Source organism: Streptomyces sp. Qhu_M48 (assembly GCF_051305195.1).
Lineage (GTDB): Bacteria > Actinomycetota > Actinomycetes > Streptomycetales > Streptomycetaceae > Streptomyces.
The window spans coordinates 3893793-3949585 of sequence record NZ_CP195432.1 but is presented as its reverse complement, the minus strand read 5'-3'; the positions used below and the strand labels follow the sequence as shown (position 1 = coordinate 3949585).

Genomic DNA, 55793 nt, shown 5'->3' with positions numbered 1-55793 from the left:
TGCGCTACGCAGGCGACCCCGATGGGCGGATGCGCCGCCTGGCCTTGGACGATCCGGAGTCCACGCCTGCCGACGTCGCACGTCTCGCCCGCGATCCCGCAGCCGAGGTGCGCCGCCGCGCGGCGGCGGACCCTCGGCTGTCACCGGCCGACGCGGTGTGGCTGCTCAACGACCCAGTGGCCGACGTCCGTGGGGCCGCGATGCGCCATCCGCGGCTGCCTGCCCGCGTCCTCGCCGGGCTGCTGCACTACAGCGACACGGCATGCGCGGCGGTCACGAATCCGGCGATCCCGGTTCCCGTCCTACGCCGCATCCTGACCGCGGCCGCGGCAGCCGTGGCGGTCAGACGCTGACCCCCGCCGCCCGCCGGGGCGTTGCGTTTGCCGGTCTGTCGTGAGGGGGCCGAGGGCCGCCGACCCCGCTGCCGTGGCGCACGAACTCACTTCAGTCACACCGCTGTTGAGGCAGTGCCACCTGCAGGACCTCCACGTCAGGCCGTCGAAGGGCCCGGCACGTCAGTGCTCCGCTGGACCGGCCCTATCCCTCCTCATGGTCAGCGTTGATCAGGGCAGGGCCAGGGTGCCGGGAGCCGCGTACTCGAAGACCTCGACCAGCCAGTCGAAGACAGCCGGGCCATCGCCGGCGTGAGCCGCCGCCAGGCGCTGGCAGCCCGGTTCAGGCTGCCGGTCCGCGCCCACTCGGGTTCAGGCCTTGGCCTGGGTCGGCTACGGCACTCCCTCCGATGTGGCGCAAGCAGGTCCCTCCCCCGGCCGTCGGACGCGCGTTCACGTGACCGGTGCCTTCGCGACCCAGCCTGCAGGCTCCCGCTGCTCCTGGTGCGGCTGCGCCCTCGCGTGAGGTGGCTCCCTCCTCGGCCCGACCCCGACGGCGGCGAGATCCACGAGGTCGCCGGTGTCGTTCCCGGAGACGAAGACCAGCGTTTCCTGGCCTCCGGCTCGCACGGAGTCGGCGAGATGTACACCTTGCGTGAGTCAGTCCACCCGCCGGGCGGGCGGCGCGGCAGCCGTTCAGTCGATGCTGTCGCTCAAACCCAGTAGAAGCAGTCGCCCGCGTTGGACTCCGCCCAGGAAATCAGGCCTCCCGACTCCGGGTAGGGAACGTAGTGCTCAGTGTCGCCCATCTCGTACAGGTCCTGAAGGATCTCGTCCTCCCTGGACTCGGCCGCCCAGGACGCCTCAGTACCGGGCCGGGGCACGGACACCATCAGGAAGTCGTCGATGACCAGGGTCGGATACGCCTCCGCCAGGGAGCGGAAGTCCGAGGGCAACACCGTCCCGAGGGCTTTCTCCAGGACGCACCAATCGATACTGCGTCCCTCCTTCACACGCCACTGCACCATCGACGGAAGCGCCGTCTCCAGTTCTTGAAACCTCACCATGGCGTCCGCCGATCCGTGTTGTGTTGCTGCTGTTCATCGAATTCCTTGCCCACGCCCGGTGAAAACGTCATCGGAGCACGGCGGCTGATCTTGCATGCGAGGTAACCGCCTCGCTGCTGCGCAGCGGTGGACCGTTCGGCATTCCTCGTAAGCGAGAGGGCCAGAAGCAATCGCCTATCCAGCCGCGCTGTTCGATGTCGGCGGACTGCGTGGCCCGCGAACGGTGCCGTGTGTGGTGCGGTACTCGCCCTGTGCGATCAGGTCGTTCCGGCCGCCCCGCCGTCGACCCGCTGGAGCCCGGCCGCGCGCCGTGACTGTCGCCGATCCCTCTCGGTGTTAGGGCGGGGGTGGTTCAGCTGCGCCAGGTTCGGATGCGATCCGCGGCCTGGTAGACGGTGGTCCTGCCGGCCTGGATGTCGCGGACGAGGTCGACCATGGCACCGTGCGGCGGGTCGAGGCCCTCGCCGGAGGCGTGCATGTAGGCCGCGGTGACCTGACAGGCGTACAGGCTGTTGCGGTGCGGCAGGGGTTGCAGGCGGATCAGGGTGTGCAGGAGGGCTGCGGCGCGCCAGGCCGGGTCGGGGTCGGCCGTGGTGGGGCGCGGAATGCGGGTTCTGTGGCGGGCTACAGCGGCGACGAGAGCGGAGTAGTCGGCGATGCTGACGTCTTCGGGGACGGCCTGTTCCTGGACGTCCAGGAGCCAGGGGACGTCGATGTGAAGGATCATCAGGCGGCGTCCGCCCCGCGGTCGCGGGTGGCGGGCGGGGCTTCGTCGGGGAAGGCGTCGTCGGGGAAGGCGTCGTCGAACTCGGCCTGGTGCGCTTCGCCCCAGGAGACGGCGTAGCGGACGAACTGGCGACGCCGGCGTTCGCGCAACGACAGGTCGTGGACGTACTGCTTGAGGGACTTGCCTTCGGCGGCCGCCGCTGCGCGGACCTCCTCCAGCTCCTCGTCGGTGTAGGTGACGTTCAAGGACGGCATATCCCGATGGTACCTACGTGGTACCTCGCCACGCCATGGATGACGTCGCCGATGCTTGCCGACTGGTCCGGACCGGTACTTCGCCCACCGCAGTGGATTCTGCTTCCGCCGTCGCGGCGGACGCCTGGCACCCGCTCGCCCGGACGAGCAGCTTGCGCAACCGCCACGTCGATCTGTTCGCACGTGCCCTCGTGTCTGCCTGACCGGCGCAGCACCCATCGCCACTACCCTCTGGCTGCCTCCGTAGACTCTGCGGTGTCCGTGGATCGGACGGCTACGTCTACCGCGTCGGGCTTGTCGCCGACAACAGCCAGTCCGAACCCGTTGGAGTCTGAGATCATGACCGACCCGACTCAGGACCTCCACTGCCTCCAGGACCCCTCTCAGGCCTATGCGGCCGTGCAGGCCGCAGGGCCGGTGCGGCCCGTGCCCGCCGGTTCCGGTGGGCGTCCCGGCTACCTGGTCACCGGCTACGCGGAAGCCCGCGAGGCCCTCGGCGACGCTCGGCTCTCGAAGGACACGGCGGCGTACTTCTCAGGCAAGGGGTCACGACGCCGCCTGCACCCCGCGGTCGCTCACACCATGCTGGCCAGCGACCCGCCCCAGCACACCCGGCTGCGCAAGCTGGTGACGAAGGCGTTCACCACGGGGGCCGTCGCGGAGCTGCGCCCCTACATCGCCCGGGTCACGAACGAGCTGTTGGACCAGCGGCGCGCCGGCGAACCGTTCGACTTCGTTGCCGGCTTGGCGGTACCACTGCCGGTCATCGTGATCTGTGAGCTGCTCGGAGTCCCGGAGGCCGACCGGTCCGACGTCCAGCGCTGGTCCGCGGAACTGTTCGCGGCAGGAAAGCCCGACGTCATCGATACGGCCTCTCACGCGATGGCGGACTACATGACGGGCCTCATCGCCGCCAAGCGCCGGGACCCGGGCAGCTCCCTTCTCGACCGACTCATCTCGGCGCGCGATGGAGGCGACCGCCTGAGCGAGGAGGAGCTGGTCGCCCTGGCCGTGCTGCTGCTCGTGGCGGGTCACGAGACCACCGCGAGTGCCCTTGGCAACGCTGTCCTGGCGCTGCTCAAGCACCCGGCCGCGTTGAATCGTCTTCGGGCGTATCCGGACGAGATCCCAGCCGCGCTGGACGAACTCCTCCGCTTCGACTCCTCGATGAGTACGGCCACCTTCCGGTTCACCACGGAGGCCATCACGCTCGGCGGTACCGCCATCCCGACCGGCGTCCCGGTCCTGGTCGCCCTCGGGGCGGCCAACCGAGACCCAGCGCGGTTCCCGGCGTCGGACCAGCTCGATCTGGACCGGGACGCGGCTGCTCACCTCGCCTTCGGCCATGGCATCCATCGTTGTGTCGGTGCGCCCCTGGCCAAGGCCGAGATGGAGATCGCCATACGCTCACTGCTCGCCAGATTCCCGGGAATCCGGCTCGCCCAACCTCCTGGCGAGCTGCGTTGGCGACGGACCCGGCTGATCCGGGGCTTGGAATCGTTGCCTGTCCTGACGTGAAGGAGTGCTACCCGCTGCGGACCAGAACTCCTCCGCCCGTGCACGAGCAAGGTGTGGGCGTGGGGGGGAACGGTCGGTGCCACGACCCCCTCAGGGCGGCCGGGAGCACGGTAAGGACCCGTTCGGGTCAGATATGAGCGAGGTGTGCGCCGAGCTGGGACATCAACCTGGAGGTCGAAGCCGTCCTGGGCTTCCTGACCGCGGGGCTCGCCTGTTCCTGCTGTCTCTAATCTTCCCTACGCGCTCTTCTTCGGGGCCGTGCCGGGTGGAGCCGTACGGGCTTCGCAGCCGGCCAGGCGTGCCACCCGTGGGAACGCCCGGCAAGGCCTGCCACCCGACTCCAAGCCCTGCTCAGGACCGGAGCGAGGCCGAGCAGTGTGGTGAAGATCGAGCCGGATGTCCGCCGAGCGGACCTCGTGCAGCGAGGCGTTCCCCGGCCGAGGGCCGCGTGCTCCAGGCCGTGGGACCGGGTGATGGGGATGAGTGTGGTCATCTCCCCCACGCGGTTCTGGCCCCGCAGGCGGCCCCGGAGCCTCATCACCAACAGCGCCGCCGCCGGAACGACGATCGGTCCTTGGAATCAGGCTGGGGGCCGACATCATCACTCCTTGGTACTGTCTGTCGGTTTCGGAGCCCGTACGTGTCGGGCGGTAGGAGTGGCCGGTCGTATGCGATGTCGGCGGGCGGGTGGGGCGGGCACCTGCCCCACCCCCCCGCCTACTGGTTGGCGAGGACCTGGTTGACCTGGGTCTCGGCGGTGGCAAGGAGCTTGTCGATATCGGCGTCCTTGTTTGTGAGGAGGCCGACATGACGTTGTCGAGGCCCCTCGGTCCGCTGGAGTTCCACCTGAGTTCCGGGGTGTGCGGGCGAGGGACATCCGTGCCGCAGACCCCGGGTGGCCTCACGGAGTGGCCGCCGTTCTGGCCAGGGGGTCCGGCCACCGCCGTGGCCGGACCCTGGTTCTCACCGTGCCTCAGGCACCGGCGACGGTGTTACGGGGTGTTGATGACGCACTGTGAGCCGGGCTCGACGAGGACGTTGCCCTCGGCCGAGTTGGTGATGGTCACGCCGGTCAGGGTGGCGCTGCCTCGGGCGCCGCTCATCGCGAGGATGCCGGAGCCGTTGACCGACTTGTCGATGCGGACGTTGGTGATCTTCACGTCGGGCATCTCGCCGCCGCCGGTCCCGGGCTTGCCGTTGAGAACCCGACTGATCGCGGCTTCGCCGACTCCCACCTTTGTCGCTACCTGAGCAAGTCATCGCGCCATGAACGCAAGATTAGCGCAAGCACAGTAAAGAAATTTTACGTTTCTGCTGTCATTCTCGCAGTACATGCGAAGGTGTTTGGAGAGGCCGCACATCTCGGGCACTCACGTGGCCGACGAAGGCCCGGCCGACGCCGGGGCGGCGAGAAGCTTGGTGTGCGGGGTCGACGGAACCAGGTAACGTCTTTGACATGTTCTTCCAGCCGCTGATTTACGAGTGAGAGCGTGATGGGCCCCCGCTGACGTCCCTCGCGTCGCCGCGCCCATCCCCCACCGATGAATCCGTCGATCACTTCACATCATTCCCGGGAGAACCCATGACCGTGAGCAAGAACATCAACAACCCCGTGGGCCAGGGCGGCGGACAGCGCAAGAGGCTGTCCCGCGCCGAACGGCAGAACAACGGTCCCCACCGCAACCTCGACCGCCAGGGCGCCGCCGACCAGAAGGCGGAGCTGGTGCGCAAGATGCGCGAGAAGGCAGGCGCAGCCGAGGCCGCCGGGCAGACGGGCGACGACACCGCACAGAGCTGACGCCGTGCGGCCCCAGGGCCGCACGGTACGGAGCAGGGCTCGGACCGCGACATGCGGTCCGAGCCCTGCTCCGCGTCGCGGCCCTGCTGCCGTGTCGCGCCCCTGCTGCCGCACCGGGCGCCGCTGGTCCCGCTCAGTTCTCGGCCGCTCGCACGCGACAGGACATGCGCCCGGACAGGCGGATGCTACGCCAGCCACATGATCGTCCGGCCCTTCGTGCGCGTGCCGGCCTCCCGGGGGTCGGTGGTCATGTCGATCATGCGAACTACGCGCGTCAACCTGCCCGTTCGCGGTTGACGGCCCCCATCGCCTCGGCGAGACTCCTGGCTCATGCAGCCCTCGCGTGACCCTTCGGTCACCCTCGTTCAGCGGCGACACGTGGACCTTGTCCGTGTCGCGAGCGCTGTCTGTCGCTGCCGCTGACGGCTGTCCGTCCACTCACCTCGTACTTCCATGCTCCTCGGTTCGCCCTGCACAGCAGGGCTCCGGAGGCATGTCCGCACGTCCTGCTGGAGGTCTGTATGTCCACACCCCTGTCCCGCCGCGCCCTGGGCGGGGTCGCCGCCGGCGCCGCTGCCGTGGCTGCCCTCGGCGTCACCGCGCCCGCCGCGCAGGCGAGCCCGACGGCCGACCCGCAGGAGCGTCCCTTCCGTGCCGCGCACCCCCGCCGCCATTCCCGACGGCCCAACATCCTCTTCATCCTGGGCGACGACCTCGGCTGGGCCGACCTCTCCTCCTACGGCTCCCCGCACATACGCACGCCGCACCTGGACCGTCTCGCCCGGGAGGGTGTCAGATTCACCGACGCCTACTCCGGGTCCGCGACCTGTTCCCCCACCCGCTTCAGCCTCTACACGGGCCGGTACCCGGGACGTACGAAGGGAGGGCTGGCCGAGCCGATCGCCGACAAGTCCGTCGGCCTGGAACCCACCCACCCGACGCTCGCCTCGCTCCTGCGGGATTCCGGCTATGCCACGGCCCTGATCGGCAAGTGGCACTGCGGCTACCTGCCCGACTACTCCCCCACCCGATCCGGATGGGACGAGTTCTTCGGCAACTTCGGCGGGGCCCTGGAGTACTACTCCAAGCTCGGTCTCGGCGGCGAGTACGACCTCTACGAGGGTGACGCCGAGTACAAGGATCTGCGCTACTACACGCGGATACTCACCGAGCGGGCGAGCGAGTACGTCAGCCGTGACCACGACAAGCCCTGGCTGCTCAACCTGAACTTCACCACCCCGCACTGGCCCTGGATCGCCGACGGCGACGAGGAGGCCGGCGCGGAGATCGTCCGTCGTATCAAGGCCGGCGACCGGTCCGCGCTCTGGCACCAGGACGGCGGCTCCGTCGAGAAGTACAAGGAGATGGTCGAGGACCTCGACCGCTCGATCGGACAGGTCCTCAAGGCGCTGAAGCGCTCCGGCCAGGACCAGGACACTCTCGTCTTCTTCGCCAGCGACAACGGTGGCGAACGCTTCTCCTACAACTGGCCCCTCGCGGGCAACAAGGGCTCACTCCAGGAGGGCGGCATCCGTGTTCCCTCCATCCTGCGCTGGCCCGCCCGGGTCGACGGAGGCCAGGTCAGCGACCTGCCGGTGTTCACTCCCGACTGGACGGCGACCCTGCTCGACCTGGCGGGTGCCCGCCCCCATCCGGCGTACCCCCTCGACGGCACCAGCCTCGCCGGGCATCTGCTGCGCGGCACCGAGCCGCCGGAGCGCGACCTCTTCTGGCGGGTGCGCGGCGAACGGGCACTGCGCCGTGGCGACTGGAAGTACTACCGCGGCAAGTCCGGTCGCGACCAGCTCTTCCACCTGTCCGAGGACGCCCGCGAGCAAGCCGACCGGGCGCCTTTCGAACCGGTCCGGCTCGCCGAACTGCGTGCCGCGTGGGAGCGGATCGACGCCGGACTGCTCCGCTACTGATCCACGACGACCGCGTCAGGGGATCCGGGGGCAGCGGTGATGCCCCCGGAGGAGGACGCGAGGGCGTGGAGGGGGCGGTGGTTCAGGCGGAGGCTACTCGCATCCCCTGCCCTTCCCGCTCCGGGGGGACGGCAGAAGCACCTCCCCGGCCGCGGTCGTCCCTGGCGCTCCGCCCGGGCCCGAGGCCGTGCTCTCGTCGTCCCTCCACCCCGTCAGGGCGATGTCGGTCCTGGACGAGGCGTTCAGCTTCCGCATGATGCGTGCCACGTGATGTTCCACGGTCCGGGTGGAGAGCACCAGGCTCTCGGCGATGTCCCGGTTGGCTCGGCCCTGGACGACGAGGCGGGCGACCTCCTGTTCGCGCGGGGACAACTGGTCGCCGTAACCGATGCGGCCGCGGCGGTGGGTGGTGACGATGGCGTGGCGCCGAAGGAGTCGTTGACAGCGGGCCACGTCCCAGCGGGCGCCCAGCCGGCGGTACACCTCGACCACGTCCTGGATGCCGCCTGCCGCCGAATCGCCGTGCAGGCCGAGCAGGCAGCGTCCTCGGGCCTCCGCGGCCCGCGCGGCGTCGAGGGGCCGGCCGAGCTGTCGCCATCGCGTCTCGGCGTCCGTCAGCAGTCCGGCCGCCTCGTCCGGCCGGTCTGCGGCCTGGGCGAGCAGTGCCTCGCACATGGTCAGGGCGATGCGTGGAGCGGGTGCGTCGCGGTCCTCGGTCCCGGCCGCGAAGTCGTCGACGAGTCGTCGGGCGCGCGACGTCTGACCGCTCCCGTGGAGGGCTTCGACCGCGACGGGCAGCACCTCGCCGGCCCACACCCAGCCGCCGGTGCGTTCCAGCCGCCGCAGGACCGGCTCGACGGCGTCGCAGGCCTGTCCGGGCCGTCCGGCTTCGAGGTGGACGCGGGCGGTGGCGGCGGCCGAGGCGGTGAGGATGAACCCCGTGTCGTAACGGGTGGTGCGGGCGGCCTCCGCGAGGTCGTGGCGGGCCCGGGGAACGTCGCCGAGCACGTGCAACGCGGTCAGGCCGCGGACCAGCATCGCCTCGGCGGTCAGGTCGGGTATCTCCTGGTAGAGCCGGGTGGTGTGGTCGGCGGCGGCGTGCAGGTCGTGCCAGTGGCCCGCGTGCCAGGCGAGGACGAGCCGTGCGGTCTGGACGAGACCTTCGAGGTACGGGCTGCTGGAGTCGGCGAGCCCGTCGACGGCCCGGTCGAGGAAGTCCCGCGCTCGGGCACCGTAACCGAGGGCGCTGGACGCGTGCGCCAGGTTGGTCCAGCCCCGGGCGTGGTGCGCCGCCTCCATCGCGGATCCGGCCGGACCGCGCAGGGCTTCCGCGGCGAGCCAGGCCCGCGGGTCTCCCAGCAGCATCAACGCGGTGGCCCGGTTGGCGGCGATGGCGGCGCGGGCCACCGGATCGGTGACCCTCTCGACGAGCGTCTCACCACGGTCCAGCCAGTCCTGGTGCCGGCCGACGGGCCAGCCCTGGATGGAGGGGATGGCGGCGACCGCCATGGCGCGCGCCGCGGTCTGCGGGTCGGACGCCTCCAGGTCCGGGATGGCGCGGGCCACCTCGTTGAGGCTGTCCAGCGCCCCTCCGCTCTGGTTGCGCAGGACGACGCTCAGGTGCAGGCGGATCTCACCGCGCAGACGCGGTGGCGGATCGTCCTCGTCCAGGACCGTCCGCACGGCGGCCACCACGTGCTCGCCGGCGCGCGCCAGTTGCGCCGTGCGGGCCAGTTTCGCGGCGGTTCGGATACGTCCTCCGGCACGCGGATCCTCGGCGACGGCACGGGTGTAGAGGCTGGTGGCGGTGGCGTAGTCGCCGGAGGCGGCGGCCCGGTCGGCAGCCGCGACAAGGAAGCGCACGCCGTCGCGGACGCGTCCGGCGGCCGTGTACAGCCGGGCGAGGTCGGTCAGCGGCAGCGGCCCGTCGCCGTTCCGGTGCAGGACGCGGGCGGCACGCAGGCTCAGCCGGGCCAGGTCGGGCCCCGGTACCCGCTCCAGCGCGGCCCGGCGATCCAGCGGATGCCGGAAGGCGGGGCAGGGTCCCTCGGTCCGCAGTACGGACTGTCGTCCGCACGCGTCCACGGCCGCGTCTGCTCGTTCGGGTGCGACGTCCGCCACCTCTGCCAGGAGGTCGACGGGCACGGGACGGCCGAGGACCGCCGCCGCGGCGACCATCCGACGAGCGTCCCCGGTGAGCGGAGCACACCGCCGGGCCAGCTCACGCCGCACGCGAACGGGCACCCCCGTCTCCCGTACGGCTGTGAGCAACGCCCCGGTGGGCGTGCCGTCCGACCCGCCCGCCCTCAGCAGTTCGCCGGCCTCCTCCAGCAGTGCCACGGCGGCCCCGGGCAGTCCGCCCGACAGGTCGTGAACGAGCGCCGCGAGGTCCCGGCGCTCGTCCGTCCGTACCGGCCGGCGGCCGCCGAGCCACCGCCGGACGCACTCGTCCGTCTCCTCCGGCGTCCAGGGCCGCAGGCCGACCTCCTCGAAGCGGGTGCCTCCCGTCCCACGGACACCCAGCACCGGTAGCCCCGGTGCGGCGTCCTCGGTGACGACGAGCCGCAGTCCGGTCGGCATCGCTCCCGCCAGGTGGTGGAGCAGGCGGACGGTTGCCGGGTCCGCGTGATGGATCTCCTCCAGGACCAGCACGGTGTCACCGAGTGATGCCAGGAACGCCCCGATCGCGCGGGGGAGCAGTCCGCGTCGCACCTCCGGGTCGCCCGCCGCCCCGGGTGGTCACGGCAGCCGGTCGGCCAGCTCGGGTACGACGAGTCCCACGACACCGGTCACCGGGGGGAACGGCCGGACGGGGAGACCGGGGCGGTACGGCAGTCCGGCCAGGGCATCGGTCACGGCACTCAGCGGCATCGCATTCACGTCGTCGCCGTTGCCGCCACCGTCGTCGCCGCTGGCGCTGGCGCTGGGGCCGGCGCTGGCGACGGCGACGGCGACGGCGCTGGGGAGCGGATGGCGCTTGTCGGCCGACGGTTCCCCGTTCAGGCCGGGGCTGGGGCACGTCGCACGCAAGGGGGCCGACGGTACGACGGTCACGCTGCCGCCGAAGCACGTCCCGCGCAGGTGGGTCCACTCCGCGAACTCCCTCCCGCCGAGCACCTCGTCCACGAGCCGCGACGTTCCCGTCCCGGCTTCCCCGCGTACGACCGTGAGGCTCTGCCCCCCACGTAGGGCTTCCCGCAGGCGTCGGGCCTCCTCGTGCCGGCCGACGAAACCGCCCGCTACGGCCGCCTCTTCGCTGTGGCCCGTATCGAAAGGGTGTCTCTGCACGGCTCCGCCTTTCACCGCCGCCTCACTCGGAGGGTCCGCCGGACGTCGCGGTGGCCCTTCGGCCGGAACCCCTGTTCGGCGAGCGACGATCTGCCCTGCCCGACCTCTCAGCATCCGTTGAGCAGGTGGTCTACCCGGAGAAGGACCGAAGTCGCAATAGGGGACGGGCACCTAGTGATTGCGCCGGACGCTTGGTGGGTGCCGGATGGGTAGGGCGTGGGCTCCCGGGTTCTCCGGGTTCTCCGGGTTCTCCGGCTTCTTCGGGTCCTTCGGGACCTTCGGGGCCTTCGGGGCCTCCGGGGGCATGGGTGGCTCGGCACCTGGGTGCCTGGATTCCCGGGTGGACCGGGTGGACCGGGTGGCCCGGGCGGCAGTCGTCGGGCGGCATGCTCCCCGTCCCCGCATCCCCTCCCCCACTGCCCCCGCCGTCCCCCGCTCGCTGCTCTTTGGGTAGCGGTACGGATTGCTGCGCTCCTCCCCTGTGGCCGAAGCTCTGGGCGGTCCGGTGACGCCGTCCCCGTACGCCGCGGTTCCCCAGCCGGTGGACGTACGGGGTGGCAGCACCCCACGCGGTCGTTCGGCGTGACCGGACCTCTGTCATTCGGACTCCGGACGACACACGACGCACAACGCACGACCCGTCACATCACGCCCCGTCCCGTCACGTCCCGCCGTGGTGGGCGCCGACACCCGAAGGCGACCACCCGAGCACCCACGGCCGACATTGTCATGATCCCTACAGGTCTGACCTGCCTGGCCGGTCGGCGGCGACCCCCCCGGACACGCGCTGCCCCACCCCGGCGGCGCGTGTCCGGAGTCCCCCGAAGCGACGGATGCCGCCCTCCGGACCCGAGCCGGGTCCGGACACCTCTCAAGGGAGTACACAGACATGGAGTTCGAAGCTCGCGCCGTCCGGCGCCTGCTCGCCGTCAGTACCAGTGCCGCCCTGCTGGCCGTGGCCGCCTCCACCGCGTCGGCCACCGCCGTGCCCACGCCGCCGGGCGGCGAAGGCCGCATCGTCGGCGCCGACCGCCCCGGCGCCGTCGAAGGCTCCTACATCGTCACCTTCAAGGACTCGGTCGCCCGGGCCGACGTGCCCGCCTCCGCGAAGGCGCTGGCCCAGCGGCACGCGGGCAGCCTGCGCTACACGTACACCGCCGCACTGCGCGGCTTCGCGGTGCGGATGAGCGAGGGGGAGGCACGGGAACTGGCCGGCAACCCGTCGGTGGCCCGCGTGGAGGCCGACGCGGCGGCGTACGCGGTCGGCACCCAGCCCAGCCCGCCCTCCTGGGGCCTGGACCGCGTCGACCAGCGCAACCTTCCCGTGGACAAGAGCTACACCTACGGCACCACGGCCTCCAACGTGAACGCGTACATCGTGGACACCGGCATCCGCATGAGCCACGGCGACTTCGGCAGCCGCGCGGTCAGCGGATACGACTTCATCGACAACGACTCCAACGCCTCCGACTGCCAGGGACACGGCACCCACGTCGCAGGCACCGTCGGCGGCAGCTCGTACGGCGTCGCCAAGGGGGTCAAGCTGATCGGCGTTCGCGTACTGAACTGCCAGGGCACCTCCGGTGACACCTGGGCCCCCGTTCTCGCGGGCATCGACTGGGTCACCAAGAACGCGGTCAAGCCGGCCGTGGCCAACATGAGCATCGGCGGAGGCAAGACCCAGTCCGTGAACGACGCGGTCGCCACCTCCATAGCCTCCGGAGTCACGTGGGTCGTCGCGGCCGGCAACAACAACGCCGACTCGTGTTCCTACTCGCCGTCCTCCACCCCGTCCGCCCTCACCGTCGGCGCCACCAACAGCCGGGACGCCCGTGCCACCGGCTGGTCCAACGGCCAGGGCTCCAACTACGGCACCTGCCTGGACATCTTCGCTCCCGGCGACAGCATCGTCTCCACGTCCAACTCCGGTGACTCCGGCTCCCAGTCGATGAGCGGCACCTCCATGGCCGCGCCGCACGTCGCCGGCGCGGCGGCCCTCCTGCTCTCCGCCAACCCGACCTGGACACCTGCCCAGGTCCGCGACAAGCTGGTCGCCGACGCCACCTCCGACAAGGTCACCGACCCCCGCGCCGGCTCCCCGAACAAGCTCTTGTACACGGGTACCGGTGACACCACCCCGCCCACCGGCACGAAGTTCGAGAACACCGACGACTACCAGATCCGTGACAACGCCACCGTGGAGTCACCCGTCACGGTCACCGGAATCACGGGCAACGCCCCCTCGAACCTCGCCGTCAGCGTCGACATCCGCCACACCTTCCGCGGCGACGTCAAGGTGGAACTGGTCGCCCCCGACGGTGGCGTGTTCCTCCTGAAGAACTACAACTCCGCCGACGGCGCCGACCACATCCAGGGCACGTTCACCGTCAACGCCTCCACCAAGGCCGCCAACGGCGCCTGGAAGCTCCGCGCCACCGACAACTGGGTCAACGACACCGGCTACATCAACGCCTGGTCGCTTCAGTTCTGACCCCGCGCCTCCCACCTCGCGCACCCGGCTCCCCATCCCGGGGTGCGGCTCCGCCCCCGACGACGTACGCCGGGGGCGGAGCCGGTCTCGTCGTACACGAGCTCTACGGCGTGCTCCACGACGTGGTGACGGCCCGTAGATTGACCTGATGAGCAGGGACATACGCGTTTCCTTCATCGGTGACTCCTTCGTCCAGGGGATCGGCGACCCGGAACACCGTGGCTGGGTCGGCAGAGTTCTGCAGGCAACGGCCAGTGAGGTGACGCCTTTCAATCTCGGCATACGGCGCAACACCTCCGACGACGTCCTGCGTCGCTGTTGGCAGGAGGTGGAGCCCCGGACCCTGCCGGGCGCCGACAACCGCCTGATCGTCTCCTTCGGAAGCAACGACACCGTGGAGGAGGACGGCCGCGTCCGCGTCGACCCGGCCCGTTGCCTGGACAACCTGGCGTCGATCCTCGACGGGAGCCGGCAGCGGGGGGTGACCGCGCTGGTGATCGGCCCTCCGCCCGTCGTCGGGGCGGGTGAGGCCCATCTGCGGCGGGCCCTGGAACTCGCCGAGGAGATGGCCGCGATCTGCGGTCAGCGTCAGGTGCCGTTCATCGCCACGACCCGGGCGCTCGCCGAAGACGCCACCTGGATCAGGGAGGCACTGGCCGGCGACGGCGCCCATCCCGGCAGCGGCGGCTACACGAAACTGGCTGACCTCGTTCTCGCCGACCTGTGGCACGACTGGATCACCGACCCGCACCGCTGACCAGGACGCGGCGCTCCAGGCGTGATCTTCCGGCACAGCCGCGGCCAGGACCTCCCCCACGACGAGCGCGTGATGGTGGCCCTCGACGACGGTCGGCACCGGGCGGCGAGGACCAGGGCGGGAATCGCCCCATGCTGATCACGGAGACCCACGGCTGTAGCGTGCGGGCCATGACGATGGTGACGCGCGCGGTACACGACTCCTGGGCGCGCACGTTGCTCGTGGACGCGGGTGTGGATCCGAGCGATCTGCGACTGGACGTGCCCGAGCACGTGGACCGTGGCATCGCCCTCGCCGTGAGCGGGTTCGACTCGAAACGCTCCGAGCTGGTCGCGGGCGCGGTCTCCATCGCCGGGGGCATTCTGCGGCGGTGGCGTACGCCCCGGCCGGAGTTGGTCGCCGGCCTGGTCCGGGTCCTGGAATCCCGTGAGTTCCATGCCAGGGGCGACGCGGCGATGGTGTTGGCGCGGCTCGTCTCGCCGGACTCCACGCAGGACATCACGTCGGCCGTCCCCGCGCTCATCGCGGCCGCCGACGACTCCTCCGACCGGGTTGCCGGGCCGGCGGCGCTGGCTCTGGCCCGTCTCGACCATCCGGGCGTTCTGGACCCGGTGCACCGTTGGCTGGCCTCAAGCAGCGGGCTCCCGTTCTTCCAGGTGACGTCACTCGGGGAGGTCCTCCACCCGATGGTGGGGCGCGCGGACGCATTGCTCCCGGGAATACGTCGCACCCTCCTCGACTCGACCGACAACGAGGGCCTGCGTCCGGTCCTCACGACACTGGCCGCGTGGGGTCCCGCGGCGAGCAAGGCGGTTCCTGAGCTCGTGTCGACACTCGCCACCCGCAACGTGCGTTGGGCCTGCGACGCGCTCGGCGGTATCGGCCCGTCGGCGGCGCCCGCGGCGAGCAGCCTCGAAAGTCTCCTCCGAGGCGTCACGCAACCACCGCGTCACGACGGCGGCACCCCGTTGCCGCGCGGCATACGAAGATGGCACGGCGCGCAGAACGCGGCGTGGGCTCATTGGCGGCTCACCGGTGAATCAAGGGTCTTCCTGGCGTTCCTGGAGGACGCGGCGTCCCGGGGCTTGGTGCACGCCAGCCTCAGCCGCCTGGCGGAGCTGGGGCCACAGGCGACGCGATACGCGACTGCGGTCCGGCCCTTGCTGGAATCGCCCGGCCCGTGGACCCGCGTCCAGGCCGCCCATGCCTGGTGGCGGATCACCGGCGACACGGGCGCCGCCGTCCCGGTCCTCCTGGCCGCGCTGCAGCCCCTGAGGTCGGGCGAGGCCGACGACCCCTGCCGCGCGGCAGTCCGGTACATCGCCCAGATCGGCGCTCCCGCCCGCGCCGCCGCGCCTCTGCTCGAAGGCACACTGTCGTCCGAACGCCGCCTCCCGGGAGACGTCTACTCCGCGGCGCGTACGGCGCTGGCGGCTTTCGGCGACGGCCTCCGCCTTCGATGAACCACCGGTCCTGCTCTCCGCTCGACGCACGAACCTCCACGGGCACGGCCCCGCAGGGATCGTGACATGGACCGGCAGTCGGCCGGCGGCATCTGCGGGACGCCCACCGGCATGGGAGTCCGGCCAGTCCCGGGCGCCGGGCGCGCTCGGCGTCGCCGGACGCTCTCGGCGTCACCCGGAGCGCTAGGGGGTCGCCGGGCGCCTCGCAGCTGCCTTCTGGGGCGCGGAGAAGAGCGTCCGGCACTCGCAGCCCGCCCCCTGGAATTGATCTGCGTCACTTGGGCAAGATTCTTTGCTCAATCGGGCTTCCGCCGTCCCTGGGGAGTAGGACAACCCCTTTGAGGAGGAGCACATGGAAAGCAGGCCGCTCCAGGAACCGGTAGAGCTTGGGACCCGTCCGGCGGTCCTCTGCTTCGGCGTCTCCCCTGACGGCGAGTCGCACCACGCCGCGGATCTGGGCCGTGAGCTCCTGGCCGCCGGCACATGCCCTGTCGTCGCCATCCCTGACACCTCCGAGTTGAGGCGGCTGCTGCCCGACGACGACGTCGTCGTTCTCTACTACCCGGGCCATGGCGACCCCGCGCCCGGGCACGAGCTGACGATCTTCGGGTCTCGCGGCAGCCTGAAGCGTCAGGACCTGCTGCACGCCTACCCGCGGGCCCGGTCGTGGACCCTTTTCTCCGCCCAGGACCTCTGCCGTCCCCTGGCGGTGGGGGTCGCCGCGGTCGCGACGACCGTGCCGATCCTCGTCAAGACGAGCGTGGAGTACCGGGCGGCGATCACCGCCGCTCGCACGTGGCTGGAGGGGGACACGACGGCGCCGGCGAGGTTCGCCACCGAATGGCTCGGCATGTCCGTCACGAAGGCCAACCACTGCTCCGAGGCGGTTGCCACCGCGTTGATGGACGACTGGTGGTCGGTCGCCGCATCGTGGAGCGGTGAGAAGGTCATCAAAGAGATCAGACGATGGAGGAGCTCGTCGCCGACCCGTCCGGTTCGGCCGAGGACCAGGCGCTTCCCCGCCTGGCCGCTCTCGACGCCCCGTGCGTCTCGGTCGTCCTGACCGGCCTGGACGAGCGGGAGGCCGAGGTCGCCCTGGCGTACGCGATCAACGCGGGGATCGACTGGACGCAGGCAGCCCTGCACACCGGTGTTCCGGTGAGCTATGGCACCAGGGTCGCCAGGAAGCCGGCCAGGCTCGGCAGACGGCACCGGGAACGAGCCCGTGGCATCACCACCCACACCGGATCCGCCCGGTGCCCCCATGGCCTCTTCGCCGACGAGGGAGGGCAGCTCTGATGCAGACGCTGACCGAGGAGCAGATGCGCGGCCTGCACGTCGTGCTGGAGGCCGCGGCGCGCGAACACGCCCGCACCCGGCTGGTCGCCAAGGCCGCCCACAGCAACCTGCGACAGGCGCGCCGACGGCACCGCCGGGCGGTGACCCGCTCCCTGCTGCGCCGTACGACTTCCCGGATCCGTACCGTGGCGACGTACGGCTTCGCCCTCTGCGCCCTGGTCTTCTTCGTCCTGGGCTCTCACCTGTACTGCACCCACCAGCCGGGCAGCGGCGACAGCTTCAAGGGTGCGGGCGCGGCCGCGGCCATCGCCGCCGCACTGCGCCGCCGTCCCGAGGGCCATCCGGCCGACAGCGTCCTGAACAGGCCGCGCAACCGGTAACCGGGGACTGGGGAAACGTCAACCCACGTCCCACGTCCCATTCCGCCGAGGCCGGTCCCGTCCCCAGGAAGGACGGGACCGGCCTTTCTTGTGTCCTGCGCGGGCCGGTACGGCTGCGGACACTGCTACGCGTCCGGTGCCCGCCCGTCGGCCGCGTCCCGTACCGGCCGAAGCAGACCTGGATGGGCAGCCGGGACTGCCCGCCTGTGCGACGTCATGGCGTGCCCGGTCTCCCGGGGATGCGCGGGTCCCCGGGCCCGGCATGCCGCCACGTCAGGCACCGGCGGTGACTCCTGCCTCCGGGAGCAGTTCGGGCATCCCCCCCCCGTCAGCACGACCACGCCGACGACCTCGCCGGCCTCGCAGCGGCCGACCCAGACGGGACAGGTACCGTCCCCCGTCGTCGCGAAGGCCACCAGCTCGCCGCCGGAGACCTGGTCCCGGGCACGCAGCATCAGAGAGCCGCCGCCGACAGCACCGGTCCGACGAAGCGCTGTCACCGCCGTTCGTTGATGGCTGCGACCGGCGCTGTCGCCTCGTAGCGCAAGGAGAGTCCGTCGTATCGGGTGGCGTCGGCGTGGACGCGCTTGCGCTGGCCGACTTCGGGAGCCGTCGGCAAAGGCGTCGCTGTACGTGTCTACCGTCTGCCGCGTCGCAGCGCAGATAGTGCTGCTGTCGGCCCGCGCCACCGACCGCGCGCCGCCCCCGCCGTGCGCCTGCCCCGCCGTACGGCTCGGGGCTGGAGCCGGGAGCCGAGGTGCGGGCGCGACGGGCTGTCTCCTTCGGATCGTCTTCCCTGAGCAGCTTCCTACGGATCACCACACAAGGTTCGGGCTGTCAGTGATGGGATGACTCCATGCGCCCCGAACACTGTGTGACCCGGAACCACATCGACGTGTGGAATGAACGTGTGCTGCCGCCGGGCCCGGAACGAGTCAGGTTCCGGACGGTACTGCGGGGCTCACTCCTGCCGGTCCTCGTCTGGATCGGCGCCGTGTCCTTCGCGTCCTTCCTGTACGCCCCTGTCGTCGCGGTGGTCCTCGTCGGGCTTTTCGCGTTGTCGTTCATCGTGGGGTTCGGGCTCCGCCGCAGGGCGAGGCACTCGGTTCGGTGCAGCGTCTACGGTGCGCTGGGAGGAGTACTCGACAAGTCCCTTGCCGGGTTCTGAGACGTTGCCGCGGCTCAGTCCCGCGCGGGCCCGTTGCAGTGGCCGCATGCGGCGCGGTGCGCTGCGTGGGCGCTCGTGAGGGTGTCGATGTCGGTGGCTGTCGCCGTTGTGGAGGCGGAGGCGAGGGCGTGGAGGGGCACCTGGGCGCCGTCTTCGAGAACGAGGCCGGGAGCGCCTGTTCGGAACGGTCCGATGCCCTGGGTTGTGGTGCTGACCTCGCGGATCTTGCACCAGGGGATGGTCCGGGACCGGCCCAGGCCGCGCTCCGTGATCCCCGTGGCGTCGACCCGCACGCCCATCGATCCGCCGCGGACGGCGATCCACACACCGAGAACCGCACACGACACGTAGATGATGACGCCCGCCAGGTCATGGGCGACCTTGACCGTGCACACCGCGCCAAGCAGCAGGAACAGGCTCCCCACCGCGATCAGCGCGACGTTCTGCCCAGTGCTGCCCAGGCGACGGGCGGGGCTCGGGAGGCTCGATGCAGGTCCCATGAACAGGGACCCTATGCCACCTCCCCGGACGCTCCAGGGCTTCGGCTGCCCAGCCCGGGTCGAGTCGCGCCAGGCCGGCCGGATGTGGATCATCGAGCTTCTTCGAGTCGCCACCGACCGGGTGATCGTGACTGAGCGCTTCGCTTGGCAAGCGGGCGCGTGAGGTGGCGACGGGTGCATCCGGTGCCGGCGGCTTGGTGAGCCGGGACTAGAGTCACCCTCGATTTGGCCCTATTGGACGGAAAATGTGGCGGGCAAGGGCAGGTGAGCGACGATCAAGCTGTCAGTTGCTGACCATAGGGTCAGGCCTATGACAACAGACCTGGTCGAGGACGCGTGGAACCGCGTCGACGCGTGGCTGCGCGAGCACGCGCCTCGTACTTTCGCCACGCTTCAGCCGCCCGCGCACGATGAGGAGATTGTGGCGGCGCAAGAGGAACTGGGTGTCATCTTCCCTCCGGACCTGGTCGCTTCACTGCTCCGGCACAACGGGGCGATGGACGGGACGGATGCTTTCCTGTTCAGCACGGAAGACCGGCTGCTCGGGGTGAGCGGGATCGTCGAGGATACCGGCTTCATGCGCGGCCTCGCCCACGACCTTGCCGAGGAGGAGGCCGAGCACTACTGGCATCACGGCTACGTGAAGTTCGGTTCCTATGGGGTGACATCGGACGGTCTCATGATCGATTGCCGCACTGGGCGGGACTCCTTCGGCGCGATCGGACGGTTCTTCGACGAGACCGGCACCAGCTTCGGTCAGGCCGACTCTCTGGGTGGGTATCTGGCAGAGCTGGCCGGCCGGCTTGAACGCGGGCAGGACGGTGGTGTCGTGACGTTCAACGGCCGGCTGTTCTGGGAGACGGCCATGTCCGCCCGCCCGGAGTGGGGCAGCGCCGACGACCCCCTTCCCGTACCGGATGAGCGCCTACCCGAGCTGGACCTTTCCTGCGGTCCCACCGACCTCCTCCACCCGAGCTACCTGGACGGATTCGAGGAACTCGGTGCGCTGCTCGCGGTCCTGCCACGTGAGCAGGTGGCTGAGGCTGCGAGGAAGCAGCTGCGCAGACTGGCGGTCGAGACGGGCCTGATCAAGTACCCGGAGGTCACGTCGGCCCTGGACGCGTCGGAGCGGGGTGAAGCCCCACCAAGGCCGGACCAGACCGACCCGCTGGCCTTGCGACTGCGCGCGGTGCTTGCGCAGGCGAACACCCACCGAGACGTCACTCGCAGGTGGGCCGCGGAAACGATGGCACACGGCATCTGGGGATCCCCCTACAGGTCCGTGTGCGAGAGCGCGGGGGTCCGGAGTCGCCTCTCTGTCGACTGGCGTGCGGATCTGCATGCGGACCTGGGTACTCCGCCGCTGCCACCGATACCTGACGATCGGTTCTGGGGGACCCTGCGCAACCCCGCCATCGACTCCAGCTGGTACGCCGCTCAGTACACCCAGGATCAGGCCTGACCCGAGGGGCTACGGTTCCGCGTGAGCGCTTCATGTGGCGGACATCGCCAGATGAAGCGCTCGATCACAGTGACGGATCGTGAAGCGCAACGAGCATCTCGACGGGCCCGTCGTTCACCGGCAGCCCGGGCCGGCACAGGCTCGGCTCCGGCCGGCCGATAGGCGAGGGGGAGCCCGGCGGCCCGCCGGTACGGCGTCGCCCATGGACCACGGGTTGAGGCGCTGGCCCCGCAAGGGCCAGCCCCCTCAGCCGTTCCGGGCGGCGCCGCGCGAACTCCAGCGAGGCATATCGCCGAGAGAGTGCCCGGCGACCAGAGCCGGCCCGCGGCCGAGCGAGTGCACCGCGGAAGCGATGATCTCGGTCGCCGCGTTCAGGCTCCAGGGCTGAGCGGAGCGGGCACCGTGGCCTGGGAGGTCAACGGCGGCTGCCTGGAAGTCCTCCTGAAGCGCGACGAGCTGTGGGCTCCACTGTCCCGCGCTGAACCGGGTCCCGTGGACGAGCACGATGGGTGGTGCATCCACTGCCGTCATGAGTTCCCGGATCAGCGCTCTCCGGGCCGAGTCTGCCGACGGGCACTCCGGCGCTGAGACGCGAGGGTGCCGGGCAACTGCTTTGTTGCGTGATGGTGTTGCGGGGTTATGCCGCGCCGTACGGTTGCTGTACCGGTCGGCGCGTCACGGTCACCCTGTCCGGGTCGCGACTGGGCAACCATGCCGACTGATCTGCCGGGACCTCACCAGAGGCCGGGCACTCTGCCCGGCCCCTCTGTCGGTCAGGCGACCGTCCCGCCGGCGTTGCGGATCAGCCGTTGGAGCACCTTCAGCGTGGTGACGTAGTCCGCGTCGGCGATGCCTTGGTGGAGGGTGGCGCGGATCGCGGGGGCATTGCGCGCGAGGTCGACTCGGGCCTGCTCCCCCTCCTTGGTGAGCCACAGCCGGTCCTCGGCGTCCCGGACCAGCCAACCGCGCCCCAGGAGCACCTCGGTCTCTCCCGCCAGATCATCTTCGGGCCGGATGTAGGAGGCCATGGCTGCCTGCAGCTCGGGGAGGGTCATCCCCTCCCCATCGGGCGAGATGTCGTTCTCCGACAGGTTGCGCAGCAGCCAGAACTGGGGCTGGGTGTAGCCCTTTTCGGCCTGCTGGGCCCGGGTGTACGCGATGAGTGCCTCGTAGGCGACGCCGGTCCAGTACGCGGCGGGCTGGCCGGCGAGTTCGGCGTCGGAGAGCTGCTGGGACGTCATGGAATTTCCCCTCCTGGTACTTCGATTGCGGAGCCTGCACACCGTGCAGGTCAAGCACCGAACCGTATGACCTCAAGTTTGGTTGAGGTCAAGCGGGTGATCTTCCGGACGCCGTCGGAGCGGAACGCCAGAAGCCCCTGCCTTGCCCCGAACATGAGACGTTGATCAGGTCCGTGGGACGGTCCCGGGATGGCCGGTAGGGATCTGACGGACCAACAGTGGCTTTGTCCAGTAACGGTGTTGCCGGTGAGGTGGCGTAGGGCCCAGGACCGGCGGATGGCTTCCATGAGGCAGGCGGCGTCCACGCACGGCTACCGGCACCCACGCACGGCCACCGCCGGCACGAGCGGCCGCCGGGGCTGTGCGGCGCCAGCCGTGTCTGCGAGCGCCATTGGCCAACTGCTGCGGTTCCTTTGGCGGGAGGGCGATGAGCGCGCTATCCGCGCCTTGGTCAACCGACGTCCGCGTGGGATCCCTGAATATTCTGGGCCGACGCGCCCGGTTCGGGGCCCGAATGGCCCACAGCGTCGGCTATTTCAGTTCCTGGTCGCGGAACCGGTACCTGCCGAAGCGGCAGAGTCAATCACCGGCCGAGGCCTTCCGCGCTACCCAGACCCTTGAACCGCCTCCCTTTCAGCCGCGAACGATTGCCGGACTCGACTTCCCTTCAGTCTCCTCCCTCGGCGCGGAAACGCGCTGAACTGCGCCTTCGTCGCTCAAGAGAGGTTCCCTTGAGGCGACATGCCCTTGCGGCGCAGCCGCGCGGCAGCGTTCGCGATCGGTCAATGCGGTCTCGCACGCCGAACAAGATCTGCTCATCCAGGGGGATTTAGCAGACACACGGTGGTGGGCGGGATGCTGGTGCGCACGGTCCTCGCGTGGCTCTCTCGCCTGTCGGCATGGACAAGAAAACTCCTCAGAAGGGCTCGTGCGGCAGGCCGACCTCTCACCCGCCGCTCTTGAGGCAAGTAGCATCCGGCAGCAATACCCATCCCCCGATGAGGAGCGTGGACTTTCGTGGTCAACGAGCCGGTCAATCCCCCGATCCAGACCAAGTACGCGGAGCAGCTTGTCGCCGACCTCGCTGCCAACCAGACACAGCAGGCCGAACTCGCTGTTCGTCTGAGCCAGCTCCAGGAGGAGGAGAAGTGGCTCACCGCTACGCTGCAGTCCCTGCCGGCCGCCGGCGGTGGCAAGCCGGTGAACGACAAGGTCCCGGCGGGCGCCGGTGCTCCGGAGACGGCCGTTCCGCAGCCGAGGGCTGCGAAGACCGCGAGTCCCGCGGCCCCGGCGAAGAGGACGCCGGCGAGGAAGGCCACCAAGGCCAAGCCCGCCGCCAAGAAGGCTCCCGTCGTCGAGGCGTCGGCCAAGGAGGTTCCCACCACGGCGGCCCCGGCCGCTGAGACGGCTACGGTCGAGAAGGCTCCGGCTGCGAAGAAGACGACCGTCAGGAAGACCGCGGCGGTGGCGGCCGAGAAGACCGTGAAGTCCACGGGTCCGACGCTCGGGGAGCTCCTCAAGGCCCTCCTCGCGCAGCAGCCCGGTGAGCCGAAGAAGGTCAGTGAGATCAGCACCGAGCTGAAGGCCGCTCACCCCGAGCGCGCGACGTCGGACCAGGTCGTCCGCAACACCCTGGAAAGGCTGGTGGCGAAGGACGGACTGGACAAGGACACCCGACAGGGCATCGCGCTCTACAGCTGGCCCACTCCGCAGACCGCCACCGTCACGGCCCAGGTGAAGAAAGAGCCTGTCGAGGTGTCGGCGGCCGCGGTCTGACGAGGAAGGTGCGGAACGGGGGACAGAGCCCCCGAGCCGTGTGCTTGCGGCCCCGATGCCCAACCGGCGTCGGGGCCGCAGCCACACGAGTCCGGTCGTGGGCGCGGCACGCCACGGGCAGGGGCCCGGGCCCGGGCACAGGCACAGGCACAGGCACAGGCACAGGCACAGGACAGCACCCGATCGGTGGTCCGCAGGCGGTCCAGGTACCCACCCGTGCTCGGTCGTCGTGCGGCCCGATCGTGGCTCGGATCAGTGGGCGCCGCACTCCGCGGTGAGCTCCGCCAGACCCGTCGCCGACGTGGTCGCCCGCGTCGCGAGAGGTCTCGCGCGCCTGCCCCACCGGCCGCTGCCCCCTCGCCCAGGGCGGCGTTCGGGCAGGATGAGCGCCATGCGCACCCATCAGCACCGTGCCACCGCCGCCGTCGGCCTCCTCCTGCTGGCCGCTCTCGCCGCCGGATGCGCCGACGCCGCCGACGATCCGAGAGCCGCCTCGTCACCGTCCGGAATGCCTGTCTGTCCCATGCCGAACGAGCCGCCGCTCGCGACACCGGTACCGTGCATCTCGTACGACCCCGACAAGCGGTACGCCGAGAACCACGGCTACCGGCGTGAGTTCGAGATAAGCGACCAGCAGCGCGCCGAGGCGGCGGGGAAGGCCGAGGCCCTCCGCGCCGCGCTCGCGAAGCTCGCGGGGAAGCCCGTCGACCAGGCGGAGGTGCGGGCAGCCGCCGCCCAGGCCCTTGGCCTTCGGTCGAACGCTGTCGAGGTACGGGACGATGCCTTCGGGGCGCCGGCCAAGAGCATCACCGTCGGCGGCGGGCGCGGAAAGGTCTGTGTGAACGGCCACCTGGAGGAGAACGGCACGGCAACCGCCGAGGTCGTCGGGCGCACCATGGACGGCTCGTGCATCCCCAGCCCCGGCGGCCACTGACCTGGCTCCGACCACGCTGCCGGGAAGAGCGGGAGCGCGTCGTCCACCGCGCACAGCAAAGGTAGTCCGACCTGCGGCGTGGCGCCGGTGCTCGTCGGGAGAGCGGTCACGACGGCGTACGGGGTTGTGGGGCGGGAGGCGGCGGTGACGCTCAGAGGGTGCGCCTCGTCCGGCCTGGCCCGCGTCTTGGCCAGGCCGGGCTTCTCGGCCCGGTGCCGTGGCCGGTCGCCTGCGCACGCTGTCCCGACGAGCCGCTCACCGGGACGGGGCTACCCGGTCGTCACACAGGCGCACCGCGAGGGCGGCGATGTCGTCGTCGAGGCGTCCTCTGGTGTAGCGGAGGAGGTCGTGGTGGAGCGTCGCGAGAAGGTCGCGGGGTGGCGTCAGGGGCTGTCGGCGCATCCAGGCCGCCAGCGGGAAGAACTCGCCGCTACGATCGCGCGCCTCGGCGATCCCGTCGGTGTAGAGGAGCAGGAGGTCACCGGGGGCGTAGTCGCAGGTGTCGACGTTGTAGTGATCACCCAGCAGGTCGGCGAGGCTGAGCAGAGGTGAGGGGGTCTTCGACTCGAGGACACGGAGAGTCCTGTGGTTGAGGAGCAGCGGAGGCGGGTGCCCGCAGTTGAGGACGTCGATCCGCCCGCCGTCGTTCGGGATCTCGACGAGCAGCGCGGTGGCGAAGCGCTCCATCGTGCCTTCGGGGGGATAGGCGCCGTTGTAGCGCGTGCAGCTGGCATCGAGCCTGCGCGCGACGTGGACCATGTCGGCCTCGCTGTAGGCGGCCTCGCGGAAGGCGTTCACGATGGCCGCGGCCGCTCCCACCGCCGGCAGGCCCTTGCCCCTGACGTCACCGATGAGCAGTCTGACGCCGTACGGCGTGTCGATCGCCTCGTAGAAGTCCCCTCCGATGCGGGCCTCCGCCGCGGCCGCGAGGTACAGCGACTCGATCTCGACGTTCCCGAAGCGGCGTGGCATCGGGCTGAGCACCACTTGCTGCGCCGCGTCGGCGACGAGCCGTACCTGGAGGAGGGTGCGCTCCCGCTTCAGCCGTACGTGGCTTCCGTACGCGGCGGCCACGGTGACCGCGATGATCCCCGCGGCCGTCCACCACGTTCCCAGGTCGGGGAAGACGAGGCTGAGGCCGATCATCAGCAGCAGGCAGACCGTGCCGAGCAGGACGGTGGGCAGGACCGGCCACATGGAGGCGGCCAGAGCCGGTGCGGCGGGCAGGAGGCGGCTGAATGCCATTTCCGGCGGTGTGGTGTAGGCCAGACCGGCGATCACGATGGTCAGGATGACCGGCGACAGCCGCACAAGCGCCCCCTGGCCACGGCGTCGGCCAAGCCGTGGCCGCAGCCGGAGCCCTAGCCGTCCAGAGTCGATCACACCGGACAGGATATCCACACAAACGGAACATAGCGCTTCAGGGGATTCTCATCGGCTGCTGAGGGAGGTGAAGGTCCGGGGGCGGCACTGTCGGCATGCGGCCCACGCGGCACGAGCTTCGGGATGCCATTCCTCTACGGACCGCCTTGAACCGCGTTCAGTGCCCCACTGCCACTGACGTGGCGGCCAGGGGCCACGAGGGTCGGACACTGCCCGCACTCGGATGACGGCCTGCGGTGAACCCGACGTACGAGCGGCTCTGGCCCTCGCCACCCGATGCGGGAGCCCTTCGGATCCTCGCCTCCCCCACCACCTCCACGAGACGCGCGGGAATGCTCTGGCCCGGCGAATCGCCCAGGCGTTCTCTTCCTCCGCCCCCTGCGGCCGGCACATCCCGGTCGTTCGCACGAGCATCCCCCGCGCGTGGAGGGCAACCCGACTATAGTCCGTCCGTGAATGACGATCACGGAAAACTCCTCGCGGGCCGCTACCGGTTGACGCACCTTCTCGGCCAGGGCGGTATGGGTGCGGTCTGGCGGGCGCACGATGAGCAGTTGGGGCGCGACATCGCCGTCAAGTAGTTGCGGCTGCCCGAGTATCTGGGGGATGCCGAGCGGAAGAACTGGATAGCCAGGCTCGACCGTGAGGCCAGAGCGGCCGCCCGGCTGAAGCATCCGGGGATCATCACCGTTCACGACCGGATAGCCGGACCTGACGGACGGCCATGGATCGTCATGGAGTTGGTGGACGGCGGTTCCCTGGCCGACCTCATCGCCGCACAGGGCGCGCTTCCGCCGCGGCAGGTGGCCGACATCGGCCTGCAGGTGGTCGCCGCGCTCGGCGCCGCGCATCGGATGGGGATCACGCACCGCGACATCAAGCCCGCCAACATCCTTCTCGAAGAGGGCCGGGTCGTCCTGACGGACTTCGGGATCGCCGCCCTTGAGGGGGATGCCACCCTGACGGCAACCGGCATGATCATGGGGACGCCCGCGTTCATGGCTCCTGAGCAGGTTCGGGGTCTTCCCGCGACGGCCGAGTCGGATCTGTGGTCCCTGGGCGCGACGCTCTACGCCGCGGTGGAGGGGCGTGCTCCGTTCGAGGGGACGGCTCCCAGCGCGGTACTCGTCGCCGTCGCGACAGAGGAACCCGCTCCGGCCACGCGGGCCGGGACCCTCGGCCCCGTGCTGGACGGACTGCTGCACAAGGATCCGGGCGCGCGCCTGCCCGTGGAGGAGCTGCGAGCCCTCCTGACCCAGGCCGCCTCGGCGCCGTCCGCTCCCCCGGTGACCCCGGCCGCTCCCCCGGCGGTGCCCACCGCGCCGTCGTGGAGCCTGACCGCCCAGGACCTCGCCGCTCAGCCGACCGTCGGACCGGGGTCCGCCGCACCACCCGCTGCCGCGTCCAGCCGGAGCAGCCCACGCCGTCGGGCCGTGCTGTCCGGTCTGGCGGTGCTGGTGCTCGCAGCGGCGTCGGTGACCGGCTACGCCGTCTACACCAAGGCCAGCGACGGCCAGGACTACGAGGACAACCGGCGCGCGGCCGAGGCACTCACCGCCCCTTCGGGCTTCACCAGGGCCTCCGCGTCCCGCACCCCGGAGGACCTGGAGCGGGTGACGTACACGAAGGACGACGCGTGCGACGACCTGTGCGCCGACGAGCTCGCCACGGTCGGCCAATGGATGAGGCAGCTGCCGGGTATGGCCGCGGTCGGGGGTGTCGAGACCGCGCTGGACAAGTGCCTCAGGACGGTGGAGGGGTGCGTCATTCCGGTCACGTCGGCGTCCTCGTACAGCGAACCGACCCCGCGGCACGCCGTGTTCCGCGCGGCGAACGGCCGGCTGTCCTTCCTGGTGGACGTGGGCAGATAGGATATCCAGGGGTGTGGTGCCGGAGCGATCGGCCGCACACGACCTAGCCTTGCGTGTCACGGGCCGTGCCCGCCGTCTCGGGTGTGGCCCGTCGGTGACGCGGGAGCAGCGCGGTGTCGCGGAGCACGGCGGCGTCACCGCCGGGGCGGGAGGGCCTGCCCGTGACGCTGCCCAGCCAGCCGAGGGCGAATCCGGCCGGGATGGAGACCGGGGCGACGGACTGGACGGGCAGCCAGGCGAAGTCGTGATGCGGGAGGAGCGACGAGGGGATGCCCGAGACCACGGGGGTGAAGGCCTGGAGGACGAGGACGCAGGCCGCGCCGCCCGCGAGGGTCCACAGCAGGCCCCGCTCGGTGAAGCGGACCCAGAAGAGGGAGTAGACCAGGGCGGGCAGGAGGCTGGAGGCCGCGAGGGCGAGAGCGACCCAGCTGAACATCTGCATGTTCCACGCCAGGGCCGCGTACGTGAGCGTGATGCCCACCGCGCTCACGGCGACCGCGCCCCAGCGGGCGGTGCGGATCTCGACTCCCCTGTCCTGACCGTCCGTACGGCGCAGTGCGTGCCGGTAGAGGTCGTGGCCGATCGCGGCCGAGGCAGTCAGGGTGATGCCCGCGATGACGGCGAGTGAGGTCGCGAAGACGGCGGTGGCGACGAGGACGAAGAGCACCGCTCCCGGCCCGGAGCCGGGGCCCCCGGCGAGGGTGCCGGTGGTGAGCATCAGCGCGCCGGTTCCTCCGGGGCTCACCGCGGCAAGCTTCGCGCCTCCGACGGTCGCCGCGGTACCCAGACCGATCAGCACGGTGAACGCGAGGACGGCCCCGACGACGACCAGCGCCCCGCGAACGGAGCGGCGCGCCGCGACGGGGCCGGGCGTGGCGTGCAGCCGCATCAGGACGTGCGGCATCACGGCCGCTCCGAGCACGATGCTGAGCTGCAGCCCGACGAAGTCGAAGCCCCAGCTGGCGCTCGGGTTGGAACGCTGCAGGAGTCCCGGCCGGAAGTACGCCCGACCGGCACCGTTGGTCGCCCCGGCGGCGTCCAGCAGGGCGGCCGGACTCCAGCCGAAGCGGGCGAGGAGCGCGCCGGCGACCAGGGTCAGCGCCATCAGGACGACGACCGACTTCGCCGTCTGCAGTGCGGTGGCGCCGCGCATCCCGCCGACGGCCGTGGCGCACGTGATGAGCACCCCGGTCATCACGGCGATCGCGCGTTGGGCGCCGACGGTCTCCAGGCCCAGGAGCTGCGCGGTCACCAGTGCCACCGCGGAGAGCTGCACGACGAGGTAGAGCAGACACACGAGCAGGGTGACGACGGCCGCCGTGACCCGGACCGCCGTCCCCGGCGCCCGGTCCGCGAAGACGTCGGCGAGGGTGAACCGTCCACGCGCCCGCAGAGGGCCGGCGAGGAAGAGCAGGACGACGAGGGCGGCCAGCGTGCTGCCCGCGACGAACAGGCCGTCGAACCCCATGAGGGCGACGGTCCCCGCCGTGCCCACCACGGTCGCCGAGGAGACGTAGTCGCCGGCCAGCGCGAGGCTGTTGCGCAGGGGTTTGTCCCTGCGCCGGCCGACGTAGAAGCTCTCCGCCTCCTCGCGCTGCGGCCCCAGGAGCAGGCAGGCGAAGAGTGCGGCGACGACGACGAGAAGGAAGCCGATCAGGACCGCGCTCCGCGTGTCACCGGCGGACACGGACGGCTCGGCGGCGAGGAGGACGTAGGCGGTCATGGCTCTCCGGGGCACGGGTGGGGAGGGAGGAGGGCTCACCAGAACACGGTCCTGGCCGTGGGGGCAGGGGGCGCGTCCGCAGACGGGTCACCGGCACACCGGAACGGCCCGGGGATCTGTGCGCCCGACCAACGCCTGCCTCGCCGAGGGCCGTCCCGTCGAAGTGGCCCCGTGCGAGTGGGTGTTGTGCGCCGGTACAGCCCGCGAGCGGACTCCTGTGCGCGGATCCCGCCTCACCGGGGAAGCCTTGTCCGTCGCCGGGTGATCACGGTGAGGTGAGGCAGTGCGCGTCGTCCCGGGGATCGGGGGCGACGGGCCGACCACAGCCTCGCCGCCCCTCAAGACTTCGATGCCCGGAGCCTTCGATGAACCTGGCGACTTCGATGAGGAGACTTCGATGACCCTGTCGCTCGCCGCCGTCCTGGCCGAGTCCGCCCACCGCCACGCCGACCGCGTCGCCGTCGTGGACGGCGGAGTCCGGATCACCTACGCGCGGCTCTGGGCCGAAGCCCTGGCGCAGGCCGGAGCCCTGCGTGGCCTCGGCATCGGGCAGGGGGACCGCGTGGCGCTCATGATGCCCAACTGCGCGGGATTTCCCAGGAGTTACTACGCCATCCTGGCGACGGGCGCGGTCGTGGTACCTGTCCATCTCCTCCTCACCGCCGACGAGATCGCGTACGTGCTCCGCGACGCCGACGTGCGCCTCCTCGTCTGCGCCGAGGGGCTCATGGAGACCGGCGCCGCCGCCGCTGCCACCGCCGGTGTTCCCGTGATCGGCGCGCGGACGGTCGAGGGGTCCGCGTCGGAAGCCTGGGTGGACACCCTGGAGGCGGTCGCGGGGGCGGTGGGGCCCCTTACCTCGTACGAGAGCACCGATCCCGGCGACCCGGCGGTGATCTTCTACACGAGCGGGACCACGGGACGGCCCAAGGGGGCGATCCTGACGCATCTGAACCTCGTCATGAACGCGACGGTCAACGCCTTCGACGTCATCGACCTGAGCCGCGAGGACGTGGCCCTCGGCTGTCTCCCGCTCTTCCACACCTTCGGCCAGTCCGTGTCGATGAACGCCCTCTTCCGTATCGGCGGCACGCTGGTGATGCAGACCCGCTTCGATCCGCACCGGGCACTCGACCTGATGGTCGAGGAGGGCGTCACGGTGTTCCACGGCGTCCCCACGATGTACGTCGCACTGCTCGCGGCGGCCCGCGCGCGACCCTCCTCGACCCTGCCCAAGCCCCGGTACTGCGTGTCGGGCGGAGCGCCGCTGCCCGTCTCGGTCCACCGGGAGGCCGCCGAGGTGTTCGGCGCGCAGATCCTGGAGGGGTACGGGCTCTCGGAGACCTCGCCCAGCGCCACCGTGCACCACCCCGGGTTCGGGGTGCTGCCCGGCACCGTCGGTCACCCCGTGTGGGGCGTGGACGTCGGCATCGCGCGCGCGGACGTCGAGGACTCGGTCGAGCTGCTGCCCGCCGGCGTGCTCGGGGAGATCGTCGTACGGGGCCACAACGTCTTCGCGGGCTACTTCGGCCGCCCGGAGGAGACGGCGAAAGCCCTGGTGGACGGCTGGTTCAGGACCGGCGACCTGGGCACCAAGGACTCCGACGGCTTCGTCAGCGTCGTCGACCGGAAGAAGGACCTCGTGATCCGGGGCGGCTTCAACATCTACCCGCGGGAGGTGGAGGAGGTCCTCCTCGACCACCCGTCGGTGGCCGAGGTGGCCGTGATCGGGCTCCCGCACCCGGCGCACGGCGAGGAGGTGTGCGCCGTCGTGGTCCCGACGACGGGTGAGGCCGGCCCTCCGGACGGCGCCGTCGCGTTCTCGGAGGACGAGCTCCGGGACTGGTCGCGTACGAGGCTCGGCAGGCACAAGTACCCCCGGATCGTGGTGCGCACGGACTCGATGCCGCTCGGCCCGAGCCACAAGGTCCTGAAGAGGGAACTGAGGCAGCGGTACGCCCACCTCGCGGCCACGGCAGACGCCGAGGCCGTCGACACCGGCGGGGCGGAGGCCGCGCCGTCCGGGGCGAAAGGCATCACCGGGACGGAGGGCACGGCCTGGGCCGAGGGCACCACCGGGGCCGCGGGCGGCCCGGTCACAGGCTGAGCGCGTCCTCGGCGTTGTCCATCCAGGCGGTGACGGAGTTGCCGGTGGAGACGTTGAGGCCGGGTGTCGAGGCCTTGAGCGGCACCTGCTTCAGGTCGGACTCGGTGCTCATGGTCATCGCGATCGAGGAGACCGTCTTGCTCTTGGAGTCCTTCAGGCCGCCCATGAGCCCCGCGTAGGCGGACTGGCCCGGTGCGAGCCGGATGGCCTCCTCGATGCCGGGGGCCGTGCCGCGTTCCGTCGCCCGCCCGTCGAGGTCGCCGAAGGTCACGACGGGGTGGCCGAGCACCCGGCACGGCTTGCCGGTCCTGTTGGTGATCTTCAACAGGTAGCTGCTGGTGGTGGGCTCGGCCAGGCTCGCGGTGAACGTCACGTCGTAGGTGCTGCAAGGGAAGACGTCGTAGTCCGGATCGGTCGACGGCGAGACCGGCTTGGCAGACGTCGGCTTGGCGGGAGCCGTCGGCTTGGCAGGCGTCGGCTTGGCTGTCGTCGTCGGTGTGAGGGGCTTCGGCGGCTTGACGGGCGTGGACGGGGAGAGGGACGCGGAGGGCGTCGCGGTCGGCACCTCGGTCCCACCCGCGGCGCCGTCCTCGGAGGGCCCACAGCCGGTCAGGGTAACTGCGGACACGGCGACGAGGACGACGACGGCTCTGCGAACGGCGCTCATGGTGGTACTCCCCCCGATGACAGCGCACGAACCGCGCTGTGGTGGGACCAGCTTCGCGCGCGTGCTTCACGGTTCGGTGACAACGTCTTGCCGAATCCACCACGGTTCGTCCCAGGGCTCCCGTAGGAGTTCCCGTGTGAGCGCCCCGGTACCCCGGAAGGATTCGGGGCCCTTCCTCAGTCACTGATGAGGGCGTCCACGATCGCTCTGGGCGACGCGCCCGGCCCGCTCGGGTGTCCAGTGGGCCGGCTCCTCGATGGTGGAGACGTAGGAGCCGCGGGTCACCAGGGAGAGCATGCCGGCGGCGAGGGCCGCGTCCGGGACTCCCGCGGCGAGGGCCGCGTCCGGGACTCCCGCGGCGAGGGCCGCGTCCGGGACTCCCGCGGCGAGGGACGCGTCGAAGAACTCGGAGCGCGCCTCGCGCGGCTCGACGCGGTCGACGCCGCCCGGGTCGGCGGACGCCGTCGAGAGCATCTCGATCCAGAGCGTGCGCAGCAGGAGCTCCTCGGGCTTGCATCTGATGAGCCAACGCGTCAAGAGCACGACGTGACCGTCTCACAGAAGCGGAGCACCACCATGTCCTTCACTCCCGCCCTCGACTTCGCGTTCGAGATCAGGGCCGAGGTGTCCGAGACACTGCACATCGGCCACGGTGACGGAGAGGTCACCGAGTTCACCCCCATCACCGGGGGCAGCGTGAGCGGGCCCCGCCTGCGCGGAGAGGTCCTTCCCGGCGGCGGCGACTGGAGCAGCACCCGCGGGGAGGTCTGCGAGCTGGAGGCCCGTCATCTCCTCCGGCCGGAGGACGGCGCCGTGATCGACATCGTCAATCGCGGCTACTACCGCCCCGAGGCCGACACCCCGGACCAGTTCGACGGAGAGGTGCGGGGCTCCGAGGCCGGGCACTACTACCGCACCTCGCCGGTCTTCCGCACGGACGCCCCCGCCCACCGCCGGCTCGCGGAGACCGTCTTCGTCGGGCTCGCCCGCCCGGACGGGGACGATGCCGTCGTCATCCGCGTGTACGCGCTCGCGTCGCGGCGTCGCGGCCCGCGCGGCGACTGCGCGGGCCATCGCGTGACCGTGGCCACGTCTCCGGCTAGGACAGGGACCGCCACGCCACGATCAGCCCCTCCCGGAGCACGCCGACCTGCTCGGCGCTCAGGTCGGCGACCATGCGTTCCTCGAGACGGCGGGCCGGTCCGGCGTACTCGGCGAGCAGTCGCCGCCCCGGGTCGCTCAGCAGGATGAGGCGTTCGCGGCGGTTGGCGGGATTGGGCTCGCGGCGAATCAGGTCGCGACCCTCCAGCGTCCGGACCATGTCGGCCATCGACTGGGCGGTGACGAAGGAGTCACGGGCGAGCTGCGCGGCGGAGACGCCGTCGCGCCGCTCCAACACCGTCAGAGCGGTGTACTGCAGCGCCGTGATCCCGGCGGGCTTGAGCAGTTCGTCGAGGCGGGCGCGCACCGCCAGCTCCGTCCTCTTCAGCAGGTAGAGCAGCGAGGTGCTCACGTCGGTCCTCCCGGGTGGTCGTCCGCTCGGGGGGCCCACGAAGCCCCCGGCAGGTGCCGCCGCCCCGGCGGCACCTCCTCACAGTAGGCCATTGACAGGAATCCTGTTGATTGCACAGACTGATGTTCATCAGGATTCCTGTCGAACGCGGCCAAACCGGCGCCCTCGGCACGCCCCCTTTCACACCTTTCACCCCTTACGAGAGGCACCTCTCATGGATCTTCAGGGCAAGGTCGCCGTCGTCACCGGCAGCGGACGCGGTCTCGGCCTGGCATACGCGCAGGCGCTCGCCGCGGCCGGCGCCGCCGTCGTCGTCAACGACGTCGACCGGGCCGTCGTCGACGCCGCCGTCGCCTCGATCACCTCCGAGGGCGGCACGGCCACCGGCGTCGTCGCGGCGGTGGGCGACAGCGAGACGGCGCGGCAGCTGGTGGACGCCGCGGTGCGGGAGTACGGACACCTGGACGTGCTCGTCACCAACGCCGGCATCCTGCGCGACCGCGTCCTCTGGAAGATGACCGACGACGACTTCGACGACGTCGTCCGCGTCCACCTCCGCGGCACCTTCACCTGCGCCCGCGCGGCGGCCGTCCGCATGCGCGAGCAGGGCACCGGCGGCCGCCTCGTCCTCATCTCCTCCCCCGCCGGGCAGCGCGGCAACTTCGGCCAGACCAACTACGCCGCCGCAAAGGCCGGCATCGTCGCGATGGCACGCACCTGGGCCATGGAGCTGGGCCGCGCGGGCATCACCGTCAACGCCGTCGTCCCCGTCGCCGCCACCGAGATGACCAGGACCGTCCCGGCGTTCGCGCCCGCGATCGAGAAGTCCGAGCAGACCGGCGAGCCGCTGCCGGACCGGCTGCGCAAGGGCGAGGGCCTCGGCACCGTCGAGGACGTCGCCGCCCTGATCACGTTCCTGGCCTCGGACGACTCCGACGGGGTGACCGGGCAGGCGATCGGCATCGGCGGCGACCGGCTGGCCCTGTGGGCGCACCCCAAGGAGAAGGCGGTCGCGTTCGCCGACGGCGGCTGGAGCGCCGGGGCCATCGCCGCCGAGTGGCCGGGTGGCGTCGGAGCCGAGCCCGAGACCTACGGCATCCCCGCGCCGCAGGCCCCGGAGGCGTGACATGGCCGACCTCTCGCTCGACCTCGACCTCGACCGGATCACCGCGATCGACGTCCACACGCACGCGGAGGTGTCCAAGGACGGCCACGGGGCCCTGAGCCCGGAGCTGTTCGGAGCCTCCGAGAAGTACTTCAAGGCCCACGGCCACCGGCAGCCGACCATCGAGGAGATGGCCGAGCACTACCGGGAGCGCCGCATGGCGGCGGTGGTGTTCACCGTCGACGCCGAGCACGCCACCGGCCACGCGCGGATCTCCAACGAGGAGATCGCCGAGAGCTGCGCCGCCCACGCCGACGTGCTGATCCCCTTCGCGAGCGTCGACCCGCACAAGGGCCGCGCGGGCGTGCGCGAAGCCCGGCGGCTGGTCGAGGAGTACGGCGTCCGCGGCTTCAAGTTCCACCCGAGCATCCAGGCGTTCTTCCCGAACGACCCGCTCGCCTTCCCGCTGTACGAGGCCATCGAGGAACTCGGCGTGCCCGCCCTCTTCCACACCGGCCAGACCGGGATCGGCGCCGGTGTCCCGGGCGGCGGGGGCGTCCGGCTGAAGTACTCGGACCCCATGCTGGTCGACGACGTCGCCGTCGACTTCCCCGAGCTGCGGATCATCCTCGCCCACCCCTCCTTCCCCTGGCAGGACGAGGCCCTGGCGGTGGCCACCCACAAGCCGTACGTGTACATCGATCTGTCCGGCTGGTCCCCGAAGTACTTCCCGCCGCAGCTCGTCCGCTACGCCAACACCCTGCTCCAGGACAAGGTCCTCTTCGGCTCCGACTACCCCGTCATCACCCCCGACCGGTGGCTCGCCGACTTCGAGAAGCTCGACATCAGGCCCGAGGTCCGGCCCAAGATCCTGAAGGAGAACGCCGCCCGCCTGCTCGGCCTCCGCACCGACTGAAGGAACCGCTCGTGTTGAACCAAGGCATCGGCTCCTGGCCGGCACGCAGGGCCCGCAAGACCCCCGACCGGATCGCCGTCGTCCACGACGGCCGTGCCCTGACCTACCGCGAGCTGAACGGGCGGGTCCGGCGCCTCGCCCACGCCCTGCGCGCGCTGGGTGTGGCGCGGGGAGACCGGATCGCCTACCTCGGCCCCAACCATCCGGCCTTCCTGGAGGCCCTGTTCGCCGCCGGGACGCTGGGGGCGGTCTTCGTCCCGCTCAACACGCGGCTGGCGGCTCCGGAACTCGCGTACAACCTGACCGACTCGGGCAGCACCGTCCTCCTGTACGCGCCCGAGCAGACCGAGGTCGCCGGAACCGCGGCGGCCGAGGCGGGGGTTCGGCACCGGATCGCGGTCGCCGGCCCCGGCCAGGACGGAGCCCTCGACTACGAGACGCTGCTCGCCGACGCCGGGACCGGTCCGCTGGACGAGGCCGTGGCGCCCGGGGACCCGTGCATGATCATGTACACCTCCGGCACCACCGGCCGTCCCAAGGGCGCCGTCCTCTCCCACGCCAACATCACCTGGAACAGCGTCAACGTCCTCGTCGACACCGATCTGGCCGGCGACGAGGTGACCCTCGTCGTGGCCCCGCTGTTCCACACCGCCGGCCTCAACATGACCTGCCTGCCGACCCTGCTCAAGGGCGGCCGGGTCGTTCTCCTCGGCGCGTTCGACGCCGACCGCGTCCTGGAACTGATCGAGGACCTGCGCGTGACGTACATGTTCGGCGTCCCCACCATGTACGACGCCATGGCCGCCCGCCCCGGCTGGGAGACCGCCGACCTGTCCAGTCTGCGTACCCTCAACTGCGGCGGCGCTCCCGTGCCCGCCCGCACCATCGCCGCGTACCTCGACCGCGGCCTGGCCTTCAGCCAGGGCTACGGCATGACCGAGGCCTCCCCCGGGGTCCTCTTCCTCGACCGGGAGCAGACCTCGGCCAAGGCGGGCTCCGCCGGGGTGCCGCACTTCTTCACCGACACGCGCCTGGTCCTGCCGGACGGCAGCGAGGCCGCACCGGGACAGCGGGGGGAGATCCTGGTCCAGGGCCCCCACGTCATGACCGGCTACTGGGAACGGCCGGAGGACACCGACGCCGCCTTCGCGGACGGTCGCTGGCTGCGCACCGGTGACATCGCCAGGACGGACGGCGACGGGTACGCCTACATCGTCGACCGGGTCAAGGACATGTTCGTCTCGGGCGGGGAGAACGTGTACCCGGCCGAGGTGGAGGACGCGCTCCTCACCCATCCCGCCGTCGCCGAATGCGCGGTCATCGGCCTGCCCGACGCGGTCTGGGGAGAGGTCGGCCGCGCCGTCGTCGTCCTCAAGCCCGACGCTCACGCCGATGAGGACGGCATCCTCGGCCACCTTCGGGGCCTGCTGGCCAAGTACAAGATCCCCACGTCCCTCGTCGTGACCGAAGAGCTTCCCCGTACGGCCTCCGGAAAGATCATCAAACCCCTCGTGCGGGACACCTACGCGGCCGGTGCCTCCGAGCGCCCCCACCCGTGACCGACGTGCCGGCGGCACGCTCCCCGGGCCGCGCTCAGCGGCTCTCCCCACCGAAAGGTCTCTCCATGCCCACTCTCGCCCACGGCCTCGACGGACTCAGGGCCCTCAGCGGAACCGACCTCGGCCGCACCGCGTGGCACGAGATCACCCAGGACCGGGTGAACACCTTCGCCGACGCCACCGACGACCACCAGTGGATCCACACGGACCCCGAGAAGGCCCAGAAGGGGCCCTTCGGCGGCCCGATCGCCCACGGCTACCTCACCCTCTCGCTCATCATCCCGCTCTTCGGCGAGCTGCTGGAGATCAGCGGTACCAGGATGAGCGTCAACTACGGCCTGGAGAAGGTCCGTTTCCCCAGCCCCGTGCCGGTCGGCTCCAGGATCCGCCTGCACGGCGCCGTCGGCACGGTGGACAAGGTCGAGGGCGACGGCGTGCAGATGCCACTGACGTTCACCGTCGAGGTCGACGGCAGCTCGAAGCCGGCCTGCGTCGCCCGGGCCGTCTACCGCCACTACGCCTGACAGGTGCCGCCCACGCCGCCGGCCTCACCGGCCACGGCGTGGGCGGCACCTCTTGCTCCACCGGGGGCGGGTGCGGCCTCCTCACCGGTGAAACAACCGGACCCGGCCGTGGGACACCGACGGTCCGGACCCGTACACATGCCGGGGGCGGTACCGACCACACGGGCGGTACCGCCCCCGGCACTGCTCTGCCTCAACCCGCCCGGCCACAGCGCTCGTCGATCCCGGCGAGCGCGGCCCCGTGGCAACGGCCCCCGTGGACCTCGAAGGGCCCGACCCGGCGCGGGGCGCACGCCCCGCGCCCCGCCCTCCCGCCCCCGTCTCCGTCGGTCACCGTGGTCACGAGCCCGTGACAGCGTTCAGCTGCTCCTCCAGGGCCGCCAGGGTCCGGTAGCAGGCCAGTACCTGGGCGATGGAGGAGTTCGGCTCGCGGCCCTCACGGATCGCGGCGACGAACTCGCGGTCCTGGAGCTCGATGCCGTCCATCGACACGTCCACCCCGCTCACGTCGATCGGCTCGTCCTTGCCGGTGAAGAGGTCGTCGTACCGGGCGAGGTAGGTGCCGGTGTCGCCGATGTAGCGGAAGAACGTGCCCAGCGGCCCGTCGTTGTTGAACGACAGTGACAGGGTGCAGATGGCGCCGTTCCCCGCCCTCAGCTGGATCGACATGTCCATCGCGATGCCCAGCTCGGGGTGGATCGGACCCTGCACGACGTTGGCCTGCACGATCGGCGATCCGGTCTGGTACGCGAACAGGTCGACGGTGTGCGCGGCGTGGTGCCACAGCAGGTGGTCGGTCCAGGAGCGCGGCTGCCCGAGCGCGTTGAGGTTCTCGCGGCGGAAGAAGTACGTCTGCACGTCCATCTGCTGGATAGCGAACTCACCGGCCGCGATCCGCTGCCGCACCCACTGGTGGCTGGGGTTGAAGCGGCGGGTGTGGCCCACCATCGCGACGAGCCCGGTGCCCCGCTGCGCCGCCAGACACTCCTCGGCGTCCGCGAGGGAGGCGGCGAGCGGGATCTCCACCTGGACGTGCTTGCCCGCTTCGAGGCAGGCCAGCGTCTGCGCGGCGTGCATCGGGGTGGGCGTGGCGAGGACGACGGCGTCGACGTCGTCCCTCGCCAGCGCCTCGTCGAGGGAGGCGACGGCGCGCCCCACGCCATGCTCGGCGGCGAACTCCCGGGCGCGTTCGAGGGTGCTGGTCACCACGGCGGTCACCTCGACGCCCTCGATGCGCTTCAGCGCGGCCGCGTGCTTGGCACCGAAGGCACCACCGCCGACCAGGGCGATCCGTACGTTCCGTTCGTCCGTCATGTCACTCCTTCACGGCGGGCTCGTCGACCCGCGGGTGGTTTTCCAGGATCAGGTGTCCGACGGCGGTGTTGGACGCCGGCACATGGTAGAAGCGGTGCTTGACCTCGACCTCGCCGGAGCCGTCGACGTCGCTCATCGCGCCGCGGGCGATCAGCCACATGACCAGCTCGATCCCCTCGGAGCCGGCCTCCTCGACGTACTCCAGGTGGGGTGTCTCGGCCAGCCCGGCCGGGTCCTCGACCAGCCGGTCCAGGAACGCGTTGTCCCACTCCCGGTTGATCAGACCGGCGCGTGGCCCCTGGAGCTGGTGGCTCATGCCTCCGGTGCCCCACACCTGCACCTTCACCGGCCGGTCGTACGACTCGATCGCCCTGCGCAGGGCCTGGCCGAGCCTGAAGCACCGGGCGCCCGAGGGGACGGGGTACTGCACCACGTTGACGTGGAACGGGATGACCTTGCACGGCCACCGCTCGACGTCGCCGAACATCAGCGACAGCGGCACGGTGAGCCCGTGGTCGACCGTCATCTCGTTGACGAGTGTGAGGTCGAAGTCGTCCCGGATCAGCGAGTGCGCGATGTGCGCCGCCAGATCGGGGTCGCTCTCGATGCCGGGCACGGGGCGGGGCCCGTAGCCCTCGTCGGCGGTGGGGTAGGAGGCGCCGGTGCCGAGGACGAAGGTCGGGATCACCGACTGGTCGAAGGCGCTGGCGTGGTCGTTGTACACCAGGAAGACCACGTCGGGGACGTTCTCCCGCTGCCACCTCCTGGAGTACTCGTACCCCTCGAAGACCGGCCGCCAGTACGGCTCGTCGGTCTTGCCGTGGTCCAGTGCCGCGCCGATCGCCGGCACGTGCGAGGTGAAGACGGCGCCGGTGACCTCCGCGTGCACGGCCGGTGCCCCGATCGCGTGGGCCGCTTCGAGGACGGCGTGGTCGATCCGGTTCCCCTCGACCGAGCGGCCGCCGCGGACCATCATGTCGCGGTACTCCTGCTCGGTCATGCCCGTCATCGAGCCCGCCATCTGCTGGAACGAAAGCCCCAGCGTGGCGCCCCACTTCGCGAGGAAGTAGATGTTGCCGCCCTCGCGCATCGCCGCGTTGAGGTCGCGGTCGAGCAGCGCCTGCCTCTGCTCCTCCCGCAGCGGCCACGCGTTCAGGTAGGCGCGCTCGTCGGCGAGGTAGCTCGCGCGGTTCTCCGCCGTCATCAGCGACATGCAGAACTGGTTGAGGTGGTACCCCTTGGCCGATTGCTCGGAGTCGAAGACGGTCGTCCCCGGAACCAGCTTGTAGGTCTTGTCCAGCGACATGCTGGGGCTCCAATCGAGGGCGGATCAGGAGGCGTCGGGCCAGTACAGGCGCATCGGGTTGTCGACGAGCAGCTTGCGCCGGAGCTCCGGTGTCGGCGCGATGTGCGGGACGAAGTCGACGAGCAGGCCGTCGTCGGGCATGTGGCCGGTGAGGTTGGGGTGCGGCCAGTCGGTGCCCCACAGCACCCGGTCGGGGAACTCCTCGACCACGCGCCGCGCGAAGGGGACGACGTCGCGGTAGGCCGCCCGCTCCCCGTCGAGGGCCGGCGGACCGCTCACCGAGAGCCGCTCGGGGCACGTCACCTTGCACCAGATGTCCGGCCGGGCCCGCATGAGGTCCAGGAGCGCCTCGAAGTCGAGCCCTTCCGGGCTCTTCGTGGTGTCCGGGCGGCCCATGTGGTCGATGACCAGTGGGACCGGGATCGCCAGGAGGAAGTCCCGCAGGTCGGGGAGGTCCGCCGCCTCGAAGTAGACGACGACGTGCCAGCCGTACGGTGCGATCTTCTCGACGACGTCCCACAGGTCCTGCCGGGGTGCCGTGTCCACCAGCCGTCTGACGAAGTTGAACCGGACCCCGCGGACGCCCGCCTCGTGCAGGTCCCGCACCTGCGCGTCCGTGACGTCGGGCCGCAGCGTCGCCACGCCCCGGGCCAGCCCGCCGGAGGCCCGCAGGGCGTCGACCATGGCGGAGTTGTCGGCTCCGTGACAGGTCGCCTGCACCACGACGTTACGAGCGAAGCCGAGGTGGTCGCGGAGTGCGAAGAGCTGGTCCTTGGACGCGTCGCAGGGCGTGTACTTGCGCTCGGGGGCGTACGGGAACTCGGCGCCGGGGCCGAAGACATGGCAGTGAGCGTCGACGGCGCCCGCGGGGAGTTCGAACCGGGGCCGGCTCGGAGCGGCGTACCAGTCCAGCCAACCGGGGGTCTTCGGGAAGTCGGTCGTCATCGTCAGTCCTCGTACCGCAGTCCGAGCCCGGCCAGCGGGCCGCGCATGCCGTACATGTCCAGGCCGAGCCTTCCCGACCGGAACTGCGCGCGCTTGTCCTCCTCGGCGGCCTCACGGGCGGTCGCGGCGGCGGCCACACCGGCGGCTCGTTCGCGTGGCACCACGACGACACCGTCGGCATCCGCGACGACCACGTCACCCGGCCGCACCAGGGCGTTGCCGCAGACCACGGGCACGTTGACGGAGCCGAGAGTGGCCTTGACCGTGCCCTTGGCGTTGACCGCTCGGGAGAAGACCGGGAAGTCCATCCCCTCCAGGTCACCGACGTCACGCACACCGCCGTCGATGACCAGGCCACGGCAGCCCCGGGCGCGGAAGGAGGTGGCGAGCAACTCGCCGAAGAAGCCGTCCTCGCTCTCGGTCGTACAGGCCGCGACGACGACGTCGCCGTCCTGGATCTGCTCGGCGGCGACGTGCAGCATCCAGTTGTCGCCGGGCTGGAGCAGCACGGTGACTGCGGTGCCGCACATGCGTGCCTTCGGGTAGACCGGGCGCAGGTAGGGGCGCATGAGCCCGACCCGGCCCATGGCCTCGTGGATCGTCGCGACGCCGAACGCCGACAGCGCGGCGACGGCCTCGGGGTCGGCCCGGTCGACCTTGGTGTGGACGACGCCGATCTCGGTGTGTTCCATGGGTGCCTCTCCTGGGGTCAGCGGCCGGCCGTGGCGAGACGGGCGGCGAGTCGGGGGTAGACGCGCAGGGCGTTGCCGGAGTACACGGCGGCGCGGTCCTCGTCCGACAGGTGCGGGGTGGTGTCCACGTACCGCTTCGTGTCGTCGAAGTGGTGTCCGGTGCGTGGGTCGATGTCGCGGACCGCGCCGATCATCTCGCTGGCGAACAGGACCGATCTGCTGGGGATGACCCGGGTCAGCAGGTCGATACCGGGCTGGTGGTAGACGCAGGTGTCGAGGAAGACGTTGTCGAACAGCGTCTCCGGGTCCGGCCTGCCCAGCGCCATCGCCAGACCGCGGAACCGGCCCCAGTGGTACGGAACCGCCCCGCCGCCGTGCGGGATGACGAACCGCAGCGTCGGGAAGTCGGCGAACAGGTCCCCCTGGAGGAGCTGCATGAACGCCGTGGTGTCGGCGTTCAGGTAGTGCGCGCCGGTGGTGTGGAAGGCCGGGTTGCACGAGGTGCTGACATGGATCATCGCGGGGATGTCGTACGCGACCATCTCCTCGTAGAGGGGGTACCAGCTCCGGTCGGTCAGCGGCGGCGCGGTCCACCGGCCGCCCGACGGGTCGGGGTTGAGGTTGACGGTGACCGCGCCGAGCTCCTCGACCGCGCGGCGCAGCTCGGGCACGCTGGTCGCGGGGTCGGCGCCCGGGGACTGCGGCAGCATCGCGCCCATGGCGAACCGGTCGGGGTAGAGGGTGCCGACCCGGTGGACCAGGTCGTTGCAGATCCGCGCCCACACCGACGAGACGGTGAGGTCGCCGATGTGGTGGGCCATGAAGCTGGCGCGCGGCGAGAAGATGGTGAGATCGCTGCCGCGCTCGTCCATCAGGCGCAGCTGGTTGCCCTCGACCGCGGCGCGCAGGTCGTCGTCGCCGATGACCAGTTCGTCGGGGTCCGGGACGGGGCCGCGGCCTTCGGCCGCCGCGATCTGCCGGTCGCGCCACTCCGACAGCTGGGACGGTGCGGTGGTGAAGTGACCGTGACAGTCGATGATCATGGGAAGCCTCGCAATCGGCCGGGGCAGTGGACCTGGCCGCGGGTGGCCGGCCGGTGTACCGCTCGGCAGGGTCAGTGGTCGTGGTCGCGGGTGGGCCAGCCGGTGTACTGCTCGGCCAGGTAGGTGCGTCCGGCGCGGGTGCCCATCACGTTGTCGAGCTCGCCGAGCTGACGCCGCAGGTCGTACGCGGAGCCGCCGGGCACGGTGTGGAGCAGCTGGGTCATCCAGTACGAGAAGTTCTGCGCCCGCCAGATCCGCTGGAGGGCCCGCGGCTGGTAGTCGTCCAGGGCGGCCTCGCCCTCGCCGCCGAGGGCTCTCAGCAGCACGCCGGCGAGGACCTTCACGTCGTGCAGCGCCAGGTTGAGCCCGCGGGCACCGGTCGGTGGCACCGTGTGCGCGGCGTCCCCGGCGAGGGCCAGGGACCCCCAGCGCATCGGCTCCTGTACGAAGGAGCGGAACCGCAGCACCGTCTTCTCGGTGATCGGCCCCTCCTTCAGCCGGAAACCGTCCTCACCGGCCACCCGGGCCTGCAGGGTCTCCCAGACGCGGTCGTCGGACCAGGCGTCGACGGACTCGTCGGGGGCGCACTGGAAGTACATGCGCTGCACGGACTCGGTGCGCTGGCTGATCAGGGCGAAGCCGTGGTCGGAGTGGGCGTAGACCAGCTCGGGCGCGCTCATCGGTGCCTCGGCGAGGATGCCGAACCAGGCGAAGGGGTACTCCTTGCCGTACCGCGCCCTTCGGTTCTCCGGCACCAGGTCGCGGCACGTGCCGCGGGACCCGTCGGCGCCCACGACGTACCGGGCCCGGACCTCGTGGCGGGAGCCGTCGGGCGCGGTGTAGCGGACCCGGGGTGCGGTGGTCGTGATGTCGAGGACCTCGGTGTCGCGGACGCCGAAGTGGACCGTGCCACCGTCGCGTTCGCGGGCGTCGGCGAGGTCGATGAAGACGTCGGTCTGCGGGTAGAGCCACACGGACGCCCCGACGAGCTTCTTGAAGTCGACGCGGTACGGCCGCCCGGCCGAGCGCAGCTCGACGCCCTCGTGCTCGTGCCCGTCGCGCAGGATCCGGTCCGAGACCCCGGTGTCGATCAGGTCCCGGGCGGCATCGGCCTCCAGGATGCCGGCCCGCTGGGTCGTCTCGATCGCGTGACGGGTACGGGTGTCGACGACGACCGTCTCGACCCCGGCGCGGCCGAGCAGGTGCGCCAGCATGAGCCCGGCCGGCCCGGCACCGACCACCGCGACCGGAACCGTGGCGATGGAGTCGACGGGGGCGTCGGCCATGGCATCTCCCAAGCAGCTGTGAACGTTCGAACACCCCGAACGTTGACAGCCTCGACGGCGGCCGGTCAGCGCCGTTTCCGCCAGACGGAAGCCGGCCAGGACGTCACCCCGTGGTGCGGGTACGCCTGGCGAGCTCGTCCGAGATTCCGTACGCCGCCCGCAGGAGCGGCTCGCGCAGGCCGCGCACCCGGCTCGCGCCCTGCGCGGTGAACACGATCCCGAGCGCGGCGCTCACCGGCCCGGCCCGGCCGATGCGCACCGGCGCGGCCACCGCCATCGTGCTCTCCGAGAGCTGGCGGTCACTCACGAAGACCTGCTCACGCCGAATGCGGTCCAGTTCCGTCCGCAACGCCTTCGGGTCGGTGACGGTGTGCGGGGTCCACGCCCGCTGCGGCGCGTCGAGAACCTCCTCCTGGATGTCCCGCGGCGCGTGCGCCAGCAGTACCCGGCCCATGCCCGTGGACCCGATGGGGAAACGAGTTCCGACCATCGTCAGCAGCTGCACCGACCGGTGCCCGGCGATCCTCTCCACGAACACGAGCTCGGTACCCTCCCGCACCGCCAGCTGGACGTTCTCGTGGGTCACCTCGTAGAGGTCCTGCATGAACGGCAGTGCCACATCGCGCAGGATCTGCGTCCGGGGACAGCCCGAGGCGATCTCCCAGAGCCTCAACCCGACGTGCCACGACCCGTCCTCCGCGCGTTCCAGAGCCCCCCACGCCGCCAGTTCGGCCACCACGCGGTGCGTGGTGCTGAGGGCCAGTCCCGTCCGCTGGGCGACCTCCGACAGGGTCTGCGACGGGTGCTCGCGGTCGAAGGCCGAAAGGACCAGAAGGACCTTTCCGGCCGCTGTGCTCCGGGTTGCGCTCACGCGATCAGTCTCGCAGACCGGCGTTGAGCCCCCCGACCGCGCGCCGTACCATCTGCCGGACACCAAGGAGGAGACGTGGACCGAGAGATCTCTGGGCTGTCCTCGATGGCGACACGGCCCGTGCTGGCCGAGCTCACCGAACACATCCGGCTCACCCACGGCCTTCCCGTGCGTTTCGCTTCCGCCGGCGGGGTCGAGATCGCGAGGCGGGTGCGCGACGGCGCCGAGTCCGACGTGCTCGTCCTGGCCGACGGGGCGCTGGCCGAGCTGGCCGGCCAGGGGCACGTACTCGGCGACTCGGTACGCCCCCTGTGGGTCTCACAGGTCGTCGCCGCGGTGCCGGAGGGAACACCGGTCCCGGCTCTGCGCTCGGAATCCGATCTGCGGGCCGCGCTGTCGTCCGCGCGGAGGATCGTCTACTCGACAGGACCCAGTGGTGACGCCCTGATCGATCTGATCACCCGGCTGAACCTCGCGGACACCCTCCAGGACCGGCTCGTCCAGGCGTCACCAGGCGTACCGGCAGGCAGTCTGCTGTCACCGGGCCAGGCCGACCTGGCCTTTCAGCAGCACAGCGAGCTGATGGACCTGCCGGGCGTCGTCATCGCCGGTCCGCTGCCGGGCGGGAGCGCCATCAGCTCGACGTTCAGCGGAGGCGTACTGGCCGCCTCCTCCCAGCCGGGCCGTGCCCGCGCGGTCCTCGACCTCCTCGGCTCCGACGCGGCGACGAAGACCGCCCGCGCCAGGGGCATGCGGGCGGCTGGGGAGCTGTGACCCGAGCCGGGAGTCCGTCGCCCTAGGGGGGCGAGCCCCGCGCGCCGCGCGGGGAGCGAGATCCGGGCTCTCCGGTCCGTGGAAGACGAGCATCTCGTCGGCGTACGAGCGAGCGGAGAGCGGGGGTCGCCCGCCGGCGACCTTCCGCCTCAGCGCTTCTCGATCACCACGGACTCGACGACCACTGGGCCACCCGCTGCCGACGCCGCTGACCGGCACTCCGGACCGGCGGAGGAGATCGCCACGGAGGACACTCTCCGCGGCCCTCGAACCACCGGGCAGACCTCAGTCCCCGGCTTGTGCCCGCGCCCGGCTCCGCACCGTCATCGCCCGCAGCAGGCAGGCGAATCCCGCCGCGGCGAGGACCGCGCGGACCAGGTTCCACGTGACCCAGGGACCCTCGAAGGCGGCCCGGGCGGCGGCCGGATCGCTGGTCGCCGCGAGGGCGTCGTTGAGGGGGACGTTCACCGCCGAGGTGACCAGGAAGACAGCCACGCAGAGGACGGCACCGGCGACCGTCCAGATCCGGGCCCGGGTCGCGCGGTGCTGCCAGGCGGCCACCGCCGCGAGGACCGGGGCGGCGAAGAAGGGCGTGAAGAAGACCGGGTTCTGGATCACGTCGTTGATGTTCCGCATCACCTCGACGAAGACCCGGTCGTCACTGCGCGCGAGCGCGGGCATGACCGAGCAGACGTACGCGAACCACACCCCCGCCAGCACCCCGGCCGTCACCGTCGCTCCGCCGAGAACCGCCCCGGCACTCTTCCCACCCGCGTTCTGTGTCATGTCCCCATTCAAGTGGGGGCCGACTCGCGGAACCATGGTCGTGCGTCGCACCGGCATACGCCCGCGTCCAAGCCCGCGTCGCCCCGCGGACATCCCCGACTGGACTCCGCCCGAGCGGACCGACAAGGGGCATGCGCGTGGGGTGCGACGACGGGCCGCAGGTGGGCATGGGGTGCGACGGCGGGCCGCAGGTGGGGCATCCCGTACTACCGACACCCTCACCACCCCAGGGCCGGTCTACGTGTGCTCCCTGTGGCGGGCGGAGTCCCTCGCCCGTCTCCGTCGAATCCGATGCGCCGCTGTACGTCGGGGTGGGCCCTCAGACCTGGCCTCGCCAGGCGCCGGTCTCGGCGCCTCGCTCCTCGATGAAGTGCTTGAACCGCTTCAGGTCACCCTTGACCTGCCGGTCCACGATCCCGAGTCTGTCTCCGACGTTCTCCACAAGCCCCTCGGGCTCGACGTCCATCATCAGCGTCACCTGGGTACGGGAGGAGTCGATGGGCTGGAAGGTCACCACACCGGACTGCTCGGTCTCGCCCCCCACCGTCACCCAGGCGACCTTGGTGTCCGGAACCTGTTCGGTGATCTCCGCGTCGAACTCCCGCTTCACTCCGCCGATCTTCGTCACCCAGTGGGTAAGGGTGTCCGTGTGCTGCTCGATCCGCTCGACCCCGTCCATGAACTGCGGGAACGACTCGAACTGCGTCCACTGGTTGTAGGCGGTGGACACCGGGACGTCGACCTCGATGGACTCCTTCACCGGGGGCATGCTCTGCGCTCCTCTGCTGCTGTGAAGCCGGCCGATACGTGAAACCGACTGCGGGACTCTGTCATCGCTGCCCGCTGGAAACGCGCCTGCCCCGCCACGAGCGCCCTGACGCCCGAAGGAGCCCACTTCCTCCCCCGGTCGGTCCAACCAGAGGTGCCTCCAGCCGCCCGTCGCCGACGCCCGACGGGCGGCCGTGCGCACGAGGGTCCGCTGCGCCACCCGTCAAGGGGGCGTCGGCTGCGTCGGGGGGGGTGGGCAGCACCTCCCGGGTCGGTACGGCGCCTCCCCGCGAGGCCGATCGGCAGGGACACTGCCTGCAGAGCCTGAGCGTCTCGCGAGTGCGGGGCGGATGCCAGCAGAAGGGAAATGCCAGCCATGATCCTCCCCAAGGTCAGGGATCTCCGCTTCGTGACGATACGCCGGGGTGGGACCCTCACCGATTCGGATCACCGTCTCCTCGCCCTCTGGGCGGCGGCTTGCGCGGAGCACGTCCTCGACCTCTTCGAGTCGGCTCAGCCCGAGGACCCACGGCCGCGTCAGGCGATCGAGCATGCCCGCGCCTGGGTGCGTGGTGAGGTGAAGATGATGCAGGCCCGTGCGGCGGGCGGCCATGCGATGGGCGCGGCCCGGGACCTGCGTGGCGCAGCACGGCATGCCGCCTATGCCGCCGGTCAGGCCGGCGTCGTCGCCCATGTCGCCGCGCACGAGCTCGGTGCCGCCGCCTACGCGATCAAGGCCGCACGCGCGGCCGCGCCGACGGGCGAGAGCGCTGCCGCCGGGCGACGTGAGTGCCAGTGGCAGCGCGACCAGCTCCCGGAGGCGATTCGCGAGCTCGTACTGGACGACCAACGGTTGCGGAACGACATCTGCTGGTCGGTGTTCGACTGCTGAGGGCGCGTCGGGCGACGGCACACCATCCGTACGAGGCGGATCGCCGCCGCGGACGCGCACGGAGCGGTACTCGCCCTGGGCACCTGCTCGTTGACCACCCATACGGACCCCGTGGTGTACGGCGTGATTGCGAGGACCCCGGAGACCAGGGCGTTCTGGTGTTCGGGCATGGTTCGACAGCCGCTAGCATCCATACGGCCGAGACCGCCGAACAGCGCCGTCCTCGCTCTGCTCTCCGTACCTCCGAGCACAGGAAAGCGTGTGTCCGATCCGTTGACCGAGGATCCGCGTACCGCCGCGGTCGCCTCCGGCGAGAGCATCTCCCTCTCCGCCAGCCACAAGCAGGTCCTGCTGCAGGAACTCGGACCCGGCGAGGTCGTCCGGTCCGTCTACCACGACGGCTGGGGCTATGCCGTACTCACCAGGAAAGGCCTCATCCTCTTCCGGAACCTTCTGGCGCCCAAGGCGACCCGCGTGGCCGGGCCGCTGCGGATCCTCCGCCGCGCGCACGGCATGTTCGACTCCGTCGAGATCCTCGTCGACGGGAAGCCCCGCAAGCTGCACGGTTCGAAGCTCGATCCCAAGGGGGAACTGCTCGAAGCAGCGGGAGAACTCCTGCCCCCTGGTTCGGCACTGCGTCCCGGCGGTGGGAGACGATCCTCCGCGTGGATACGGCGGCACCCGGTTTCGGTGTGCGCCATGGCGGCCACGGTGCTCGTCGCCGGCTTGGGCGCAGGACCCCGGCAGGACGACGCCGTGGCGCAGGACGCAACGGTCAGCACGCCGGTCGTCCCGGACTTCCGCGGAGCCTCTTTGGCCGCGGCCGCCGCGCAGGCGCGCCGCGGTCAGTGGCGGGTGGCAGTGGCCGACGCCTCCTCCGCGTACCGGACGGTGACGGTCGCTCAAGCCGGCTGGCGCGTCTGCTTCCAGAGCCCCTCCGGCGGTGTGGGCGTGCGCCCGTCCGGCACGACGCTGACGCTCTACGCGGTGCCGGATCGGGAAGTCTGCCCGTCGCAACTGGACGGCACCCGGCGGGTGGTCATGCCCGGCCTCGTCGGCGAACGGTTCGACGCCGCGACGCGCGTACTCGAGACGCTCGACCTGGGCCGCGTGGTGCGCTTTCACGCACACACCGGGCAGCGGCTGGACGACAGGCCGCAGGACCTGGCGGACTGGCAGGTCTGCCGGCAGCAGCCGCACGCGGGCACCGAGGTCCCCACCACGACACAGGTCGACCTGTGGCTCATCGGCCCCGGCCTCTCCTGCACCACGCCCAGCCCGGCCCCGACGCCCAAACCCGAGCCGAAGCCCGAGCCCAAACCCAAGCCGGGCTCGCAGGCAACCCCGAAGCCGACACCCCGTCCTCAGCGTTCCTACGACTCCACTTCGGGCGGCGGTACGACGGGAGGGAGCGGCAGCGGCGGGTCGTCGTCCGGCGACCGAGACTCCGGGCGCGAGGGTTCATCCGGCGGCTCGGATGCCACCACCGGCACAGGCGGTGGCACCGGTGGCGGAGCCGGCGTCGGGTTCGGCCAGTTCTGCTCCCCCGTGGGAGCCACCGTGACAACCTCCGACGGACGTCCGGCGAAGTGCTTCATGGGCAAGGACGGCGCGGCCCGGTGGGGATACAACTCCGGTTGACGGGCCGAGTCCGGGACTGGGCACCCCTGTGCCACGCGTCATCTGCGCCGCACTCCCGGAGGCAGACCCGCGCCTCGGTCATGTCGCCGCCTTCCGGAGGCAGACCGGTGCCTCGGGCACGTCGCCGGCCCTTCGAAGGCCGGACTGGTCGCGCGTCCGGCCGTCTCCGTCGAGGCGCCGGGGTTCGGAGCCGGAGCCGGTGTCGCGGTGACCGCCCGGGTGAAGTCCGCGGGCGGTCACACCGAGCCTCCCTGATCCCGGGGTGGGACGTGCGTCAGCCGTCTTCCGGTGGATCCGAGGCCGGCGCGGTGTCCAAGCGGGCGGGGGCTCCCGCGCGCTTGGCCTGCAGCGCTGCTCTCGCCGCGGCGGCCTCCCTTTCGAGGCTCTTCCTCAGCAGGCGTAAGCGCGCCTCTCGCTCGGCACCGGTCAGGCCCGTGAGGCCCAGCCTCGCGTCACGCTCCTCCTGGGACATCGTGCCTCTCCCCCCTGCTCGGTCGGAGACCGCTCGGCTTCGATTCCGGCGCGGCCTCCGTACGTGGACCGTCGTCGTCTCCAAGCCCTTGGGCGAACCCGGCACAGGCACTTGGCGACGCGGTGGTCGTGCTGACCCGAAGTGTTCGTCAGCGGTAGTCGTCCGGGTGCCCCTGCATCCAGGTGTTGATCTGGTCACGCGTGCCGATCAGCAGGCTCTGATGCTTCTTCAGGTTCTCGAAGGAACGGTCGCCGGCGAGTTCCCCGTTGAGCTTCCCGATCAGTGCGATCGGCTCGGGGAAGTGCCCGGGGCCCTTCTTGTCGCCCTTCATGGCCCGGTCCATCCTCTGGAGCTCGTCGTAGACCCGCCCGAGGAAGTAGGGGCAGTTGCCCGGCGCGTCGCACGAGTCGTTCAGGGTTGCCTGGAGGCCGGCGAAGGCGTCCCGTACGAGCTCGACCGAGGTCGCGCCGGGGCTCGGGGTGGCGCCCTGCGTGCCCTCGGCCGGCCCGCTCCCGCCCGCCTCTGCCGTCGTCGGAGCGTCGCCGACCTCCTGGTCGGCCGGGGCCGTCGTGGCCGCCGGGGCCGTCGTACCGGCCGACGCGCTGGTGCCGGACGTGCCGGTTGTGCCGCAGGAGACGCTGAGCGCGGCCAGCGCGACGGCGACGATCACCGCGCCCCGCGTCGAGGACTTGAACATGGATCTTCCCCCTGGATCGATGAATCCGTCGACCCTACAGAAGGATCGGTGCTCGTGGCGGAAAGGGGGCCGACGGTGGGTGATACGCGGCTTCAGTCCTTTTCCACGGGTCGCAGGGTCACCAGGTCGGTGCCGTCGCAGTAGGTGAGGACCCCGCCGTGGTCGCTCTGCAGGAAGGCCTGGCAGGACGACTCACCCTCCCAGAGGGTGTGGTTCTCGTGGTCCAGCAGGAGGAGGCGGCGGCCGTCCTGCCAGACATGGCGTATGAGGGCCCGCGCGGCGGGGGTAAGTCCGTCCGGACGCACCGGCCGATCGGATTGGTCCAGGAGGCGGTCCTGGCGGCCCGCGGCGCGGATGATCTCGTCCATGGTGCCGTTCGTGAACACGTACTCCCCCGGTTCGAGCCGCCGTGTGGGGTTCAGGGTGCCGAAGTACGGGTGGGCGACCAGGGCACCCCTGGCGTCCGGCAGCACCAGCGTGAAGCCGACGGTCAGTGGGAGCGTGCGGTCCCAGCGGCATCCGGTGCTCGCGTCGCGCGGGGCCTGCGGCTGGTCCCAGGTGAAGGTGTGACGCCAGCCGCGGTCGCCGTCGGCGATGTCCCCGCGCCCGTCGGCGAGGACCGTGACACGGCAACTGCCCTTGGCCGGGGCGGTGGCCATGATCGTCCGCCCGCTCTCGTCGGAGATCCGGTCGACGCGGCCGGCGGGCGGCCGCAGTCCCTCCTTCTCGTGCGGCCGGCCGTCGTCCGGGTCGAGGGTGGCGATGCGGTCGGGGAAGACCAGGTAGGGCCGGCAACGGTCCGAGGCGGAGCGCCGTCCGACCGTGAACCCGTCGGCCCTGCAGCCGTCCAGGACCCGCACGTTCCCCGGCACCGTGCGCTCCCACGCACGTCGGCCCGACCAGGAGTCCAGGCCGGTCAGGCGGCACGACCCGGGGCGGCACCGCGCCACCACGACCTTCGCGAACCCGCTCTCGTACAGGAAGACCCGGCTGCCTTCCGGCAGGGCGTACCGCCAGGCCAGTCGGCCCTTCTGCTGGTCGAGCCCGGCGATCGCGCTCGGCCCCCGCCGGCCGTCGCGCCCGCCCACGAGCACCACGCGGTCGCCGTCGACCAGTGCGGAGTGTGCCGCGCCGGGTCGCTGTGAGGTCAGCGCGAACTCGGCGGGCAGGTCCAGTCGCCAGCCCGGGCGCTCCGGCCCCTCCCGCTGGACGAGCGTGCGGCCCTGGCCGAGGATGCCCGCTTCGCTGCTGTTCACCACCCAGGTGCCGTCGGGCCCCGGACGTACCGGCATCGGCACACGAGAAGCCTCCTCGGGAACCGACGAACCGTCACCGAACATCGGCGGCTGCGGGGCGAAGCAACCCGCGACCAGCAAGCCCATCACCACGACGACCAGCCCTCGCCACCAACGACGCCGCACCGCACCCCCATGCTCGGCCTTCACGCTAGCGCGTACGACGCGACGCGTACGCCCCATGGACCGTGACCGCGCGACGACCACAGGGCCCCGGGCAGGTGCCCGTGGTCCTGGTGTCACCTCGCGATCGTCGGGTCCCTCCTGTCCTCGACGTGTACGACATGGAGTTCGGTGCCGTCCTGATGGCGCTTCGCACGTCCGAGCATCCCGACCGCGATCTCCGACCGGTCCTGGGGCTCGTCAGGGCCGACGTAGGTGAGGACGTCGTCGTGGTGCCCGGTGACGACCCACCCCTCGGCGTCCTTGAGGTCGATCACCCCGAAGTCCCCCGCGGACGAACCGGCATGCGCCGGTCCGAACTCCCGAAGTATCTCGGCGGCCTGCTCGGCGAGCGTCCCCTCGGGAGCGGTCAGCACGACACAGGTGCCGTGCTCGAACAGCACCCACGACTTGCCGGGGTCGGCGAGAAGCCGCTGCCAGACCTCTGTGAGCATCTCGGTGTTCATGCCGGTCATCCTGCCGGAGGCCACTGACACTCGGGGGGGGGGAGGACGGCTCTCGCCCGCTCGCCCGGCAGGCCGGGGCGGGGCGCACCCCCGGCTGCCTGCTCCTCCCCACCGAGGGCGGGCAGACGCCGCGGAGGCGGGGCGCCTTCCGGGTTCACGATCCGTGCGCGCGGCGCTGCCCGGTCCGATGTGCCATGGTCGTCGGGGATCGCGCGGGCGCCGCGGATCACGGCTTGCGACGCCGGGCATGGCCTTGCCCGGCGACACGGCTCACTGCCGGGCGGCGATCGCGGCGGCGATCCGTGTGATGAGCGAGAGAGGGATCTCCCGGTCGTACGGGAACCGCACCCCGTCCTTGCCCGATCGGTACGGGCGCACTTCCTCTTCGAGCCCGCCGTCGAACGCCGGGACGGGATACAGGCCGACGTGGTGCTTCCAGCCCGCGAAGTGGAGGCCGTACCGCCCGGCGAGCATCACGGCCGGCATGCCGTAGCGCACGGTCTCGGCGCCATCGGGCATCCCGGCCCGCACGGCTTCCCGGACCTGCTCCAGGACTGTGCGCGTCTGCGGCTCGAACCCGTCGAGATAGGCATCGACCTCGGAGGAATCGCTCATGAAAGCCACGCTAGCGGGCGGCGGGGGTCTGCGCGGCGCGGACGGCGCGGTGCGGCGCGGACGGCGGGGGGCGGTGCCGGCCGGCGGGCGCGGCGCGGGTGGGCTGATGTTGCGCGGACGGCGGGCGCGGCGCGGACGGCGGGCGGCGGCGCGGACGGCGGGCGGCGGCGCGGGTCGGCCGGTCTCACCGTGCAGACCCACCCGCGCCTCGGCCCCGCCGCCGAGAACCTGGTCTGACCGGTCCCGAAACGGTGACCGCCCGGCGACAGGTCGAGGCCATCGCGGCAGCGCTGGGCCGGGAGGTTCCCTTCGCCGACATCAGCCGCCAGGACGCCCACGCCTGGATGGCCACGGTCTTCGGGGCCGAGGCCGCGGACGCGGTGCTCGACGTCACCGGCGGAGACGTGAACGACGAGCTGCTCACGGTGCGCGACACGGTCGCGCGGGTCACCCGTACCCCGGCCCGCACGTTCGAACAGTGGGCTTCGGAGAACGCTCACGTGTTCCGTTGAATCCCCTGCGCAGAGGCGGAGAAGGGGCGCGCCGAGCCCCCGGCCCACCTTTCAGGCGGCCCCACCGGACGTGCCGAGTTCCCGAAAGAAGGCGCGGATGTCGCCGACCAGGAGGTCCGGCACCTCCAGAGCGGGGAAGTGTCCGCCGCGGTCGTAGGAGGTCCAGCGCACGAGGGAGTCGGTGCGGGCGGCGATGTGCCGCAAGGGGATGAAGTTGTCCCGGGGGAAGTCCGCGAGCGCTGTCGGGGTGGCCGATGCCTCGGGCGGCAACCCGAAGTAGTCGGCGTGCGCCCGCTCGTAGTAGATGCGGGCGGCGGAGCCGGCCGTGCCGGTGAGCCAGTACAGCATCACGTTCGTGAGCAGCGTGTCCCGGTCGACGGGACAGCGGGGGTCGCTCCACTCCGTGAACTTCTCCCCGATCCAGGCGAGCAGCCCGACCGGGGAGTCGTTCAGCGCGTAGGCGAGGGTCTGCGGCCGGGTCGCCTGGATGTCGGCGTAGCCCTGGCGCTCGCGCGTCCAGACGCGGTGGCGCTCCCAGGAGGCGAGTGCGCGTTCACGCTCCCCCGGATCCAGCGCGGCCAGTTCGGCCTGCTGCGGCTCGGACGTGGCGCCTGCCCCGGGCAACAGGTTCAGGTGCACCCCGAGCACCCGCTCGGGGTGGATGCGACCCAGTTCGCGGGAGATGACCGCTCCCCAGTCCCCGCCCTGGACCCCGTACGTCCCGTATCCGAGCCTCTCCATCAGCGTGGCGAAGGCGCGGGCGACGCGTCTGTACTCCCAGCCCCGCTCGGTGGTGGGCCCGGACAGGGTGAAGCCGGGGATGCTGGGCAGCACGAGGTGGAATGCGTCGGCAGGGTCGCCGCCGTGCGCCCGCGGGTCCGTCAGGGGGCCGACGACCCGCTGGAACTCGACGAAGGAGCCGGGCCAGCCGTGGGTCATCATCAGCGGGGTGGCGTCCGGTTCGGGGGATCGCAGATGTGCGAAGTGGACCCGGGCCCCGTCGATGACGGTGGTGTACTGCGGCCATTCGTTCAGCCGCGCCTCGGCGGCGCGCCAGTCGTATTCCTCACGCCAGTACCGTACGAGTTCCTGCGTCTCCGCCAGTGGGAACCCGTAGTCCCGGCCCGCGTCGTCCAGTTCGTCGGGCCACCGCGCCCGCCGCAGCCGCGCCGCGAGGTCGTCGAGTTCCTCCTGCGGCACGTCGAGCCGGAACGAGGTGGGCTTTCCCCCAAGATCTTCCATGCCTCCACCATGCCAGTCGCCGGTCGGACGCCCTGCCCCGCCCCGAGGCCACGACCAGGGTCGGCGCCGTTGACCTGCGCGGGCCGGGGGCGACCTGCCGTCGCGTGGCCGCGGCCGGTGCCCTACAGCGGGCCGGCGCCACCCGTGTGTCCGTAGTGCGAGGCCACCCGATCGCGGTAGGCGATCACGTCGAGGTCCTCCTCGCGGTGGAACTCGGGGGCGTGCTCGATCTGCTTCTTCGTGAGGTCCAGGTGGATCCGCTCGT

General features: G+C 71.3%; 53 protein-coding genes and 5 pseudogenes (2 of these 58 cut by a window edge). 25 read left to right on the top strand and 33 right to left on the bottom strand.

Going from position 1 to position 55793, the window contains the following annotated elements:
- Positions 1–353, top strand: partial view of a hypothetical protein gene (locus ACRRSS_RS18050; protein ID WP_435972156.1) — the end only. 1591 nt of this gene lie to the left of the window's left edge; only the last 353 of its 1944 coding nucleotides appear in the window; the start codon falls outside the window, past its left edge; it ends in the stop codon at positions 351–353.
- A gap of 692 nt (positions 354–1045) precedes the next feature.
- Here the strand turns inward: ACRRSS_RS18050 and ACRRSS_RS18045 are convergent.
- The 3 genes from ACRRSS_RS18045 to ACRRSS_RS18035 form a co-directional block, all read right to left on the bottom strand.
- Complete coding sequence (locus tag ACRRSS_RS18045; protein WP_435972155.1) at positions 1046–1399, bottom strand: hypothetical protein; 354 nt, start codon at positions 1397–1399, stop codon at positions 1046–1048.
- A 352-nt stretch (positions 1400–1751) separates the two neighbouring features.
- Positions 1752–2126 (bottom strand): toxin Doc, encoded by a 375-nt coding sequence (locus ACRRSS_RS18040; RefSeq protein WP_435972154.1) that lies wholly within the window; start codon positions 2124–2126, stop codon positions 1752–1754.
- The gene (locus tag ACRRSS_RS18035; protein ID WP_435972153.1) at positions 2126–2380 is read right to left on the bottom strand and encodes a hypothetical protein; all 255 of its coding nucleotides are present in this window, start codon (positions 2378–2380) and stop codon (positions 2126–2128) included. The genes ACRRSS_RS18040 and ACRRSS_RS18035 overlap by 1 nt, the downstream gene beginning before the upstream one ends.
- Before the next feature lie 339 nt (positions 2381–2719).
- Here ACRRSS_RS18035 and ACRRSS_RS18030 point away from each other — a divergent pair, with 339 nt between their 5' ends.
- Positions 2720–3898, top strand: a complete 1179-nt coding sequence (locus ACRRSS_RS18030) for a cytochrome P450 family protein (protein WP_435972152.1) — start codon at positions 2720–2722, stop codon at positions 3896–3898.
- 383 nt (positions 3899–4281) lie between these two features.
- Here ACRRSS_RS18030 and ACRRSS_RS18025 read toward each other — a convergent pair.
- The 3 genes and pseudogenes from ACRRSS_RS18025 to ACRRSS_RS18015 form a co-directional block, all read right to left on the bottom strand.
- Positions 4282–4466, bottom strand: a pseudogene (locus ACRRSS_RS18025) (ABC transporter ATP-binding protein); the annotation flags it as partial.
- A gap of 149 nt (positions 4467–4615) precedes the next feature.
- On the bottom strand, positions 4616–4744 hold the full coding sequence (locus tag ACRRSS_RS18020) for a hypothetical protein (RefSeq protein ID WP_435975526.1): 129 nt from the start codon (positions 4742–4744) through the stop codon (positions 4616–4618).
- Positions 4745–4890: 146 nt separating this feature from the next.
- A pseudogene (locus tag ACRRSS_RS18015) lies at positions 4891–5082 on the bottom strand (hypothetical protein); the annotation flags it as partial.
- Between the two features lie 398 nt (positions 5083–5480).
- Between ACRRSS_RS18015 and ACRRSS_RS18010 the strand changes: the two are divergent.
- The 3 genes from ACRRSS_RS18010 to ACRRSS_RS18000 all read left to right on the top strand — a co-directional run bounded on the left by ACRRSS_RS18010 (position 5481) and on the right by ACRRSS_RS18000 (position 7621).
- Positions 5481–5696 (top strand): DUF6243 family protein, encoded by a 216-nt coding sequence (locus tag ACRRSS_RS18010; protein WP_351910422.1) that lies wholly within the window; start codon positions 5481–5483, stop codon positions 5694–5696.
- A gap of 330 nt (positions 5697–6026) precedes the next feature.
- A complete protein-coding gene (locus ACRRSS_RS18005) occupies positions 6027–6119 on the top strand; it encodes a putative leader peptide (protein WP_351910424.1) in 93 nt (30 codons plus the stop codon).
- 98 nt (positions 6120–6217) lie between these two features.
- Positions 6218–7621, top strand: coding sequence for a sulfatase family protein (locus ACRRSS_RS18000; protein WP_435972151.1), 1404 nt, complete (start codon positions 6218–6220; stop codon positions 7619–7621).
- A 93-nt stretch (positions 7622–7714) separates the two neighbouring features.
- Here the strand turns inward: ACRRSS_RS18000 and ACRRSS_RS17995 are convergent, their stop codons facing one another.
- Both ACRRSS_RS17995 and ACRRSS_RS17990 read right to left on the bottom strand, forming a co-directional pair.
- On the bottom strand, positions 7715–10333 hold the full coding sequence (locus tag ACRRSS_RS17995) for a LuxR C-terminal-related transcriptional regulator (RefSeq protein WP_435972150.1): 2619 nt from the start codon (positions 10331–10333) through the stop codon (positions 7715–7717).
- A 27-nt stretch (positions 10334–10360) separates the two neighbouring features.
- Positions 10361–10747, bottom strand: coding sequence for a hypothetical protein (locus ACRRSS_RS17990; RefSeq protein ID WP_435972149.1), 387 nt, complete (start codon positions 10745–10747; stop codon positions 10361–10363).
- Between the two features lie 1051 nt (positions 10748–11798).
- Here ACRRSS_RS17990 and ACRRSS_RS17985 point away from each other — a divergent pair.
- The 3 genes from ACRRSS_RS17985 (at position 11799) to ACRRSS_RS17975 (ending at position 15620) form a co-directional block, all read left to right on the top strand.
- Positions 11799–13400, top strand: a complete 1602-nt coding sequence (locus tag ACRRSS_RS17985) for a S8 family serine peptidase (RefSeq protein WP_435972148.1) — start codon at positions 11799–11801, stop codon at positions 13398–13400.
- Between the two features lie 148 nt (positions 13401–13548).
- On the top strand, positions 13549–14157 hold the full coding sequence (locus ACRRSS_RS17980; RefSeq protein ID WP_435972147.1) for a GDSL-type esterase/lipase family protein: 609 nt from the start codon (positions 13549–13551) through the stop codon (positions 14155–14157).
- A 170-nt stretch (positions 14158–14327) separates the two neighbouring features.
- Positions 14328–15620: a HEAT repeat domain-containing protein gene (locus tag ACRRSS_RS17975; protein WP_435972146.1), complete on the top strand. Its 1293-nt coding sequence runs from the start codon at positions 14328–14330 to the stop codon at positions 15618–15620.
- Between the two features lie 648 nt (positions 15621–16268).
- Here the strand turns inward: ACRRSS_RS17975 and ACRRSS_RS17970 are convergent.
- Complete coding sequence (locus tag ACRRSS_RS17970) at positions 16269–16571, bottom strand: hypothetical protein (RefSeq protein WP_435972145.1); 303 nt, start codon at positions 16569–16571, stop codon at positions 16269–16271.
- Between the two features lie 15 nt (positions 16572–16586).
- Between ACRRSS_RS17970 and ACRRSS_RS17965 the strand changes: the two genes are divergently transcribed.
- Positions 16587–16919, top strand: a complete 333-nt coding sequence (locus tag ACRRSS_RS17965) for a hypothetical protein (protein ID WP_435972144.1) — start codon at positions 16587–16589, stop codon at positions 16917–16919.
- Positions 16919–17299, top strand: coding sequence for a hypothetical protein (locus tag ACRRSS_RS17960; RefSeq protein WP_435972143.1), 381 nt, complete (start codon positions 16919–16921; stop codon positions 17297–17299). Before ACRRSS_RS17965 ends, ACRRSS_RS17960 begins: the two co-directional genes overlap by 1 nt.
- Before the next feature lie 496 nt (positions 17300–17795).
- Here the strand turns inward: ACRRSS_RS17960 and ACRRSS_RS17955 are convergent, their stop codons facing one another.
- Positions 17796–17918, bottom strand: a complete 123-nt coding sequence (locus ACRRSS_RS17955; protein ID WP_435972142.1) for a hypothetical protein — start codon at positions 17916–17918, stop codon at positions 17796–17798.
- 563 nt (positions 17919–18481) lie between these two features.
- Entirely contained in the window at positions 18482–18967 is a 486-nt protein-coding gene (locus ACRRSS_RS17950; protein WP_435972141.1) for a PH domain-containing protein, read from the bottom strand.
- 310 nt (positions 18968–19277) lie between these two features.
- On the opposite strand from ACRRSS_RS17950, the gene ACRRSS_RS17945 reads away from it, so the two are divergent.
- Positions 19278–20429: an SMI1/KNR4 family protein gene (locus tag ACRRSS_RS17945; protein WP_435972140.1), complete on the top strand. Its 1152-nt coding sequence runs from the start codon at positions 19278–19280 to the stop codon at positions 20427–20429.
- A gap of 170 nt (positions 20430–20599) precedes the next feature.
- On the opposite strand, the pseudogene ACRRSS_RS17940 reads toward ACRRSS_RS17945, so the two are convergent.
- Positions 20600–20960, bottom strand: a pseudogene (locus ACRRSS_RS17940) (alpha/beta fold hydrolase); the annotation flags it as partial.
- A 242-nt stretch (positions 20961–21202) separates the two neighbouring features.
- Positions 21203–21670, bottom strand: a complete 468-nt coding sequence (locus tag ACRRSS_RS17935; protein ID WP_435972139.1) for a MarR family transcriptional regulator — start codon at positions 21668–21670, stop codon at positions 21203–21205.
- A gap of 1017 nt (positions 21671–22687) precedes the next feature.
- Between ACRRSS_RS17935 and ACRRSS_RS17930 the strand changes: the two genes are divergently transcribed.
- A complete protein-coding gene (locus tag ACRRSS_RS17930; RefSeq protein WP_435972138.1) occupies positions 22688–23446 on the top strand; it encodes a hypothetical protein in 759 nt (252 codons plus the stop codon).
- Positions 23447–23837: 391 nt separating this feature from the next.
- Entirely contained in the window at positions 23838–24380 is a 543-nt protein-coding gene (locus tag ACRRSS_RS17925; RefSeq protein ID WP_435972137.1) for a precorrin-3B C(17)-methyltransferase, read from the top strand.
- Positions 24381–24635: 255 nt separating this feature from the next.
- On the opposite strand, the gene ACRRSS_RS17920 is transcribed toward ACRRSS_RS17925, so the two are convergent.
- Positions 24636–25691: a PP2C family protein-serine/threonine phosphatase gene (locus ACRRSS_RS17920; RefSeq protein ID WP_435972136.1), complete on the bottom strand. Its 1056-nt coding sequence runs from the start codon at positions 25689–25691 to the stop codon at positions 24636–24638.
- Between the two features lie 524 nt (positions 25692–26215).
- Between ACRRSS_RS17920 and ACRRSS_RS17915 the strand changes: the two genes are divergently transcribed.
- Complete coding sequence (locus ACRRSS_RS17915; protein WP_435972135.1) at positions 26216–26344, top strand: hypothetical protein; 129 nt, start codon at positions 26216–26218, stop codon at positions 26342–26344.
- The gene (locus ACRRSS_RS17910) at positions 26345–27634 is read left to right on the top strand and encodes a serine/threonine-protein kinase (protein WP_435972134.1); all 1290 of its coding nucleotides are present in this window, start codon (positions 26345–26347) and stop codon (positions 27632–27634) included. It abuts the gene before it with no gap.
- A 43-nt stretch (positions 27635–27677) separates the two neighbouring features.
- On the opposite strand, the gene ACRRSS_RS17905 is transcribed toward ACRRSS_RS17910, so the two are convergent.
- Positions 27678–29357: a sodium:solute symporter family transporter gene (locus ACRRSS_RS17905; RefSeq protein ID WP_435972133.1), complete on the bottom strand. Its 1680-nt coding sequence runs from the start codon at positions 29355–29357 to the stop codon at positions 27678–27680.
- A gap of 397 nt (positions 29358–29754) precedes the next feature.
- On the opposite strand from ACRRSS_RS17905, the gene ACRRSS_RS17900 reads away from it, so the two are divergent.
- Complete coding sequence (locus ACRRSS_RS17900; RefSeq protein WP_435972132.1) at positions 29755–31464, top strand: long-chain-fatty-acid--CoA ligase; 1710 nt, start codon at positions 29755–29757, stop codon at positions 31462–31464.
- Here the strand turns inward: ACRRSS_RS17900 and ACRRSS_RS17895 are convergent.
- Positions 31454–32131 (bottom strand): DUF4232 domain-containing protein, encoded by a 678-nt coding sequence (locus ACRRSS_RS17895; RefSeq protein WP_435972131.1) that lies wholly within the window; start codon positions 32129–32131, stop codon positions 31454–31456. The genes ACRRSS_RS17900 and ACRRSS_RS17895 overlap by 11 nt on opposite strands.
- A 180-nt stretch (positions 32132–32311) precedes the next feature.
- Positions 32312–32674, bottom strand: coding sequence for a hypothetical protein (locus ACRRSS_RS17890; protein ID WP_435972130.1), 363 nt, complete (start codon positions 32672–32674; stop codon positions 32312–32314).
- 33 nt (positions 32675–32707) lie between these two features.
- Here ACRRSS_RS17890 and ACRRSS_RS17885 point away from each other — a divergent pair.
- A pseudogene (locus ACRRSS_RS17885) lies at positions 32708–33100 on the top strand (DUF3237 domain-containing protein); the annotation flags it as partial.
- A gap of 130 nt (positions 33101–33230) precedes the next feature.
- Here the strand turns inward: ACRRSS_RS17885 and ACRRSS_RS17880 are convergent.
- The gene (locus ACRRSS_RS17880) at positions 33231–33644 is read right to left on the bottom strand and encodes a MarR family winged helix-turn-helix transcriptional regulator (RefSeq protein ID WP_435972129.1); all 414 of its coding nucleotides are present in this window, start codon (positions 33642–33644) and stop codon (positions 33231–33233) included.
- A 214-nt stretch (positions 33645–33858) separates the two neighbouring features.
- Between ACRRSS_RS17880 and ACRRSS_RS17875 the strand changes: the two genes are divergently transcribed.
- The 4 genes from ACRRSS_RS17875 (at position 33859) to ACRRSS_RS17860 (ending at position 37748) form a co-directional block, all read left to right on the top strand.
- Positions 33859–34770, top strand: coding sequence for an SDR family oxidoreductase (locus tag ACRRSS_RS17875; protein ID WP_435972128.1), 912 nt, complete (start codon positions 33859–33861; stop codon positions 34768–34770).
- Position 34771: 1 nt separating this feature from the next.
- Positions 34772–35665 carry an amidohydrolase family protein gene (locus ACRRSS_RS17870; protein WP_435972127.1) on the top strand — a complete coding sequence of 298 codons (894 nt, stop codon included), beginning with the start codon at positions 34772–34774 and terminating at the stop codon, positions 35663–35665.
- Positions 35666–35676: 11 nt separating this feature from the next.
- The gene (locus tag ACRRSS_RS17865; RefSeq protein ID WP_435972126.1) at positions 35677–37224 is read left to right on the top strand and encodes an acyl-CoA synthetase; all 1548 of its coding nucleotides are present in this window, start codon (positions 35677–35679) and stop codon (positions 37222–37224) included.
- Between the two features lie 65 nt (positions 37225–37289).
- Complete coding sequence (locus tag ACRRSS_RS17860; protein WP_435972125.1) at positions 37290–37748, top strand: MaoC family dehydratase; 459 nt, start codon at positions 37290–37292, stop codon at positions 37746–37748.
- 339 nt (positions 37749–38087) lie between these two features.
- Here the strand turns inward: ACRRSS_RS17860 and ACRRSS_RS17855 are convergent, their stop codons facing one another.
- The 7 genes from ACRRSS_RS17855 to ACRRSS_RS17825 all read right to left on the bottom strand — a co-directional run bounded on the left by ACRRSS_RS17855 (position 38088) and on the right by ACRRSS_RS17825 (position 45205).
- On the bottom strand, positions 38088–39062 hold the full coding sequence (locus ACRRSS_RS17855; RefSeq protein WP_435972124.1) for a Gfo/Idh/MocA family oxidoreductase: 975 nt from the start codon (positions 39060–39062) through the stop codon (positions 38088–38090).
- A gap of 1 nt (position 39063) precedes the next feature.
- Entirely contained in the window at positions 39064–40368 is a 1305-nt protein-coding gene (ligA, locus tag ACRRSS_RS17850; RefSeq protein ID WP_435972123.1) for a protocatechuate 4,5-dioxygenase subunit alpha, read from the bottom strand.
- A 24-nt stretch (positions 40369–40392) separates the two neighbouring features.
- Positions 40393–41313 carry an amidohydrolase family protein gene (locus ACRRSS_RS17845; RefSeq protein ID WP_435972122.1) on the bottom strand — a complete coding sequence of 307 codons (921 nt, stop codon included), beginning with the start codon at positions 41311–41313 and terminating at the stop codon, positions 40393–40395.
- Between the two features lie 2 nt (positions 41314–41315).
- On the bottom strand, positions 41316–42005 hold the full coding sequence (gene ligK / locus ACRRSS_RS17840; protein ID WP_435972121.1) for a 4-carboxy-4-hydroxy-2-oxoadipate aldolase/oxaloacetate decarboxylase: 690 nt from the start codon (positions 42003–42005) through the stop codon (positions 41316–41318).
- Between the two features lie 17 nt (positions 42006–42022).
- Positions 42023–43048, bottom strand: coding sequence for an amidohydrolase family protein (locus tag ACRRSS_RS17835; RefSeq protein WP_435972120.1), 1026 nt, complete (start codon positions 43046–43048; stop codon positions 42023–42025).
- Between the two features lie 71 nt (positions 43049–43119).
- The gene (locus tag ACRRSS_RS17830; RefSeq protein WP_435972119.1) at positions 43120–44334 is read right to left on the bottom strand and encodes a 4-hydroxybenzoate 3-monooxygenase; all 1215 of its coding nucleotides are present in this window, start codon (positions 44332–44334) and stop codon (positions 43120–43122) included.
- Between the two features lie 103 nt (positions 44335–44437).
- A complete protein-coding gene (locus tag ACRRSS_RS17825) occupies positions 44438–45205 on the bottom strand; it encodes an IclR family transcriptional regulator (protein ID WP_435972118.1) in 768 nt (255 codons plus the stop codon).
- 75 nt (positions 45206–45280) lie between these two features.
- Between ACRRSS_RS17825 and ACRRSS_RS17820 the strand changes: the two genes are divergently transcribed.
- Positions 45281–45979 carry a substrate-binding domain-containing protein gene (locus ACRRSS_RS17820; RefSeq protein WP_435972117.1) on the top strand — a complete coding sequence of 233 codons (699 nt, stop codon included), beginning with the start codon at positions 45281–45283 and terminating at the stop codon, positions 45977–45979.
- A gap of 285 nt (positions 45980–46264) precedes the next feature.
- Here the strand turns inward: ACRRSS_RS17820 and ACRRSS_RS17815 are convergent, their stop codons facing one another.
- Both ACRRSS_RS17815 and ACRRSS_RS17810 read right to left on the bottom strand, forming a co-directional pair.
- Entirely contained in the window at positions 46265–46765 is a 501-nt protein-coding gene (locus tag ACRRSS_RS17815) for a DUF1772 domain-containing protein (RefSeq protein WP_435972116.1), read from the bottom strand.
- A 319-nt stretch (positions 46766–47084) separates the two neighbouring features.
- Positions 47085–47534, bottom strand: a complete 450-nt coding sequence (locus ACRRSS_RS17810; protein ID WP_435972115.1) for an SRPBCC family protein — start codon at positions 47532–47534, stop codon at positions 47085–47087.
- A gap of 375 nt (positions 47535–47909) precedes the next feature.
- On the opposite strand from ACRRSS_RS17810, the gene ACRRSS_RS17805 reads away from it, so the two are divergent.
- A complete protein-coding gene (locus tag ACRRSS_RS17805) occupies positions 47910–48425 on the top strand; it encodes a putative immunity protein (protein ID WP_435972114.1) in 516 nt (171 codons plus the stop codon).
- 261 nt (positions 48426–48686) lie between these two features.
- Positions 48687–50066: a hypothetical protein gene (locus ACRRSS_RS17800; RefSeq protein WP_435972113.1), complete on the top strand. Its 1380-nt coding sequence runs from the start codon at positions 48687–48689 to the stop codon at positions 50064–50066.
- Positions 50067–50686: 620 nt separating this feature from the next.
- Here ACRRSS_RS17800 and ACRRSS_RS17795 read toward each other — a convergent pair.
- The 4 genes from ACRRSS_RS17795 to ACRRSS_RS17780 form a co-directional block, all read right to left on the bottom strand.
- Positions 50687–51235, bottom strand: coding sequence for a hypothetical protein (locus ACRRSS_RS17795; protein WP_435972112.1), 549 nt, complete (start codon positions 51233–51235; stop codon positions 50687–50689).
- Between the two features lie 92 nt (positions 51236–51327).
- The gene (locus ACRRSS_RS17790; RefSeq protein WP_435975363.1) at positions 51328–52527 is read right to left on the bottom strand and encodes an outer membrane protein assembly factor BamB family protein; all 1200 of its coding nucleotides are present in this window, start codon (positions 52525–52527) and stop codon (positions 51328–51330) included.
- A 242-nt stretch (positions 52528–52769) separates the two neighbouring features.
- Positions 52770–53159, bottom strand: a complete 390-nt coding sequence (locus ACRRSS_RS17785) for a hypothetical protein (RefSeq protein WP_435972111.1) — start codon at positions 53157–53159, stop codon at positions 52770–52772.
- A 270-nt stretch (positions 53160–53429) separates the two neighbouring features.
- Complete coding sequence (locus ACRRSS_RS17780; RefSeq protein WP_435972110.1) at positions 53430–53774, bottom strand: iron chaperone; 345 nt, start codon at positions 53772–53774, stop codon at positions 53430–53432.
- Positions 53775–54001: 227 nt separating this feature from the next.
- On the opposite strand from ACRRSS_RS17780, the pseudogene ACRRSS_RS17775 reads away from it, so the two are divergent.
- Positions 54002–54286 (top strand): annotated as a pseudogene (locus ACRRSS_RS17775) (capsule biosynthesis protein CapD); the annotation flags it as partial.
- 51 nt (positions 54287–54337) lie between these two features.
- On the opposite strand, the gene ACRRSS_RS17770 reads toward ACRRSS_RS17775, so the two are convergent.
- Together ACRRSS_RS17770 and ACRRSS_RS17765 are read right to left on the bottom strand one after the other, a co-directional pair.
- A complete protein-coding gene (locus ACRRSS_RS17770) occupies positions 54338–55528 on the bottom strand; it encodes an epoxide hydrolase family protein (protein WP_435972109.1) in 1191 nt (396 codons plus the stop codon).
- 122 nt (positions 55529–55650) lie between these two features.
- Positions 55651–55793 carry the 3' end of a PRC-barrel domain-containing protein gene (locus ACRRSS_RS17765; protein ID WP_435972108.1) on the bottom strand. The gene runs 220 nt beyond the window's last position, so the window shows 143 of its 363 coding nt (coding positions 221–363); its start codon lies off the right edge, out of view; it ends in the stop codon at positions 55651–55653.

Excerpts from the sequence above, each read along its gene's own strand:
- ACRRSS_RS18045 (WP_435972155.1), bottom strand. The coding sequence starts at position 1,399 with ATGGTGAGGTTTCAAGAACTGGAGACGGCGCTTCCGTCGATGGTGCAG.
- ACRRSS_RS18040 (WP_435972154.1), bottom strand. The coding sequence starts at position 2,126 with ATGATCCTTCACATCGACGTCCCCTGGCTCCTGGACGTCCAGGAACAG.
- ACRRSS_RS18035 (WP_435972153.1), bottom strand. The coding sequence starts at position 2,380 with ATGCCGTCCTTGAACGTCACCTACACCGACGAGGAGCTGGAGGAGGTC.
- ACRRSS_RS18030 (WP_435972152.1), top strand. The coding sequence starts at position 2,720 with ATGACCGACCCGACTCAGGACCTCCACTGCCTCCAGGACCCCTCTCAG.
- ACRRSS_RS18010 (WP_351910422.1), top strand. The coding sequence starts at position 5,481 with ATGACCGTGAGCAAGAACATCAACAACCCCGTGGGCCAGGGCGGCGGA.
- ACRRSS_RS18005 (WP_351910424.1), top strand. The coding sequence starts at position 6,027 with ATGCAGCCCTCGCGTGACCCTTCGGTCACCCTCGTTCAGCGGCGACAC.
- ACRRSS_RS18000 (WP_435972151.1), top strand. The coding sequence starts at position 6,218 with ATGTCCACACCCCTGTCCCGCCGCGCCCTGGGCGGGGTCGCCGCCGGC.
- ACRRSS_RS17985 (WP_435972148.1), top strand. The coding sequence starts at position 11,799 with ATGGAGTTCGAAGCTCGCGCCGTCCGGCGCCTGCTCGCCGTCAGTACC.
- ACRRSS_RS17980 (WP_435972147.1), top strand. The coding sequence starts at position 13,549 with ATGAGCAGGGACATACGCGTTTCCTTCATCGGTGACTCCTTCGTCCAG.
- ACRRSS_RS17975 (WP_435972146.1), top strand. The coding sequence starts at position 14,328 with ATGACGATGGTGACGCGCGCGGTACACGACTCCTGGGCGCGCACGTTG.
- ACRRSS_RS17970 (WP_435972145.1), bottom strand. The coding sequence starts at position 16,571 with ATGACCTTCTCACCGCTCCACGATGCGGCGACCGACCACCAGTCGTCC.
- ACRRSS_RS17965 (WP_435972144.1), top strand. The coding sequence starts at position 16,587 with ATGGAGGAGCTCGTCGCCGACCCGTCCGGTTCGGCCGAGGACCAGGCG.
- ACRRSS_RS17960 (WP_435972143.1), top strand. The coding sequence starts at position 16,919 with ATGCAGACGCTGACCGAGGAGCAGATGCGCGGCCTGCACGTCGTGCTG.
- ACRRSS_RS17950 (WP_435972141.1), bottom strand. The coding sequence starts at position 18,967 with ATGGGACCTGCATCGAGCCTCCCGAGCCCCGCCCGTCGCCTGGGCAGC.
- ACRRSS_RS17945 (WP_435972140.1), top strand. The coding sequence starts at position 19,278 with ATGACAACAGACCTGGTCGAGGACGCGTGGAACCGCGTCGACGCGTGG.
- ACRRSS_RS17935 (WP_435972139.1), bottom strand. The coding sequence starts at position 21,670 with ATGACGTCCCAGCAGCTCTCCGACGCCGAACTCGCCGGCCAGCCCGCC.
- ACRRSS_RS17925 (WP_435972137.1), top strand. The coding sequence starts at position 23,838 with ATGCGCACCCATCAGCACCGTGCCACCGCCGCCGTCGGCCTCCTCCTG.
- ACRRSS_RS17905 (WP_435972133.1), bottom strand. The coding sequence starts at position 29,357 with ATGACCGCCTACGTCCTCCTCGCCGCCGAGCCGTCCGTGTCCGCCGGT.
- ACRRSS_RS17900 (WP_435972132.1), top strand. The coding sequence starts at position 29,755 with ATGACCCTGTCGCTCGCCGCCGTCCTGGCCGAGTCCGCCCACCGCCAC.
- ACRRSS_RS17895 (WP_435972131.1), bottom strand. The coding sequence starts at position 32,131 with ATGAGCGCCGTTCGCAGAGCCGTCGTCGTCCTCGTCGCCGTGTCCGCA.
- ACRRSS_RS17875 (WP_435972128.1), top strand. The coding sequence starts at position 33,859 with ATGGATCTTCAGGGCAAGGTCGCCGTCGTCACCGGCAGCGGACGCGGT.
- ACRRSS_RS17870 (WP_435972127.1), top strand. The coding sequence starts at position 34,772 with ATGGCCGACCTCTCGCTCGACCTCGACCTCGACCGGATCACCGCGATC.
- ACRRSS_RS17860 (WP_435972125.1), top strand. The coding sequence starts at position 37,290 with ATGCCCACTCTCGCCCACGGCCTCGACGGACTCAGGGCCCTCAGCGGA.
- ACRRSS_RS17855 (WP_435972124.1), bottom strand. The coding sequence starts at position 39,062 with ATGACGGACGAACGGAACGTACGGATCGCCCTGGTCGGCGGTGGTGCC.
- ligA (WP_435972123.1), bottom strand. The coding sequence starts at position 40,368 with ATGTCGCTGGACAAGACCTACAAGCTGGTTCCGGGGACGACCGTCTTC.
- ACRRSS_RS17845 (WP_435972122.1), bottom strand. The coding sequence starts at position 41,313 with ATGACGACCGACTTCCCGAAGACCCCCGGTTGGCTGGACTGGTACGCC.
- ligK (WP_435972121.1), bottom strand. The coding sequence starts at position 42,005 with ATGGAACACACCGAGATCGGCGTCGTCCACACCAAGGTCGACCGGGCC.
- ACRRSS_RS17835 (WP_435972120.1), bottom strand. The coding sequence starts at position 43,048 with ATGATCATCGACTGTCACGGTCACTTCACCACCGCACCGTCCCAGCTG.
- ACRRSS_RS17830 (WP_435972119.1), bottom strand. The coding sequence starts at position 44,334 with ATGGCCGACGCCCCCGTCGACTCCATCGCCACGGTTCCGGTCGCGGTG.
- ACRRSS_RS17815 (WP_435972116.1), bottom strand. The coding sequence starts at position 46,765 with ATGACACAGAACGCGGGTGGGAAGAGTGCCGGGGCGGTTCTCGGCGGA.
- ACRRSS_RS17810 (WP_435972115.1), bottom strand. The coding sequence starts at position 47,534 with ATGCCCCCGGTGAAGGAGTCCATCGAGGTCGACGTCCCGGTGTCCACC.
- ACRRSS_RS17805 (WP_435972114.1), top strand. The coding sequence starts at position 47,910 with ATGATCCTCCCCAAGGTCAGGGATCTCCGCTTCGTGACGATACGCCGG.
- ACRRSS_RS17795 (WP_435972112.1), bottom strand. The coding sequence starts at position 51,235 with ATGTTCAAGTCCTCGACGCGGGGCGCGGTGATCGTCGCCGTCGCGCTG.
- ACRRSS_RS17790 (WP_435975363.1), bottom strand. The coding sequence starts at position 52,527 with ATGCCGGTACGTCCGGGGCCCGACGGCACCTGGGTGGTGAACAGCAGC.
- ACRRSS_RS17785 (WP_435972111.1), bottom strand. The coding sequence starts at position 53,159 with ATGAACACCGAGATGCTCACAGAGGTCTGGCAGCGGCTTCTCGCCGAC.
- ACRRSS_RS17780 (WP_435972110.1), bottom strand. The coding sequence starts at position 53,774 with ATGAGCGATTCCTCCGAGGTCGATGCCTATCTCGACGGGTTCGAGCCG.
- ACRRSS_RS17770 (WP_435972109.1), bottom strand. The coding sequence starts at position 55,528 with ATGGAAGATCTTGGGGGAAAGCCCACCTCGTTCCGGCTCGACGTGCCG.